48 protein-coding genes are annotated in these 49797 nt (G+C 65.2%); 23 read left to right on the forward strand and 25 right to left on the reverse strand.

Annotation, left to right across the window (positions count from 1 at the left end; genetic code table 11):
- Positions 1-90 precede the first annotated feature (90 nt).
- Positions 91-1320, forward strand: a complete 1230-nt coding sequence (locus B0G62_RS29665; RefSeq protein WP_103707737.1) for a TraB/GumN family protein — start codon at positions 91-93, stop codon at positions 1318-1320.
- Between the two features lie 159 nt (positions 1321-1479).
- A complete protein-coding gene (locus B0G62_RS29670; protein WP_103707738.1) occupies positions 1480-2286 on the forward strand; it encodes a glycosyltransferase family 2 protein in 807 nt (268 codons plus the stop codon).
- 15 nt (positions 2287-2301) lie between these two features.
- On the opposite strand, the gene pxpA is transcribed toward B0G62_RS29670, so the two are convergent.
- The 4 genes from pxpA to B0G62_RS29690 all read right to left on the reverse strand — a co-directional run bounded on the left by pxpA (position 2302) and on the right by B0G62_RS29690 (position 5763).
- Entirely contained in the window at positions 2302-3057 is a 756-nt protein-coding gene (pxpA, locus tag B0G62_RS29675) for a 5-oxoprolinase subunit PxpA (RefSeq protein ID WP_103707739.1), read from the reverse strand.
- A gap of 124 nt (positions 3058-3181) precedes the next feature.
- Positions 3182-4237, reverse strand: a complete 1056-nt coding sequence (locus B0G62_RS29680) for a 5-oxoprolinase subunit C family protein (protein WP_103707740.1) — start codon at positions 4235-4237, stop codon at positions 3182-3184.
- Positions 4234-4962, reverse strand: a complete 729-nt coding sequence (gene pxpB, locus B0G62_RS29685; RefSeq protein WP_103707741.1) for a 5-oxoprolinase subunit PxpB — start codon at positions 4960-4962, stop codon at positions 4234-4236. Before pxpB ends, B0G62_RS29680 begins: the two co-directional genes overlap by 4 nt.
- A gap of 153 nt (positions 4963-5115) precedes the next feature.
- Positions 5116-5763 carry a 5-formyltetrahydrofolate cyclo-ligase gene (locus tag B0G62_RS29690; RefSeq protein WP_103707778.1) on the reverse strand — a complete coding sequence of 216 codons (648 nt, stop codon included), beginning with the start codon at positions 5761-5763 and terminating at the stop codon, positions 5116-5118.
- Between the two features lie 8 nt (positions 5764-5771).
- On the opposite strand from B0G62_RS29690, the gene B0G62_RS29695 reads away from it, so the two are divergent.
- The 4 genes from B0G62_RS29695 (at position 5772) to B0G62_RS29710 (ending at position 10784) form a co-directional block, all read left to right on the forward strand.
- Positions 5772-7745 carry a lytic transglycosylase domain-containing protein gene (locus B0G62_RS29695; protein WP_103707742.1) on the forward strand — a complete coding sequence of 658 codons (1974 nt, stop codon included), beginning with the start codon at positions 5772-5774 and terminating at the stop codon, positions 7743-7745.
- Positions 7746-7859: 114 nt separating this feature from the next.
- Positions 7860-8816 carry a complex I NDUFA9 subunit family protein gene (locus tag B0G62_RS29700; RefSeq protein ID WP_103707743.1) on the forward strand — a complete coding sequence of 319 codons (957 nt, stop codon included), beginning with the start codon at positions 7860-7862 and terminating at the stop codon, positions 8814-8816.
- A 46-nt stretch (positions 8817-8862) separates the two neighbouring features.
- The gene (locus B0G62_RS29705; RefSeq protein WP_103707744.1) at positions 8863-9528 is read left to right on the forward strand and encodes a glutathione S-transferase family protein; all 666 of its coding nucleotides are present in this window, start codon (positions 8863-8865) and stop codon (positions 9526-9528) included.
- On the forward strand, positions 9525-10784 hold the full coding sequence (locus B0G62_RS29710; RefSeq protein WP_103707745.1) for a multifunctional CCA addition/repair protein: 1260 nt from the start codon (positions 9525-9527) through the stop codon (positions 10782-10784). Before B0G62_RS29705 ends, B0G62_RS29710 begins: the two co-directional genes overlap by 4 nt.
- A gap of 27 nt (positions 10785-10811) precedes the next feature.
- Here the strand turns inward: B0G62_RS29710 and B0G62_RS29715 are convergent, their stop codons facing one another.
- Positions 10812-11006, reverse strand: coding sequence for a DUF2905 domain-containing protein (locus tag B0G62_RS29715; RefSeq protein WP_103707746.1), 195 nt, complete (start codon positions 11004-11006; stop codon positions 10812-10814).
- Positions 11007-11043: 37 nt separating this feature from the next.
- The gene (locus tag B0G62_RS29720) at positions 11044-12258 is read right to left on the reverse strand and encodes a class I SAM-dependent methyltransferase (RefSeq protein WP_103707747.1); all 1215 of its coding nucleotides are present in this window, start codon (positions 12256-12258) and stop codon (positions 11044-11046) included.
- Between the two features lie 13 nt (positions 12259-12271).
- Between B0G62_RS29720 and B0G62_RS29725 the strand changes: the two genes are divergently transcribed.
- From B0G62_RS29725 to B0G62_RS29755, 7 genes are all read left to right on the forward strand, one after another.
- On the forward strand, positions 12272-13147 hold the full coding sequence (locus tag B0G62_RS29725) for an SDR family oxidoreductase (protein ID WP_103707748.1): 876 nt from the start codon (positions 12272-12274) through the stop codon (positions 13145-13147).
- Between the two features lie 312 nt (positions 13148-13459).
- A complete protein-coding gene (locus B0G62_RS29730) occupies positions 13460-13855 on the forward strand; it encodes a dihydroneopterin aldolase (protein WP_103707749.1) in 396 nt (131 codons plus the stop codon).
- Positions 13856-13858: 3 nt separating this feature from the next.
- On the forward strand, positions 13859-14845 hold the full coding sequence (gene ttcA / locus B0G62_RS29735; protein ID WP_103707750.1) for a tRNA 2-thiocytidine(32) synthetase TtcA: 987 nt from the start codon (positions 13859-13861) through the stop codon (positions 14843-14845).
- 195 nt (positions 14846-15040) lie between these two features.
- Entirely contained in the window at positions 15041-16402 is a 1362-nt protein-coding gene (gene glmU, locus B0G62_RS29740; RefSeq protein WP_103707751.1) for a bifunctional UDP-N-acetylglucosamine diphosphorylase/glucosamine-1-phosphate N-acetyltransferase GlmU, read from the forward strand.
- A gap of 99 nt (positions 16403-16501) precedes the next feature.
- Positions 16502-18331 (forward strand): glutamine--fructose-6-phosphate transaminase (isomerizing), encoded by a 1830-nt coding sequence (gene glmS, locus B0G62_RS29745; protein ID WP_103707752.1) that lies wholly within the window; start codon positions 16502-16504, stop codon positions 18329-18331.
- Between the two features lie 334 nt (positions 18332-18665).
- On the forward strand, positions 18666-19427 hold the full coding sequence (locus B0G62_RS29750) for an SIR2 family NAD-dependent protein deacylase (protein WP_103707753.1): 762 nt from the start codon (positions 18666-18668) through the stop codon (positions 19425-19427).
- A 72-nt stretch (positions 19428-19499) separates the two neighbouring features.
- Complete coding sequence (locus tag B0G62_RS29755) at positions 19500-20003, forward strand: CinA family protein (protein WP_167401369.1); 504 nt, start codon at positions 19500-19502, stop codon at positions 20001-20003.
- Between the two features lie 359 nt (positions 20004-20362).
- Here B0G62_RS29755 and B0G62_RS29760 read toward each other — a convergent pair whose 3' ends face one another.
- Together B0G62_RS29760 and B0G62_RS29765 are read right to left on the reverse strand one after the other, a co-directional pair.
- Positions 20363-21268, reverse strand: coding sequence for an aspartyl/asparaginyl beta-hydroxylase domain-containing protein (locus B0G62_RS29760; protein WP_103707755.1), 906 nt, complete (start codon positions 21266-21268; stop codon positions 20363-20365).
- Between the two features lie 204 nt (positions 21269-21472).
- Complete coding sequence (locus B0G62_RS29765; protein ID WP_103707756.1) at positions 21473-22438, reverse strand: DMT family transporter; 966 nt, start codon at positions 22436-22438, stop codon at positions 21473-21475.
- A gap of 330 nt (positions 22439-22768) precedes the next feature.
- Here B0G62_RS29765 and B0G62_RS29770 point away from each other — a divergent pair, with 330 nt between their 5' ends.
- Complete coding sequence (locus B0G62_RS29770) at positions 22769-22990, forward strand: hypothetical protein (RefSeq protein ID WP_103707779.1); 222 nt, start codon at positions 22769-22771, stop codon at positions 22988-22990.
- A 102-nt stretch (positions 22991-23092) separates the two neighbouring features.
- Here the strand turns inward: B0G62_RS29770 and B0G62_RS29775 are convergent, their stop codons facing one another.
- Both B0G62_RS29775 and B0G62_RS29780 read right to left on the reverse strand, forming a co-directional pair.
- On the reverse strand, positions 23093-23377 hold the full coding sequence (locus B0G62_RS29775; RefSeq protein WP_103707757.1) for a hypothetical protein: 285 nt from the start codon (positions 23375-23377) through the stop codon (positions 23093-23095).
- Positions 23378-23451: 74 nt separating this feature from the next.
- Positions 23452-24264 carry a Mut7-C RNAse domain-containing protein gene (locus tag B0G62_RS29780; protein ID WP_103707758.1) on the reverse strand — a complete coding sequence of 271 codons (813 nt, stop codon included), beginning with the start codon at positions 24262-24264 and terminating at the stop codon, positions 23452-23454.
- Here B0G62_RS29780 and B0G62_RS29785 point away from each other — a divergent pair.
- Both B0G62_RS29785 and B0G62_RS29790 read left to right on the forward strand, forming a co-directional pair.
- Positions 24145-25230, forward strand: coding sequence for an NAD(P)-dependent oxidoreductase (locus B0G62_RS29785; RefSeq protein ID WP_279629778.1), 1086 nt, complete (start codon positions 24145-24147; stop codon positions 25228-25230). The genes B0G62_RS29780 and B0G62_RS29785 overlap by 120 nt on opposite strands.
- A gap of 184 nt (positions 25231-25414) precedes the next feature.
- Positions 25415-25780, forward strand: coding sequence for a response regulator (locus B0G62_RS29790; RefSeq protein WP_103707760.1), 366 nt, complete (start codon positions 25415-25417; stop codon positions 25778-25780).
- Between the two features lie 309 nt (positions 25781-26089).
- On the opposite strand, the gene argC is transcribed toward B0G62_RS29790, so the two are convergent.
- The 3 genes from argC to B0G62_RS29805 all read right to left on the reverse strand — a co-directional run bounded on the left by argC (position 26090) and on the right by B0G62_RS29805 (position 28586).
- Positions 26090-27037, reverse strand: coding sequence for an N-acetyl-gamma-glutamyl-phosphate reductase (gene argC / locus B0G62_RS29795; protein WP_103707761.1), 948 nt, complete (start codon positions 27035-27037; stop codon positions 26090-26092).
- A gap of 212 nt (positions 27038-27249) precedes the next feature.
- Complete coding sequence (locus B0G62_RS29800; RefSeq protein ID WP_103707762.1) at positions 27250-27831, reverse strand: flavodoxin family protein; 582 nt, start codon at positions 27829-27831, stop codon at positions 27250-27252.
- Between the two features lie 215 nt (positions 27832-28046).
- Positions 28047-28586 carry a YbhB/YbcL family Raf kinase inhibitor-like protein gene (locus tag B0G62_RS29805; RefSeq protein WP_181315663.1) on the reverse strand — a complete coding sequence of 180 codons (540 nt, stop codon included), beginning with the start codon at positions 28584-28586 and terminating at the stop codon, positions 28047-28049.
- 331 nt (positions 28587-28917) lie between these two features.
- Here B0G62_RS29805 and B0G62_RS29810 point away from each other — a divergent pair, with 331 nt between their 5' ends.
- On the forward strand, positions 28918-29619 hold the full coding sequence (locus B0G62_RS29810; RefSeq protein ID WP_103707764.1) for a response regulator: 702 nt from the start codon (positions 28918-28920) through the stop codon (positions 29617-29619).
- A 132-nt stretch (positions 29620-29751) separates the two neighbouring features.
- On the opposite strand, the gene B0G62_RS29815 is transcribed toward B0G62_RS29810, so the two are convergent.
- Positions 29752-30438 (reverse strand): orotate phosphoribosyltransferase, encoded by a 687-nt coding sequence (locus B0G62_RS29815; protein ID WP_027820532.1) that lies wholly within the window; start codon positions 30436-30438, stop codon positions 29752-29754.
- A gap of 377 nt (positions 30439-30815) precedes the next feature.
- Here B0G62_RS29815 and B0G62_RS29820 point away from each other — a divergent pair, with 377 nt between their 5' ends.
- The 3 genes from B0G62_RS29820 to B0G62_RS29830 all read left to right on the forward strand — a co-directional run bounded on the left by B0G62_RS29820 (position 30816) and on the right by B0G62_RS29830 (position 35280).
- Positions 30816-32135, forward strand: a complete 1320-nt coding sequence (locus B0G62_RS29820) for an MFS transporter (RefSeq protein ID WP_103707765.1) — start codon at positions 30816-30818, stop codon at positions 32133-32135.
- A gap of 478 nt (positions 32136-32613) precedes the next feature.
- Complete coding sequence (locus B0G62_RS29825) at positions 32614-34887, forward strand: NADP-dependent malic enzyme (RefSeq protein ID WP_103707766.1); 2274 nt, start codon at positions 32614-32616, stop codon at positions 34885-34887.
- A gap of 177 nt (positions 34888-35064) precedes the next feature.
- Entirely contained in the window at positions 35065-35280 is a 216-nt protein-coding gene (locus tag B0G62_RS29830) for a hypothetical protein (protein ID WP_103707767.1), read from the forward strand.
- An 83-nt stretch (positions 35281-35363) separates the two neighbouring features.
- On the opposite strand, the gene B0G62_RS29835 is transcribed toward B0G62_RS29830, so the two are convergent.
- The gene (locus B0G62_RS29835; protein WP_103707768.1) at positions 35364-38960 is read right to left on the reverse strand and encodes an indolepyruvate ferredoxin oxidoreductase family protein; all 3597 of its coding nucleotides are present in this window, start codon (positions 38958-38960) and stop codon (positions 35364-35366) included.
- Positions 38961-39375: 415 nt separating this feature from the next.
- Here B0G62_RS29835 and B0G62_RS29840 point away from each other — a divergent pair, with 415 nt between their 5' ends.
- Positions 39376-39558, forward strand: coding sequence for a hypothetical protein (locus tag B0G62_RS29840; protein ID WP_103707769.1), 183 nt, complete (start codon positions 39376-39378; stop codon positions 39556-39558).
- A gap of 162 nt (positions 39559-39720) precedes the next feature.
- Here the strand turns inward: B0G62_RS29840 and hppD are convergent, their stop codons facing one another.
- Positions 39721-40818, reverse strand: a complete 1098-nt coding sequence (gene hppD, locus B0G62_RS29845; RefSeq protein WP_103707770.1) for a 4-hydroxyphenylpyruvate dioxygenase — start codon at positions 40816-40818, stop codon at positions 39721-39723.
- Between the two features lie 151 nt (positions 40819-40969).
- Here hppD and B0G62_RS29850 point away from each other — a divergent pair, with 151 nt between their 5' ends.
- The gene (locus B0G62_RS29850) at positions 40970-41470 is read left to right on the forward strand and encodes an Lrp/AsnC family transcriptional regulator (protein WP_103707771.1); all 501 of its coding nucleotides are present in this window, start codon (positions 40970-40972) and stop codon (positions 41468-41470) included.
- Between the two features lie 60 nt (positions 41471-41530).
- Here the strand turns inward: B0G62_RS29850 and B0G62_RS29855 are convergent, their stop codons facing one another.
- From B0G62_RS29855 to paaA, 8 genes are all read right to left on the reverse strand, one after another.
- Positions 41531-42196, reverse strand: a complete 666-nt coding sequence (locus tag B0G62_RS29855; RefSeq protein ID WP_103707772.1) for a GNAT family N-acetyltransferase — start codon at positions 42194-42196, stop codon at positions 41531-41533.
- A 261-nt stretch (positions 42197-42457) separates the two neighbouring features.
- Complete coding sequence (locus B0G62_RS29860; RefSeq protein ID WP_103707773.1) at positions 42458-43060, reverse strand: TetR/AcrR family transcriptional regulator; 603 nt, start codon at positions 43058-43060, stop codon at positions 42458-42460.
- Positions 43061-43088: 28 nt separating this feature from the next.
- Positions 43089-43973, reverse strand: coding sequence for a DUF1835 domain-containing protein (locus B0G62_RS29865; RefSeq protein ID WP_103707774.1), 885 nt, complete (start codon positions 43971-43973; stop codon positions 43089-43091).
- A 256-nt stretch (positions 43974-44229) separates the two neighbouring features.
- Entirely contained in the window at positions 44230-45318 is a 1089-nt protein-coding gene (gene paaE, locus B0G62_RS29870) for a 1,2-phenylacetyl-CoA epoxidase subunit PaaE (protein ID WP_103707775.1), read from the reverse strand.
- A 1-nt stretch (position 45319) separates the two neighbouring features.
- The gene (gene paaD, locus B0G62_RS29875) at positions 45320-45859 is read right to left on the reverse strand and encodes a 1,2-phenylacetyl-CoA epoxidase subunit PaaD (RefSeq protein ID WP_103707776.1); all 540 of its coding nucleotides are present in this window, start codon (positions 45857-45859) and stop codon (positions 45320-45322) included.
- A gap of 31 nt (positions 45860-45890) precedes the next feature.
- Positions 45891-46697: a 1,2-phenylacetyl-CoA epoxidase subunit PaaC gene (gene paaC / locus B0G62_RS29880; RefSeq protein ID WP_103707780.1), complete on the reverse strand. Its 807-nt coding sequence runs from the start codon at positions 46695-46697 to the stop codon at positions 45891-45893.
- Between the two features lie 11 nt (positions 46698-46708).
- Complete coding sequence (gene paaB, locus B0G62_RS31985) at positions 46709-46993, reverse strand: 1,2-phenylacetyl-CoA epoxidase subunit PaaB (protein ID WP_181315664.1); 285 nt, start codon at positions 46991-46993, stop codon at positions 46709-46711.
- 30 nt (positions 46994-47023) lie between these two features.
- Positions 47024-48022 (reverse strand): 1,2-phenylacetyl-CoA epoxidase subunit PaaA, encoded by a 999-nt coding sequence (paaA, locus tag B0G62_RS29885; protein ID WP_181315666.1) that lies wholly within the window; start codon positions 48020-48022, stop codon positions 47024-47026.
- 271 nt (positions 48023-48293) lie between these two features.
- On the opposite strand from paaA, the gene B0G62_RS29890 reads away from it, so the two are divergent.
- The gene (locus tag B0G62_RS29890) at positions 48294-49565 is read left to right on the forward strand and encodes an SGNH/GDSL hydrolase family protein (protein ID WP_103707777.1); all 1272 of its coding nucleotides are present in this window, start codon (positions 48294-48296) and stop codon (positions 49563-49565) included.
- Here the strand turns inward: B0G62_RS29890 and B0G62_RS31990 are convergent.
- A partial coding sequence (locus B0G62_RS31990; protein WP_208624259.1) for a hypothetical protein occupies positions 49514-49797 on the reverse strand: 284 nt, incomplete at its 5' end. The genes B0G62_RS29890 and B0G62_RS31990 overlap by 52 nt on opposite strands.

Genomic DNA, 49797 nt, shown 5'->3' on the forward strand with positions numbered 1-49797 from the left:
CGAACGCTGCCGTCAGGAAGTGCCGGCACTTCGCGAAGTGGATGGGCGTCAGGTATCCTGCCATCGTGCAGAGGAGGTGGGGGAATAGGGATGCCTGAAGCGACGGCGGCGCGTCGTTTTGCGCGCCGCCAACGTAGAGGCGGCCGTCGCGCCGCTTTGAAATGGCGTGCGTGGGTCCAGCGTTGGGGACGCACGGCGCGCGCCACGATGAGCGCGGCGCTCGCGCTCGCCGTGGCGCTCGGGCCTTCGCTCGACCGTCCGCTGCGGCTCGCCGCAATGCCGGGGGCGCCGGCCTCGCCCGCATTCATGCCTCGCGCGTTCGGCGCGGGCGCCGCCGCCAAGACGCCCGGCGCGAATCCCCCCGTGCCGACTCCGCGCCTGCCCGGTGCGCCGTCCGGCGGCGGGCTGCCCGGTTTTCATTCGCCGCCTGCCGTGCCGAGCTACGCCTCGGGCACGACCGCCGGCGGCCCGGTGCGCACGCAACCCGCGCGCATGCCGTTCTATGTCGCGACGCGCGGCACCACCACCCTCTATCTGCTCGGCACGCTGCATGTGGGCGATCCGGTCGATTACCCGCCCAACCAGCCGTTCCGGAAGTCGATCCTCGCGGCGCTCAACGCGTCGCCCACGCTTGCGCTCGAACTCTCGCCCGACGATCTGCTGGTCTCGCAGGACGACGTTTCGAAATATGGCGTGTGCCGGCGGCCATGCCTCGAACAGATGCTGCCCGAGCCGCTCTGGGCGAAGCTCGCGGCGCGCCTGCGCGGCAATCCCGAGGCGCTGGCCGAAATCCGCAAGATGAAGCCGTGGCTCGCCTCGCTGCTGGTGGAGACCTACGATTCGCTGAGCGCGGGCCTGCAAACCGAATACGGCACCGAGGCGCAGTTGCAGAACGTCTACCTGCGCCTGAAGGGGCGGCGCATCGTGGGACTCGAAACGCTCGGCGAACAGATGCGCGCCTTCACGAATCTGAACCTCGCGCAGCAGCGCGAGATGCTGGCGCAGGATCTCGCGCAAACGCCCGCGCAGAATCTCGCCGATGTGCAAACGCTCCTGCGTCTATGGCGCGTGGGCGACGCCGATGCGATCGCCGCCTGGGAAAACGCCCGCACCGAAAAGCTCGCGCACGACCCGCGCGCGGCGGCTTCGGTCGACAACCGCATCGTCTACGAGCGCAACCGGCGTTTCGTCGCGCGCATGCAGCAGTACGCCGGGCCGAACAAGCCGCTGTTCGTGGCGATCGGCTCGCTGCATCTGGGCGGGCGCAAGGGCGTGCTGCAACTGCTGCGTCAGCGGGGGTTTACGGTCGATCCGGGTTAAGCACGGCGCTGGATATCAGAAAAATTCGAAAGTGACGTCGAGCTTGACGCAGCCCCGTGGTGTGCGCGCGGCGCATCCGTGCTTTAGTCGGAATGCGATATCGGCTCGCGCGGTGGGCTTCTACGATGGGACTTTCCTCTGCATTCTTGCCGCCCCATCATGCCTGATTCACCGATCGCCAAGCCCGACGCACCCGTCGTCAGCGTCATCACGCCCACATGGCAGCGCGAAGCCATGCTGCCGTTCGCCTATCGCTCGTTCGCGCACCAGGACGTAGGTCCGTGCGAATGGATCGTGATCGACGACAGCGCCGCGCCCAGCCCCTTCATGACGAGCCTGCGCGACCCGCGCGTGGTCTACCGGCACGTATCGCGGCGCATGAGCATCGGCGAGAAGCGCAATCTCGCGGCGGATCTCGCGCGCGCCGACATCATCGCCCACTTCGACGACGACGAGTTCTACGCGCCGGACTATCTGCGCGCGATGCTCGACCCGATGAAGGCGGCCAGCGCCGACATGATCAAGCTCAGCGCCTTCTTCCTGTATAGCCGCGTGTACGGCAAGTTCGCGTGGTGGGACACGCTGCGCAAGAGCGGGCTGCATTTCCGCTGGGGCCCGCAGCCGATGACGGCGCTCAACTTTCCCGCCGAGCACGCGGCCTTCGCCGACAACCATCTGGGCTACGGCTTCAGCTATGTCTATACGAAGCGTTTGTGGGCGGCGGGGCCGTTCGAGCCGTCATCGTTCAACGAGGACGGCGCGTTCGCGCTGGCGGCGCTCGCGCGCAAGGCGAATCTGATGCTGCTCGCCGACGATGTCGGCCTGTGCGTGCATGTGCTCCATGCGTACAACACGTCGCTGAGCTTTCCGCAGTACATCCTGCCGGACGCGCTGGTGGCGCGGCATTTCCCGCGCTTCACCGAGGCGATGCGGGAACTGCCGGCAATCGCGCGTGCGCGTCCTTGACGTACCGCAAGGCGTTCAAGCCTCGCCCACACCCGCCGCGCGCACGCCGATGCCCGCTTCGTCGAGCGCCGCGCGGATGCGCCGCGCGAACGCCAGCGCGTGCGGCCCGTCGCCGTGCAGGCAGATGGTCTGCGCGTTGAGCGGCACCCACGCGCCATCGACGGCCTGCACGCGTTGCTCGCGGATCATCGCGAGCGTGCGCGCCAGCACGGTGTCCTCGTCGTCGAGCAGGGCGCCCGGCTCGCTGCGCGGCACGAGCGAGCCATCGGCGCGATAGCCGCGATCGGCGAACACTTCCTCGATCGCGACGAGTCCCGCTTCGCGCGCGGCGCTCACGAGCCCGCTGCCCGCGAGCGCGAACACCGTCACCGACGGATCGAAGTCATGCACGGCGCAGACGATCGCGTCGGCGATCTTCGCGTCGCGCGCGGCCTGGTTGTAGAGCGCGCCATGCGGTTTCACGTGCGCGATGCGCCCGCCCTCGGCCTGCGCGATCGCCGACAGCGCGCCCAGTTGATAGAGCACGCCCGCGTAGATTTCCTCGGCGGGCAGGTCCATCTCCTTGCGGCCGAAGTTCTCGGGATCGTTGAAGCTCGGGTGCGCGCCGATCGACACGCCTTTGCCGACGGCCCAGCGCACGCATTCGCGCATCGCGTTGGCGCCGCCCGCGTGCCAGCCGCACGCGATGTTGGCCGAGCTGACAAGGTCGAGGAGCGCCTCGTCGGAGCCGCAGCCTTCGCCGAGATCGGCGTTCAGATCGATGATGGTCATGATGGTTCTCTCCGTATTGCCTGACGCCCGCCCAACCGCGCGGTCTTGGGGAGCGCTTGATGCGTGTTGCGCCGCGTGGTTGCCCACCTTGTTAATGCGGTTTACGGCCTCGCGCGGCGCCCCGTTAGCGTGAGCGCGCGCGGCGCTCGTCCTGCATGGCGATCGCCGTCTCGATCTGGCGCAGATAGGCGCGCTCTTCCTGCAGCGCGTGGCGCGCGACCGTGGGCGTCGTCTCGACGAAGCGCACGCCCGCCGCGAGCCGCACCTGCGCGAGCTTCCAGAGATCCGCGCGAATCACGGCGCCGATCTTCGGATAGCCGCCGGTGGTCTGCGCATCGCTCATCAGCACGATGGGCTGGCCGCTCGGCGGCACCTGGATCGTGCCGGGCAGCACGGCGTGCGAGAGCAGGTCGGCGCTTGCCGGTCCCGGTTCGCGCGCGAGCGGCGTACCTTCGAGCCGGTAGCCCATGCGGTTGCTGTTGGGCGTGACGCGCCACTCGTCGGACCAGAAGGCGCGGTGGGCATCGGACGTGAAGTTGTCGTATTCGGGACCGCGCAACACGCGTACCGGCACGGCCCACAGCACGCCGTCGGCATGACGGCCGCGCCGGTGATGCGGCTCGTCCACATAGACGAAACCGCATTGCGACGGCGCCTTCACGCCGAATGCGGGGGCGCCGGGCGCCAGCGATGCGCGCTCGCCGCCCGGCGCGAACGACGCGCCCGTGGCGAGCCGGTCGCCGTCCTTGAGCGCGCGTCCCGCGAGGCCGCCGAAACCGGCCGCGAGATCAGTGCTGCGCGAGCCGAGCATCGGCAGGACGTCGATACCGCCCGCCACGCACACGTAAGCGCGCATGCCGCGCTTCGCGCCCGCGAGCACCAACTCCTCGCCCGCCGCGACCGGCAGGCTCCACCACGACCAGACCGGCTTGCCGCCGAGCGTCGCGCCGAAGTCGGTGCCGGTGATGGCCACCCGCGTGGCGCGCGCGAAGCGCAGCGCCACCGGGCCGAAGGTGATTTCGAGGCCGGCCGCGTCGGGGCGATTGCCCACGAGCCGGTTGCCCACTTCGAGCGCCAGGGTGTCGAGCGCGCCGCCGCCGGCGACGCCCAGATGCCGGTAGCCCGCGCGACCGAGATCCTGAACCGTGGTGAGCAGACCCGCACGCAATACTTCGATCATGCGCGGGTCTCCTCGCTGACGGTCTCGCCGATGTGCTCGATGACGAAGCGCACGCGGTCGCCCGGCATCAGCAGGGTGGGCGGATTGCGCGCGGGATCGAACAGGCTGAGCGCGGTGCGGCCGATCAGTTGCCAGCCGCCGGGCGAGCGGGCGGGATAGATGCCCGTCTGCGCGCCACCGATGCCGACCGATCCTGCCGGCACGGCCACGCGCGGCTCGCGCCGGCGCGGCGCGTGCAGCGCGGTGTCGAGTCCGCCCAGATAGGCGAAGCCCGGCTGGAAGCCGAGGAAGAACACCGTATAGACACCGGCGGCGTGGCGCGCGGCGACATCGGCGGGTGCGAGTCCCGTGTGGCGCGCGACGGCGCCCAGATCGGGACCGGCCTCGCCGCCGTAGCGCACGGGGATTTCGACTTCGCGGCCTTCGGCGATATCGGTGGTAGCGGCGGCATTGGCGGCATGGGGATTGAGAGCGTCGCCAACGTGCGCCTCGTGCCAGGCGGCTTCGAGCGCCTGGGCGAGGGCGGCGGCGTCCGCGCCGAGCGCATCGAAAGTGATCGTCAGGTTGTTCATACCGGGCACGGCTTCGCGCACGGCGTCCCAGCCGCGCGCGATCGCCGCGACGGCCCAGATACGGCGCTGCACGTCGAGCGTGGCCGGCGGCGGCGCTTCGCAGACGAGCGCCTCGTCGCCGAGCGGATAAATACGGGGAACAGGATTGCGCATGATGTCCGGAATCCGCTGCCAGGCGACGATGGACGATGCGCCGGTCCGGCAGGTGGATGGGGTCAAGTTACTTTCTCGACAAATTATCGACAATTTCTACGTAGGCGTTTGCCCCGGGGCGCAGCGCGATGCGGCGAGCAGGGAGCGCGGCTGTCAGCGCGAGCGCAGCCGCCCCGCGAGATGCGCGCCGGCCTCGGTGACCACGGCGTCGAGCGGCAGATCATGCGCTTCCGGTTCGAGCACGCCGTCGTCGATGCGGCAGGCTTCATATGCGATGCCGACCGTGAGCGGCGGCTGCGCGGCGGGCCACGCGGCGAGCGTGCGGTCGTAATAGCCGCCGCCATAGCCAAGCCGATAACCCTCGCGATCGAAGCCCACGCACGGCACCAGCAACAGATCGGGCAGAGCCGCGTCTTGTGCGTCCTGCGCGGCCGGTTCGGGGATGCCGTGATGGCCTTCGCGCATCGCCGCGCCTGGCGTCCAGCAATAGAACTGCAAGGGTGCGTGACGTTCGGCGACGACGGGCAAGGCGGCGCGCCGCGACGCATCGGCGGCGAGCCACGCGGCGATCCATCCGCGCGCGTCGAACTCGCCCGGCAAGGGCCAGTAAAAGCCGATCGAGCGGGGGGCGAGATCAGACGCGAGATGCGCGATGAGCGCATCGAGATTCGCCGTCAGCGCGGCATTCGCAATTCCGTCGGAAGAGGCCGCCAGACGGGCTTCGCGAAGCTGTAAACGCCACGTCTTTTTGGCTTGAGCCAAGGGGTTGCGTGCTATGCTTGGGTTCACCTCGCGCTCCAGAAATAACGATGTCCAAACGCCTTGTCCGAGTATATCGCGTGGTCGGTCTCGCACTGACCGCCGCGGCGCTCGTCGCGTGCAGCACGGCCGATGCCGTGCGCCCCGTCGCTCTGCCAGTAGGAGCGACGCTCACGCCCGACGACCAGACTTTCATCCAGCTTCGCGAAGCCGCGCGCAACAACGATGCGGGACGCGCCGCGCAACTCGCCGCGTCGATTCCGGATTACCCGGCGCCGTCCTATCTGGAGTATTTCCAGCTCAAGCCGCAACTGTTCGACTCGCAGGGCCATGCACGCGTGGACGCGCCCGACGCGCCGGTGCTGTCGTTCCTGTCGCGTCACGACGGCGAGGCCATCGCCGACCGTCTGCGCAACGACTATCTGCTGGTGCTGGGCGCGCGTCACGACTGGGCGAATTTCGACAAACAGTACGCGCGCTTCGTGCTCAACGACGACACGCAGGTGAAGTGCTACGCGCTGGAGTCGCGCGCGGCGCGTAACGACAATGTCGCCGACGATGCACGCGCGCTGCTCACCGAACCGCGCTATTACGGCGACGGCTGCGTCGACCTGATCACGGCGCTCGCCATCAAGAACCAGTTCACCGGCAACGACGTCTGGCAGCAGATCCGCCTCGCGTACGAGCAGAACCAGACCTCGACGGGCGCGAAGCTGCTCGACGCGCTCGCGCAACGCCCGGACCCCGCGGCGTTCAGCCAGGCCGTCAGCACGCCGCCGCTCACGCTCGCGCGCGGCGTCGGCGCGGACGATCAATCGCATCAGCTCGCGCTGCTCGCCGTCACGGTGATGGCGCGCAGCGACCCGGCCATGACGGCGTCCACCTTCGCGGCGGTCGCGCCTTCGCTCACGTCGCCGGAACGCGCGATCGGCTGGGGCACGATCGGTTATCAGGCGGCGCAAAAGCGCATGCCGGGCGCACTCGACTGGTATCGCCTGTCGGCCAATGCGCCGCTCTCGTACCCGGCTTACGAATGGCGCACGCGCGCCGCGTTGCTCGGCGGCGACTGGACCATGGTGCGCTGGTCGATCGAACAGATGCCGGCCGCGTTGCGCGCACAGCCGTCGTGGGTCTACTGGCACGCGCGCGCGCTCAAGCAGGCGGGCGAAACGGGCCAGGCGAGCCAGGAATTCGCGTCGATCTCGCAGGGCTATAACTTCTACGGCCAGCTCGCCACCGAAGAACTCGGCCAGAAGATCACGATTCCGCCGAAAACCACGGTCAGCGACGCCGACATCGCCCAGGTCGCGCAGATGCCGGGCTTTGCGCTCGCGCAGCGTTTCTACGCGCTCAATCTGCGCCTCGAAGGCAACCGCGAATGGAACTGGCCGCTGCGCGGCATGAGCGACCGTCAACTGCTGGCCACGGCCGAGTATGCGAAGCGCATCCAGTTGCTCGACCGCACCGTCAACACGGCTGACCGCACGGTGAGCGAGCACGACTTCTCGCTGCGCTATATCGCGCCGTTCCGCGACGTGGTGGAGCGCGACGCGCAAACCAACGGTCTGGACGTCGAATGGGCCTATGGACTGATTCGCCAGGAGTCGCGCTTCATCCTCAACGCAAAGTCGGGCGTGGGCGCGAGCGGCCTGATGCAGATCATGCCGGCGACGGCGCAGATGGTGGCGAAGAAGATTGGCCTCGGCCCGCTCTCGCGCGACCAGCTCAACGATCTCGACACCAACATCCTGCTGGGAACGAACTATTTGTCGATGATCTACAATCAGTTCGACGGCTCCGCCGTGCTCGCCACGGCCGGTTACAACGCCGGGCCTGGACGCCCGCGCGCCTGGCGCTCCACCCTGCAGGGCGGCGTCGAGGGAGCCATCTTCGCGGAAACCATTCCGTTCCAGGAAACCCGCGATTACGTGAAAAACGTGTTGTCGAACACGGTCTACTACGCGGCACTGTTCGAAGGCCGTCCGCAATCGCTCAAGGCGCGTCTCGGCTATATCTCGCCATAAGCCGACTTGACGCCGTGCGGCGCGCTCCGTGAAACCGGCGGGGCGCACCGCGCGAGCCACCGGACCTGCTCGTGAACTGGGCGCCGCGTCGCCCCGCTCACGAGGAGGTCGGAGATGCGACATCAAGCCATCGCGGTCATCGGCGGTTCGGGATTCATCGGCAGCCACCTCGTCAACGCGCTCGTGGAGGCCGGCAAGGAGGTCCGCGTCGCCACCCGGCGGCGCGCCGCGGCCAGCCATCTCACGCTGCTCCCCATCGATGTGATCGAAACCGACGTGACCGATCCGGTCGCGCTCGCCAGTTTCGTGGAAGGCACCGACGCCGTCATCAACCTGATCGGCACGCTTAACGGCGGCCACGGCGACCCGTATGGCGCGGGCTTTGCCAGGCTGCACGTCGAACTCCCCACGAAGATCGTCGCGGCCTGCGAGGGCAAGGGCGTGCATCGCCTCATCCACATGAGCGCGCTGGGCGCGGACCCGCGCGGGCCGAGCATGTATCTGCGCTCGAAGGGCGATGGCGAGAAAGCCGTGCACGCGGCGACGGCGCTGGCCACCACGATCCTGCGGCCGTCCGTGGTGTTCGGCCCCGAGGACAACTTTCTGAACCGCTTCGCCGTGCTGCAAAAGCTCTTTCCGATGATCCCGCTGGGTATGCCGGATGCGAAGTTTCAGCCGGTCTACGTGGGCGACGTGTCAAAGGCGATCGTCAATGTGCTCGATCTCGACGCCGCGAGCGGGCACACTTACGAACTCGGCGGCCCGACGGTCTACACGCTGGAGCAACTGGTGCAGTACTGCGGCGAAGTCATCGGCCGCCATGCGCGGATCGTGCGGCTGCCCAATGCGTTCGCGCGGCTCCAGGCGTTTTCATTCGAGCTGGCGCCTGGCGAGCCGGTGCTCACGCGCGACAATCTCGATTCGATGAAAGTCGATAGCGTGCTCACCGGGCCGCTCGCGCCGGAGCTGGGGATTGAGCCGGCCAGCATCGAAACGATCGCGCCGCTGTATCTCGCCGATGCCTCGCTGCGCTCGCGCCTGAACATTTTCCGCGCGAGCGCGGGGCGCTAGGCGTCCTCATTTCGTACTTTCAACCCATTACCGTCCAACGTTCCTTATGAAGCTCGTCATTGGAGACAAGAACTATTCGTCGTGGTCGATGCGCCCGTGGCTGCTGCTGACGCATTTCGGCATTCCCTTCGAGGAGGTGATGATCGAACTCGACCGGCCCGGCACGAAGGACGCGATCCTGTCGTTTTCGGCCTCGGGCAAGGTGCCGTGCCTCGTCAGCGACGATGGCGCGGCGGTGTGGGATTCGCTAGCCATCGCCGAAACGTTGGCCGAGCGCTTCCCGCAGCACGCCATGTGGCCGCGCGAGCCGAACGCGCGCGCCCAGGCGCGCAGCGTGAGCGCCGAAATGCACTCGGGTTTCGCCGAACTGCGCACGCGTATGCCGATGGCGATCCGCACCTCGAAGCCCGGCACGGGCGCCACACCCGGCGCGCTCGCCGACGTCGCGCGTATCGATGCGCTCTGGAATGCCTGCCTCGACGTGAGCGGCGGCCCGTTTCTATTCGGCGAGTTCGGCATTGCCGACGCGATGTACGCGCCGGTCGTGATGCGTTTCAACAGCTACGCGCCGCCGCTTTCGCCGAAGGCCGCCGCCTACGCCGCGCGCGTGACGGCGCTGCCCGCCGTGGCCGCATGGATCGAGGCTGCGCGCAAGGAAACGCATCGCATCGGGCACGACGAACCCGACGCGTCCAGCGACCACGCCGCATGAAGATCTATGTCGTAGGCGGCGCGATCCGCGATGAAATGCTCGGCCTGCCGGTGCGCGACCGCGATTACGTCGTGGTGGGCGCCACGCCCGAACAGATGGCGGCGCAGGGTTATCGTCCGGTGGGCAAGGACTTTCCGGTCTTTCTGCATCCCGAGACCCAGGAGGAATACGCGCTCGCGCGCACCGAGCGCAAGACCGCCGCGGGCTATCACGGCTTCCAGTTCTTCTACGCGCCCGATGTCACGCTCGAAGAGGATCTGGCGCGGCGCGATCTCACGATCAACGCGATGGCGCGCGAGATCCAGCCTGGCGGCGTGCTGACCGGGCCGGTGGTCGATCCGTTCGGCGGCGCGAACGATCTGAAGGCGCGCGTGTTCCGCCACGTGAGCGATGCGTTTCTCGAAGATCCGGTGCGCATTCTGCGGGTGGCGCGTTTCGCCGCGCGTTTCGCCGATTTCACCGTTGCGCCCGAAACCATGGCGCTCATGCGCGCAATGGTGGCATCGGGCGAAGCCGATGCGCTCGTGCCCGAACGCGTCTGGCAGGAAGTCTCGCGCGGGCTGATGGAAGCGAAGCCTTCGCGCATGTTCGAGGTATTGCGCGAATGCGGCGCGCTCGCGCGCGTGATGCCCGAAGTCGATAGTCTCTTCGGCGTGCCGCAGCGCGCGGACTATCACCCGGAAGTCGATACCGGCATTCACGTGATGATGGTGATCGACCATGCGGCGGCGCAGGGCTATACGCTGCCGGTGCGTTTCGCCGCGCTCACGCACGACCTGGGCAAGGCGACCACGCCCGAGGACGTGCTGCCGCGCCACATCGGCCACGAAGGCCGCAGCGTCGATCTGCTCAAGCCGCTGTGCGACCGCTTGCGCGTGCCCAACGAATGCCGCGATCTCGCGCTGCTGGTCGCGCGCGAGCATGGCAACGTGCATCGCGTGATGGACATGGGCGCCCCGGCGCTCGTGCGTATGCTCGAACGCAGCGACGCGCTGCGCAAGCCCGCGCGCTTCGCCGAAGCCTTGCAGGCCTGCGAATCCGATCTGCGCGGACGCCTGAACTGGGAGAACGCGCCTTATCCGCAGGCCGAACGGCTGCGCGTCGCGCTGGTGGCCGCGCGCGCGGTGGACGCGGGCGCGATCGCGCGCACGGTGACCGAAGCCAGCGCCGATAAAAACGTCGCGGAGAAAATCAAGGAAGCGGTGCACCGCGCACGCGTGGAATCGGTGGAAGCGGCGTTGGCTGCGCAAAGCTGAAAGCGCGTTATCCAGCGCGAAAAGCGTTCAGAGCACGCGCACGATAAACGACAACGCCATCGACAACACGAGCGTCGACATGAACGGCAGCGGGTACTCGCGGCCAAACAGGCGCAGCGTGACGTCGCCGGGCAGGCGGCCGATGCCGAGCTTGCGCAACCACGGCTGCGCGCCCGACAGGATCGCGACGGCGATGAAGGTGGTGATGAACCAGCGGATCATGGGCGCGCGTTCCGGGCGGGGTGGCTCAAAGTGTCGTTCAGAGCGTGTGGCTGCGGTCGCCGCGCGCAAAAGCGGCAATCGTCGAATCGATGCCGCGCGAGAACGCGATCACCTTGAACAACTCGCCCATTTCCGCTTCGGAAACGAGCTTTTGCACTGCGTTCGCGGCCGGCATGAAGCGCACGACATCGCGCGGATCGATTTCGCCGAGGACTTCGGTGATGCCCGCGTTCATCAGGAAGCGCGCCTGCGAGGTGTAGCCGAGCAGATCCGCGCCGGTCTCGACGCCCGCCTGGGCGATGCCGCTGAATTCGACGTGCGCCGTGATGTCCTGCAAGCCAGGGTAGAGAAACGGATCGTCGTGCGCGCGGTGGCGGTAGTGGCACATCAGTGTGCCCTGCACGCGCTGCGGGTGGTAGTACTCGCTCTCCGGAAAACCGTAGTCGATGAAGAACGCCGCGCCGCGCGTGAGCATCGCGCAAACGGTGCGCGTGAAGGCGAGCGCGGCTTCGTGCGTTTCCGCCACATAGTCGTCGCTGCCGTCGATGGCGGCGAGCACGCTGCCCGGCACGCTCTGCGCCCAGTCGGCGTCGCGCCCGCTCATGGCCGGACGGTCGGAGAACACGAAGCCGCCGGCGTCGCCCACGGCCACACCGCGCTCGTGCCACACCGCATCCTTGCGCGCGAACAGACGCACCGGCATCGCGTCGAGCACCTCGTTGCCGATCACCACGCCTTCGAAGCGCTCGGGCAAGGCATCGAGCCATTGCACGCGCTCAAGCAGATGCGGCGCGCGCTGCGCGATGGTTTCGCGCTGACGTTCGCGCAGTTCGCCCGAGAGATCGACGATCGAATACGCGTCGAACGGCACACCCAGCGCTTCGAGCGCGAGCATCACGCCCGCCGCGAGCCGGCCCGTGCCCGCGCCGAACTCCATCAGCGCGCGCGTGCCGCTCGCTGCGAGCGCTTCGCCCACGGCACGCGCGAGCGTGGCGGCGAACAGCGGCGACATCTCGGGCGCGGTCACGAAGTCGCTGCCGTCGTCGGCCAGCAGGCCGAACTTGCGCGAGCCGCCGCTGTAGTAGCCCAGGCCAGGCGCGTAGAGCGCACGCTCCATGTAGCGGTCAAATGGCAGCCAGCCGCCCGCTGCGGCGATCTCCGCGCGCAGGGTTGCGGCGAGCGCCTCGGACTGCGCGAGCGCGATCGGCTCGGGAACAGGTAAACTAGCGGGTTCGTGAGCTTTCGGATTCATCCCGGCATTGTAAATGAGCGCATCTTCCGGCATCGGCGCAGCGGATCGCGAGGTGAATACCCTCGCGCAAACGGGCAAATCGGCATCCGACCCCACGCGCGTCGTGCTGGTGACGGGCGGCGCGCGCCGTATCGGCCGGGCGTTGTCGGTGGGTTTCGCGGCGCGCGGCTGGGATGTCGCCGTGCACTATGGCGAATCGGCCGGCGAGGCCGAGGAAGTCGTCGCCGAAATCCGCGCGATGGGCCGCCGTGCAATCGCGCTGCACGCCGATCTGGCGAACGAGGCGCAGGTGGCGCGACTCGTGCCGGACTGCGTGGCGGCGCTGGGCCTGCCCGCGTGCGTGCTCAATAACGCTTCGCGCTTCGAGGAAGACACGGCGCGCGACGTCGGCTACGCGCGGCTTCAGCATCTGATGGCGATCAACGTCGGCGCGCCGCTCGTGCTGGCGCGCACGCTCTGGGAAGCGACGCCCGAAGCCGCCGTGGACGACGAGACGCTGCGCGCCTGCGTCATCAACGTGCTCGACCAGAAGCTGTACAACATGAATCCGGATTACCTGTCGTACACGCTGACCAAGGCCGCGTTGCAGAACGCGACCGTGGCGCTGGCCCAGGCGCTCGCGCCGAAGCTGCGCGTGGTGGGACTCGCGCCGGGCCTCACGCTGCAGTCGGGCGACCAGACGCAGGACGGCTTTGCCGCCGCGCATAAGGTAACGCCGCTTGGGCGTGCGTCGCGCCCCAACGATCTCGTCGAGGCCGCGCTGTATCTCGCGCAGGCTTCGGGCGTGACCGGCACGACGCTCGTTGTCGATGGCGGTCAGCATCTCGTGCCGCTGCCGCGCGACGTGATGTTTTTGACCGGCGGCGCAGCCGAAACATCGGCTGGCTGAGCAAAGAGGCGTTGATCGTGTGAGTTCACCACGAAACGCAACTAAATGAATTTACCGCCGCCCCTACCCAAGCGCACGCTTCGCGTGCGGCTGGGCCGGCAGGGGCGGGGGTGGCCGGTCTGACCGGCTCGAACGGATCATCGGAGTCTGGCGACATGCCGGGTCCGAGCGATCGCGCCGGCCCGAACGCCGCGCCAGGCGGGTGCGTAACTCGCGCCCACGCGCTTTGCAAGATCAACCGTATGACCCGCCGGGCGCCCGCGCCCGCGAGACGTGCCCAATACACGCACGCTTTTATCGACTGGAACGAACATGTCCGCTGTACTCCTGCATCCCCGGCTCGCCGACTGCCGCCGCCTTTTTCTGCGCAACTACGAAGTGCACATCAACATCGGCGTGCATGACTTCGAAAAACGCGGCGAACAACGCGTCGTGATCAACGTCGATCTGTACGTGCCGCTCGCCTCGACCACGCCGCGCGAAGACAAGCTGCGCGAAGTCGTCGACTACGACTACATGCGCGCGACCGTCGCGGCACGCATCGGCCAGGGCCACATCCACCTGCAGGAAACGCTCGTCGACGATCTGGCCAGCGCGCTGCTCGCGCACGAACAGGTGCGCGCGGTGCGCGTGTCGACCGAGAAGCCCGACGTCTATGCCGACTGCGACGCGGTGGGCGTCGAGGTCTTTCGCATCAAGGAGGACTGAGCCATGAACGCACCCGAAACGCTGCCCGTGGAACAGGACCAGGCTGAAGCGAAGCAGACCGCAGGCGAAGGCCGCCCCGCGCTCACCAAACGCGAGCAGAAGGACGCCTACGAAAACAACAAGCTGTTCAAGCGCATCGTGCGTCAGGTCGGCCAGGCGATCGGCGACTACAACATGATCGAGAACGGCGACAAGGTCATGGTCTGTCTGTCCGGCGGCAAGGACAGCTACGCGATGCTCGACATCCTGATGCGGCTGCGCGAGCGCGCGCCGATCGATTTCGAGATCGTCGCCGTGAACCTCGACCAGAAGCAGCCTGGCTTCCCGGAGCATGTGCTGCCTGAATACCTCGACAAGATCGGCGTGCCGTATCACATCGAGAACCAGGACACCTACAGCATCGTCAAACGCCTCGTGCCCGAGGGCAAGACCACGTGCTCGCTGTGCTCGCGTCTGCGCCGCGGCATTCTGTACCGCGTGGCGGGGGAACTGGGCGCGACCAAGATCGCGCTCGGCCATCATCGCGACGACATCCTGCAAACGCTGCTGCTGAACCTGTTCTACGGCGGCAAGCTCAAGGGCATGCCGCCCAAGCTGCAGTCGGATGACGGCAAGAACATCGTGATCCGCCCGCTCGCCTATGTGAAGGAAGTCGATCTGGAGAAGTACGCCGAACTGCGCGAATTCCCGATCATTCCGTGCAACCTGTGCGGCAGCCAGCCGAACCTCAAGCGCGCGGAAATGAAGGCGCTGATCCGCGACTGGGACAAACGCTTCCCGGGCCGCGTCGAGAACATGTTCAACGCGCTCGGCAAGGTCGTGCCTTCGCATCTGATGGACGCGTCGCTGTTCGACTTCAAGGGCCTGCGCACGACCGGCGAGGCCGATCCGAACGGCGATATCGCCTTCGACGAAGATCCGTGTTCGACGGAAACGACGTCGCCCGCCGAAGGCGCGACGATCCAGTTCCGTCCGTTCGACGAACTCTGATCCGGTAAGCGCCACGAAAAAGCGCATCGGACCCCAAGCGGCCGCGGGTGGCGAACCCCCGGCCGCTTTTTTACGCCCGCAGGAAGTGTGTAAAAGAGTGTTCCGTTGGGCCGCCAGAGCCTGCTGGCGGGGCATTTTGGGTATAGCTCACATGCTAGAATCGTTCGCTTCATTCCCTCTCAAGTCACCGATGCAATGAACATCGTGATCCTCGCGGCAGGCATGGGCAAACGCATGCACTCCGCGCTGCCGAAAGTGCTTCACCCGCTCGCCGGTCAGCCGCTTCTCTCGCACGTCATCCACACTGCCCGCAGTCTTTCGCCTTCGCGCCTCGTGGTCGTGATCGGTCATGGCGGCGACGCCGTGCGCGAGGCGGTTAGCGCGCCCGATGTGCAATTCGCCGTGCAGGAACAGCAGCTCGGCACCGGCCATGCGCTGGCGCAGGCGCTGCCGCTGCTCGACCCGTCCGTGCCCACGCTCGTGCTCTACGGCGACGTGCCGCTCACGCGCGCGTCCACGCTCAGGCGCCTGACCGACGCCGCCGGCGCGAACGCCTACGGCATCCTCACGGTGACGCTCGACAACCCCACGGGGTACGGGCGCATCGTGCGCGGCGCGACCGGCTCGGTCGTGCGCATCGTCGAGCAGAAAGACGCCAGCGACGACGAGCGCCTGATCGAGGAGATCAACACCGGCATCGTCGTCACGCCCACCGCGCCGCTCGCGGGCTGGCTCGCGGCGCTGCGCAACGACAACGCCCAGGGCGAGTATTACCTCACCGATGTCGTGGAAGCTGCCATCGCGTCCGGTCATCCGGTCGTCACGGCGCAGCCCGACGAGGAATGGGAAACGCTCGGCGTGAACAGCAAGCAGCAGCTCGCGGAACTGGAGCGCGTCTATCAGCGCAACGCCGCCGACGCGCTGCTCGTCGCGGGCGTCACGCTCGCCGATCCGTCGCGCTTCGACCTGCGCGGCTCGATCAGCTGCGGGCGCGACGTGTTCATCGACGTGAACTGCGTGTTCGAAGGCCGCGTCACGCTGGGCGACAACGTGCGCATCGGCCCGAACTGCGTGATCCGCGACGCGGTGATTGGCGCGGGCACGCGCGTGGACGCGTACACGCACATCGAAAGCGCGAAGGTGGGCGCGAACGCGGTGCTCGGCCCCTACGCGCGGCTGCGCCCCGGCGCGCAGCTCGCCGACGAAGTCCACGTGGGCAATTTCGTCGAAGTGAAGAACGCCAATATCGGTCTCGGTTCGAAGGCGAATCACCTGAGCTATGTCGGTGACGCCGATATCGGCGCGGGCGTGAATATCGGCGCGGGCACCATCACCTGCAATTACGACGGCGCGAACAAGCATCGCACCGTGATCGAGGATCAGGTGTTCGTCGGCTCGGACACGCAACTGGTCGCGCCGGTGCGCGTGGGCCGCGGCGTGACCATCGCGGCGGGCACCACCGTCTGGAAGGACGTCGCCGAAGGTGCGCTCGTCCTCAACGAAAAGACCCAGATCGAAAAAACCGGCTACGTTCGGCCGGTGAAAAAGAAAAGCTGAACGGCAGGACCAGCAGGAACATTCGGGCGGCGCGCGTTTGAGGCGTCAAAAGCGCATCGCGCACGCCGCCCCGCCTCTCATTGCAAAGGATCGAACTCCATGTGCGGCATCGTCGGCGCAGTAGCGCAACGTAATATCGTTCCCGTTCTCATCGAAGGGCTGCGGCGGCTCGAATACCGCGGCTACGACTCGTGCGGCGTGGCCACCGTCACGGCGGCCGGCCCGCAGCGCGTGCGCAGCGTCTCGCGCGTGGCCGAACTCGACGAGCAGGTGCGCACGGCGCATTTCGAAGGCGTGACCGGCATCGCGCACACGCGCTGGGCCACGCACGGCGCGCCCACCGTCAACAACGCGCACCCGATCTTCTCGCGCGACGCCCTGGCGATCGTGCACAACGGCATCATCGAGAACTACGAAGCGCTGCGCGAAATGCTGCGCGCGAAGGGCTACGAGTTCGTCTCGCAGACCGACACCGAAGTCATCGCCCACCTGATCCACAGCCTCTACAAGGGCGACCTGTTCGCCGCCGTGCGCGAAGCCGTGCTGCAACTGGCGGGCGCGTATGCCATCGGCGTGGTGCACAAGGACCAGCCGCATGTCGTGGTCGGCGCGCGCGCGGGCTCGCCGCTCGTGGTCGGCTATGGCGAAGGCGAGTATTTCATCGCCTCGGACGCGCTCGCGATCGCGGGCAGCGCGAACCGCGTCAGCTACCTGGAAGAAGGCGACGTCTGCGAAATCTCGCTCGAAGGCGTGCGCATCGCCGATCGCGCGGGCAACCTCGTCACGCGCGAATCGCGCGACGTGCAGGCATACGGCGGATACGGCGACACGGTCGATCTCGGCCCGTATCGCCACTACATGCAGAAGGAAATCTTCGAGCAGCCGCGCGCGATTTCGGACACGATTCCGGCGCTGGACGAAGCGTTCGATCCGGTGCTGTTCGGCGAGAACGCCGCCGAAGTCTTCGAGGGCATCGACAGCATCCTGATCCTCGCCTGCGGCACAAGCTACTACGCGGGCCTCACGGCGAAGTACTGGCTCGAAACGGTCGCGAAGATCCGCACGGATGTGGAAATCGCCAGCGAATACCGCTACCGCGAATCGGTGCCGAACCCGCGCTCGCTGGTCGTGACGATCTCTCAGTCGGGCGAGACGGCGGACACGCTCGCGGCGCTCAAGCACGCGCAGTCGCTCGGCATGGAACACACGCTGGCCGTGTGCAACGTGGCGACGAGCGCGATGGTGCGCCTTACCGAATTCACCTTCCTCACGCACGCGGGCCGCGAAATCGGCGTCGCGTCGACCAAGGCGTTCACCACGCAGCTGGTGGGCCTGTTCATCCTCGCGGTGACGCTCGGCAAGCTGCGCGGCCATGTGAATGCAGAGCAGGAAGCCGGGTATCTGAAGCTGCTGCGCCACCTGCCGGCGGCGCTCAACGGCGTGCTGGCGCTGGAGCCGCAGATCATCGCGTGGTCGGAAGAATTCGCGCGCAAGGAAAACGCGCTGTTCCTCGGCCGCGGGCTGCATTACCCGATCGCGCTGGAAGGCGCGCTCAAGCTCAAGGAAATCTCGTACATCCACGCGGAAGCGTATCCGGCGGGCGAACTCAAGCACGGCCCGCTCGCGCTGGTGACGGAAGCGATGCCGGTGGTGACGGTCGCGCCGAACGACGCGCTGCTCGAAAAGCTCAAGTCGAACATGCAGGAAGTGCGCGCGCGCGGCGGCCAGCTTTATGTGTTCGCCGACGCGGATACGCACATCACGAGCGAAGAGGGCATCCATGTGATCCGTATGCCGGAGCACTACGGCCTGCTGTCGCCGATCCTGCACGTGGTACCGCTGCAACTGCTTGCGTATCACACGGCGAGCGCGCGCGGCACGGACGTGGACAAGCCGCGCAATCTGGCGAAGTCCGTCACTGTCGAGTGAAATCGCTCGAAGATTGATTGCGCAAGAGCAGTGCAGCAACGCAAGGCGCCGGATGAAAATCCGGCGCCTTTTTCTTGTCCGATGCCCTTTGCGCGCTGAGCCTGATGACGCGCTGCGCCGCCCGATGGTGATCTCTGGCTAGCCCTGGCCACAGATCCAGGTCAACAGCCTGCCCAAGGGCCTCTCGGTGCCGCTGGCGGGCATCGGGAACGGCACTGCCGTCTAATCATGATCGTGCTTGCGGCGATCGTTGCCATCGCCGCAAGCGCAAATCGCGGCGTCATAATGGCGCGGATCGAATCCAGGACTTGATTCAGCATCCAAGGCGCCATTTATGCAACTAACCGAACAACAGCAACCATCCTCACAACCGTTGCCGCGCCTCTACGTGTTCTCGGGCGCCGGGCTTTCAGCGGAAAGCGGCATCTCGACGTTTCGCACCGGCGACGGCATCTGGACGCACACCAGCATCGACGAGGTCTGCAATTACCACACGTGGCGCCGCAACCGGCCCGCCGTGTTCCGCTTCTACAACCAGCGCATTGCCGAATCCTCGGGCGCGCAACCCAACGACGCGCATCGCCTGCTCGCCCACTGGCAGAACACCTGGGGCACCGGGCGCGTGCATCTCGTCACCCAGAACATCGATGGGCTGCTGGAGCAGGCGGGCGCACGCCAGGTGACGCATCTGCACGGCGACATGATTTCGCTGCTTTGCACCGACTGCGAGTACCGTTTCCCGGCGGGCGGCGCCGGGCTGGATGCCAACGCCGCGTGTCCGTCGTGCGGGCAGGTCGAGAGCGTGAAGCCCGGCGTCGTGTTCTTCAACGAAGCCGCGCCCGAATACGAGACGCTTTGGCGCATCCAGCAGGCCATGCGTGAAGACGATATTTTTATCGCCATCGGCACGTCGTTCGAGGTCATTCCGCCCGAGCGCCTGCTGCCGCCTTCGCGCTATGGTCGCTTCGCGCGCAACATGCTGGTCGATCCGGCGCCGAGCCGCACGGAGTTTTTCGGCGTGGTCGAGCAGGAACCCGCGACAATCGGCTTGCGCAAGCTCGAACCTTCGATCGAACGGATGATGAACGGCGGCTGATTGCGCCGTGTTCGCATCGTCTTCATGGCGTGCCGGCCTGATCGTCGCACGCCTTTTTTACGTCCCGCGCCCATGAATATTTCCCGACAGATCGCCGGCTATCTGAAGTCGCGTGAGCTTGTGCTCGCGAGCATCGAAACCTGTAGCGCCGGTGCGATCACCGCCGCGCTCGCGGACTTGCCGGGTGGGGCTGCGATCCTCGATGCCGGCATCGTCGCGCATACGCCTCGTGCGTTGACCGGTTTGCCGGGCGCGTCCGTGGCGCTTCAGGCCGATGAAGGCGTGAGCGAATCGCTTGCGCGTGCGTTGGCCGAAGCGCTGCTCGACCAGCGCACAGGGCAGGCTACCGTGACGCTGGCGAGCATTGGATGGTTCGAGGCTGAGGAGGGGAGCGGCTCGCCCATCGCGCATTGTTTTGCATGGGCGTGCCGGGATCGCGATGGGGTGTGCTCGGCAAGTGAGACCGTGCTTTTTACGGGACGGCGTGTGGAGGTCCGCCGTTCGATAGTGCGACGGGCGTTGCTGGGCCTGCCGCGTTTCGTCGATTCTGTTTTCGCGCGTGAGCGCGCTGAATAGTCAAAACAGCAGCAGGCGATACGCGTTCACCATTTGGGTTTACGAATATTCATATGTAAACGTAGTAATAGTTAACAAGCCCTGGCACATCCTGTGGATAACACGGTATTTCTCATTGATTTCAATCCGATGCGATCCGCACAGCCATGCGGACAATTTCTGTATCCAAACGGGGCTTCGAGGATAACTTTTTGCTCTTTAGCCAGGCATCCGTAGTTATCAAGAACTGATCCACAGATCGTCCCTGGGGTATTCCCCAGCTTATTCAGAGGTTGCCGTGGATAAGTCGGCATGGCGCGGCGAAAAAAAGCGCCGCTCAGAGGCGACGCTTTTCCAGATCCCTACGAAGTTCGCCGCGCTCACCACCGCCAGAAGATCGCGAGCGCGATGCCGCCGAACAACACCCACTTCGCGATGTAGTACACGGTGCGGTTCCATGCTTTGAGCCGTTTGCCCGCAAGGCGCACCGAATACACATAGCGGAACGCGCGGTTCAGTCCGCCGGTGCGGTCGCCGATCTCGTTCGGCGAGGCCGCGGTGCGCATCAGGAAGTCGCCCACCTTGCTCATGATCCATTGCGCCCAGCGGTATTTCATCGGTCGCTCGATGTCGCAGAACAGGATGATGCGGTCCTGCTGTGTCCGGTTTGCCGCGTGATGCAGATAGGTCTCGTCGAAGACGACGTCCTCGCCGTCGCGCCACGAATACGGAATCTCGTCGACGACGATCGCGCAACGGTCGTCGTTCGGCGTGATCAGGCCGAGGTGATAGCGCAGCGAACCCGCGAACGGATCGCGATGCGGATTAAGCGAGCCATTCGCGGGCAGCATGGCGAACATCGCCGCTTTGACCGACGGAATGCGCTGGAGGATTTCAATTGTGCGCGGACACAGCGCCGCCGCAGACGGATGCGGATTGTCGTACCACTTCAGATAAAAACGCTTCCAGCCGGTACGGAAGAACGAATTAAAGCCAATATCGTTATAAGTATTCGATGCCTGAATGCGGCTTGCTTCCTGGAGTGCGAGCGCTTCTTCGCGAAAGACCCGCCATTCGGATTTAAGCAGTGCCAGTTCGGGAAAATGCTTCGTCTCTATGTAAGGTGTATTCGGCACCTTCGAGAAGAAATAGGCAAAGCCGTTCAGCGGCGCCATGAAGGTCGAATGGTCGCCAAGCTGGCGAAAGAAACTGCCGTGGCGGGCTCTGCCGCGCAGATGGGTATAGGCGGCAGACAGTAGAAAAAGAATCAGAACGACCCAACGCATTACTTACTCGTAGAAAAACTTTATCTGCCGAAATTTTACGAGTAGTTACGAAAGTCTGTCAGGAAGTCAGCAATCCCATAACACCGCTCTCATGGGATTGATGGGATTGTTGCATACCGGGAAAATGACCTTTGTGGAATCGGGCGCCTGTTCGTTCGTTTCTGGTTTATTAATGCGTCGAATAGGCGCTTTTAACAGACAAAATCAGGCCGATTCAGCCGATTGGTTTGCCGTAATAGTTTGCGCGTCGGCTTGTGCATCGTCGCGGCTGCGCGAGGCGGGCAGCAACTGGCAGGCGAGCAGACCGGCGAGCATCAGCGCGCAGCCCACGAGCGCACGCGTGGAAAGCGTCTCGCCCAGTGCCGCCCAGCCGGCGATCGCGGCGAACACGCCTTCCATGCTGAAGATGACGGCGGCGTGCGCGGGCGCCGCGTCGCGCTGCGCGACCACCTGGATCGTATAGCCGACGCCCACCGACATCGCGCCGCCATAGACGATGGCGGGCGCGGCGCGCGCGATGTCGGCGAGACGCAGCGGTTCGAAGCCGATCACGACGGCGAGGCAGGCCGCGCCGCAGGCGATGAACTGCACGATCGACAGCGCGAGCGGGTCATGGCGCGGCGCGTAGTGCCCGACGAGCATCACCTGGATTGAGATCACGATCGCGCAGCCGAGCTGATACCAGTCGCCGTACATGATCGAAAAGTGCTCGTTGATGCTCAGCAGATAAAGGCCCGCGGCGGCCAGCGCCGCGCCGATCCACGTGCCGGGCCCCGTGCGGTGGCGCAGCAGCACGCCGAGCATCGGCACGATCACCACGTAGAGCGAGCTGATGAAGCCCGCGTTGGCGATCTTCGTGTAACGCAGGCCGATCTGCTGGAGCGAGATCGCCACGGCCAGCACGAGGCCGAGCACCACGCCGTCGCGTATCAGGGCTGCGTCGAAGCCGTGCGGGGCCGCGTCTTTTGCCGCGCCGCGCGACGCTCGCCGCGTCGCAAACACGAATGCCGAGACAACGGCCGCGCCCAGCAGGAAGCGCAGGCCGGTGAAAAGGAATGGGCCGATGGCGTCGAGACTCAGCCGCTGGGCGACGAAGGCGGAACCCCAGATCATGGCGGCCAGCAGCATCAGCAGGTTGGCGCGCAGGTGTTGGCGGGAAGTCGGTTTCAAAGGAATTCGGACCGGAATAACGAAGAGAATCGGGGTAATGCGCGATTGCGCGATCGACCTGCCGTTCGCGTGAAATGCAGGCAATCAAACGGAATCAGCGAGGCGAAAAAACGTGCGGAATTTCAGCCGGAACCCGATCGTATCCGAATTGAAAGGCGGTTGTCTCCCAGAAAATACACCAGCCCGAATGCGGATGACAAAGCGCTGACGCTGCGTAATACTGCTTCGCGCGAAACGGCCGCCCAGATCGGCCAGCGGACCTTTTCGTCGTTTCATGCAAATTCAATTTACAACGTGCCGGTCGTATTTGTCAGGTTTGGGGAACAACAGATGAACAAGATTCTCGCCTCGCTTATCGCAGCATCCGTCGCACTGATTTCGGTTCAGGCTATGGCTCAGGATGCATCGGGCGCCGCCGCTACTGCTCCGGCAGCCAGCGCACCGGCCAAGGCCAAGAAGTCGCACAAGAAGCTCAAGCACCACGGCAAGCGTGCGGCCGTTTCGGACGCCGCATCGGCAGCCGGCACGAACGACAAGGGCACGCAGAACTAAAGCGTCCCTGCGATCCGGCCTGATTCTCAGTCCAGGCCGGCGCAAAGAAAAAAGCCAGAGCGAAGCGATTCGCTCTGGCTTTTTTCTTTGTGGAAGCCCGCGTCAGGACGCGTCTTTCGCGAGTCCCGCCTGCAGCAGCTCGGTCAGGAGGCCGGTCAGGCCTTCCGGGTGCTGTTCCGCGCGCGTCTTGAGTTGCGCGACGAGATCGGCGTTGAGCTTGCACGCGAACGGCACGAGGCCCGCGGCCTGATCGAGCTTGCGCTGCTCGCGGCGGTCGAGCGTTGCGGGCGTCGAATCTTTGCCGAAGCGCTCAGGACCGGCTTTGTGGGTCGATTGCATCAGCTTCAGGGCCTTGTTTTTCTCAAGGTCGAACTTTTTCATGGCCATGGATACGGCTCCGGTGTTGGGCAGTGGCGCATTGTACGCAAACCCCTGCGCGCGTCCATCGCTTGTGTATGGGGTCAGGGCGTCGCGCCGCCGTTCTGGCTCGACGGCTCGGTGGTCTGCTCACTGGGCTGCGCAGTGGGCCGCTCGACCAGCGTGTCGAGCAACGAACGCATGCGGCGCCAGTGCGAGCCTTCCCAGAAGACGCGTGCGCAGATGTCACAGGTAACAAAACGCGTGTGCCGCTCGAATACGCCTTCGGGCACGCGCGCTTGCACCTCGGCGCGCGCGATGCGCCGCAGCGGCGCGTTGCAGGTGAGGCAAAGGCGAAACGGCCGCACGCTCGCGGCCAGATCGAGCCGCTCGAACAACTCGTCGAGCTGGGCGCGCGGCTTGAGCGCGCGCACGTAGCAGCCGTGCGTGATGGTGCGCCGCTTGAGCAGTTCGCGGTCGCGCGTGAGGACGACGCGCTGCTCCGCGCCGGCGAGCGCTTCGATGGCTTCGTCGGCGAAATGGTTGTCGTAGAGCGTGTCGAAGCCCGCAAGCCGCAGCAACTGCGCGAGGCCGCCCAGATGCGCATCGGCGATGAAGCGCAACTCGCGCAGCGGGCTTGCGCGCACGCGCAACAGGGGCCGGATGTCGAGCGCCTCGAACTTCGGATAGACGGCGACGCGGTCGCCATCCGCGAGCGGATGCTCGAAACCCACCGATTCGCCGTTCACGAGGATCAATTCGACTTCGGTGTGCGGCACGCCCAGCGCTTCGATCATGTGCTTGGCCGTCGCATTGGCCGCGCACGGGCAACTGAACGCACGCCGGCGCAGCGGCCGGGCGAGAAAGTCGTTCAGTTCCTCGTAAAAGCGGAAAGTGGCGGTGACGGCGTTGACCATTCAGCCAGTATCGCACCGCGCGGGATCCGTCGCGCCGCTGCAGATGTCGCGTCGCTGTGCTTTACTCGCAGGTCTAACTTCATGGAGCATGAGATGGATATCGGTTTTATCGGCCTGGGCGAAATGGGCGGCGCGATGGTCGCCAATCTGCTGAAGGCGGGGCATACCGTGCGCGTCTGGAACCGCACGCCGGAGAAGGCACATGCGCTAGTTGACGCAGGCGCGCGCGTGGTCGCCACGCCCGCCGAAGCCTTTTCGGGCGATGCCGTGCTGTCGATGCTCGCCGACGATACGGCGCTGCGCGAGGTGATCGACGCCACGTTGCTCGAACATGCGCCGCGCGGTCTCGTGCACGTGAACATGGCGACGATTTCGGTGGCGTTGGCCGAAACGCTCGCCCGCGAACATGCCGAACGCGGCCTGCACTACGTCGCCGCGCCGGTGCTCGGGCGGCCCGACGTGGCGGCGGCGGCGAAGCTCACGATCGTCGCGGCGGGCGCGGCTGAGGCAATCGACCGCGTGCAGCCGTTGCTCGACGCCATTGGCCAGAAGACCTGGCGTATCGGCGCACTGCCGCAGCAGGCCAATGTGATGAAGCTCGCGGCCAATTTCATGCTGGCGTCGGCGGTGGAGACGCTCGGCGAGGCGTCGGCGCTGCTCGGCGGCCATGGCGTGGCGATGCGCGATTTTCTCGACGTCATCACGAGCGGGATCTTTCCTGGCCCGGTATATGCGGGCTATGGCGGCATGATCGCGGAAGGGCGCTACGAGCCCGCGCTGTTCAAGGCGCGGCTGGGCCTGAAGGACGTGCGGCTCGCGCTGGCCGCCGCCGAAGCCGTATCGACGCCGCTGCCCGTCGGCAGCGTGGTGCGCGACAGCCTGATCGAAGCCGTGGCGCATGGCGATGGCGAACGCGATTTCGCCGTGCTCGGCAAGGTGGCGGCGCGCCGCGCGGGCCGCGGCTGAGCGGCGCTGTTAGCCGAAGCGGGGCGCGAACGCGGGACTTCTGGGAGCTTGTTCCGGTCAAATCTTTCATGCAACTGCGCGCTGACGCTCGCAGGCCGGCATCGCGAGCGTGGACAATCTGGACACGGGGCCGCGCAACCGGTGCGCGGCATCAATCACGAATCAGCAGCATGGGAGACGGCGAATGGACATGCGCATCCTGATCGCCGATGACGACGAGAAATCGCTGGCCGGGCTCAGCACCTTGCTGGCCGACCTGCAATACGCCACCGCCATCGCGGCAACCCTCGACGACGCGGCCGAAACCGCGACGCGTTTCGTGCCGGACGTGCTGGTCGTCGGGCTTTCGCTCGCACCGGACGGGGACTTCGGCGAGTTGGCGCAGCGGCTGCGCGTGGCCTGCGGCGCACACATGCCGCTTCTGATCGCTCTGGGCGGGTGGGGCGAATCGCAGCACCGCGACGCTGCGCTGGCCGCTGGCTTCGATGTGCATCTGGTGAGGCCGGTGGGACTCGATCAGCTGACCTTCATTCTTTCGATGGTCGCTTGATGGAGCGCGTCTGCCTCGCCGGGGACCATGCGGGTAATCCTGATCGCAATTGTGTTGCTTTAATGCAACATCAAGGGTGCATACTACTTTACATGTTGCGACGCACCAAGTAGTTCGCTATACTCGTTCCTGTCTCCTCCATGTCTCCTCTGATATGGATTCAGCCCGCCTAACATTGGCGGGCTTTTTTTCGTCTGTACGTTTCGCATCCCGCATCGGGACGACGCGCAAACGAAAACGCCCGGCACTGCAAGCGCCGGGCGTTTTTTGTTTCCGTGAAAACGGCCGTGTCGGCGGCTGTGTCCCGATTTAGCCCTTCAGGCCGGTATCTTCCGCCGCGCCAATCGCCAGGTTCATGCACTGGACCGCCGCGCCCGAAGCGCCCTTGCCCAGGTTGTCGAGGCGCGCCACGGTCACGAACTGCTCGTCGTTACCGAACACGAAAAGGTCGACGCGGTTGGTGTCGTTGTTGGCCTGCACGTCAAACGCGTTGTTGTCGAGGTTGGCCTCGGCGTTGAACGGCATCACGCGCACGAACTTCTCGCCCGCGTAGTATTCGGCGAACAGCGCCACCACGTCTTCAGGCTTCGCGCTGCGCGCGAGCTGCGACGGCGTGTAATAGGTCGTGACCGCGAGACCCTTGTAGAACGGGCCGACGATCGGCGTGAACAGGGGCGCGTCCTTGAGGCCGCCGTGGAAGGCCATTTCCGGCAGATGCTTGTGCTTGAGGCCGAGCGCGTAGGGGCGCGGGCTCATGAGCCTGGCGTTGCCGCCGGCTTCGTACTCCGCGATCATCGACTTGCCGCCGCCGCTGTAGCCGGTCAGCGAGTAGCTGTGCGCCGCGAATTCGGGCGCGACGAGGCCGGCTTCGACGAGCGGGCGCATGGCCAGCACGAATGCGGATGCGTGGCAGCCCGGCACGGCGATGCGCTTCGCGTTGCGCACCTTCTCGCGCTGCGCGCGGGTCAGTTCCGGCAGGCCGTAGGCCCAGTCGGCGTGGGTGCGGAACGCCGTGCTCGCGTCGATCAGCACCGTGCGGCCGTTGTCGACGAGCGAAGCCGATTCGCGCGAGGCGACGTCGGGCAGGCACAGGAAAGTGACGTCCGATGCGTTGATGAGACGACGGCGTTCCTCGACGTCCTTGCGCTTCGCCTCGTCGATCCGCAGGATCTCGACGTCGGCGCGCTGCGACAGGTATTCGAAAATCTTCAGGCCGGTCGTGCCTTCCTGTCCGTCGACAAAAACTTTCGTGCTCATCTCGTTTCCTCTGAAACGCGGGGGATTGCGGGCGCCGCCCGCCGCACAGCCCAACATTGTGCGGCGATCACCGATACGGCGCGGGAACGGTATTTTAAGACCGTCTGCCGTCCAGTGCGCGGCGCGTGCGGGAAAAAAATCAGGCGTTACCCGTACGGATAAGACCTGACACGCTCAAACCGGTATGGGGGCGCGAAGCCCCCGGCCGGCAATCACGCCGACGCCGCGCGCCCGGCCAGCCAGCGGGCCGTGACGGCCGCCACGCGCGCGCCGAATGCCTTCGCGGTATCGAGGTCGCCGGGCGGCGGCGCTTCTTCCGGCGTGGCGTCGGCCGGCGATTGCGCGAGCAGGCCCGTGAAGCCGCCGACGAAGTTCAGGTCGTTGCGCGTGGCGGCCTTGGTGTTCGACGGCATCATGCCGGTGCCCGTCCAGATCATGCTGTGCTGCATCGAGAGCGTGACGAAATACTGGATCGTCGAGAACTTGTCGCCGTTCATCGTCGCCGAATTGGTGAAGCCGGCCGCGATCTTGTCCTTCCACTTCTGCGTGAACCAGGCTTTGGAACTGGCGTCCGCGAACTTCTTGAACTCGGCGGCCGGGCCGCCCATGTAGGTCGGCGCGCCGAACACGATGGCGTCGGCGGCGTCGAGCTCGGCCCAGCCCGCGTCGTCGATGTCGGCGACGGCGAGCAGCGTCGCCTGAGCGCCCGCGTCCTGCAGACCGGCGAACACGGCTTCGGCGAGCTTCTTCGTGTGGCCATAGCCACTGTGATACGCAATGACGATTCGGGACATGGAGCGCTCCAGCTAAAGGTTGGATGGTCCGGCAAGACGGACGCGCGGCGGCGTGCGTGCTACGCCGTCACATGGTAGCTGCTCTTGCCGGTATTTTTTCTGACAGCGCCCGAGATTAAACGACGTTGCGTGTAGGGCGGTGGGACAGTGTTTCGGTGCCAGATGAAGGCGGTGCCGCGTGTATCTTGATTGCAAACGTGCCTTATCGCACGGCGTCAGCGGCCGTAGGTCACGGTGAGCTTCGCACTGCTGAGCGTAGCGTCCGCGATTTCGTGCTCGAACATCGTGGCGGGGCGCCCGGCAGGCAGCGCGAGTTTATCCACCTTGAGCGCATGAACGGTGACGATGTAGCGATGCGGCTTGCCCGGCGGAGGACACGGGCCGCCATAACCTTCGTCACCGAAGTCGTTGCGTGCCTCGATGGCGCCGAGTTTGCCGAGCGCGCCCGACGCGCTGGCATTCTCAGCCAGCGTGTGTACGCGTGCGGGGATGTTCGCGACGGCCCAGTGCCACCAACCGCGGTTCGACGCGTCGGGATCGAAGATCGTCACGGCATAGCTGCGTGTGCCGGCAGGCGCATTGCGCCAGGTCAACTGCGGGGAGCGATTGGCGCCAGTGCAGTTATCCCTATTGAATACCTGCCCCGCAGCGACCTGGGCACCGTCCCGAAAATTCGTGCTGCTGACGACAAAGCCGTCCTGCGCGCCGGCCGATGTGAACGCGGCGCCGAGCAGAACGGCAGCAACGATGCGCATACCTCTGCGGGTCTTGACCGTAGAACGTGAGCCTGCGTGCGCTGTACGATACAACTGGGTGTCGGCAGGCAGCATCGGCTAGTTCTCCTCTATGTTTGTTAATTCTGCCTGACACATTTCTGACGGCTCAGATCGAATTGTGTCCCAGATCGACTATCGTTCAATATAACGGTGTTAAGTGGATAAGTTCTGAGCCAGCACCGACGGTCTGCGCAAGGAAATCAGCTATAGTCGCGAGCTTTCCTCAGTATACGGAAACGGGGTTCCGGGGACACACCGGGCAATCGAAGTCATCAATAACGACGAGCAGGACTGTCTCCACGGAGGGGCAATGCAGCAGCAGCCAATCAGGGTCGTAGTCGCGGACGATCATCCGGTGATCTTGTTCGGCGCGGAGCATGCGCTCCTGAAGTTTCCGGGCATTCAGGTGATTGCCAGGGCTCGTCAGTCCACCGAATTGATCAAGGCATTACAGACGACGCCGTGCGACGTGCTCGTGACCGACCTCGCCATGCCAGGTGGTCAGTACGGCGATGGATTGCCGCTGATCGGCTATCTGCGCCGCAACTTTCCCGAAGTTCCCATCGTCGTCCTGACGATGCTTGAAAATGCCGCGCTGCTGAAACGGCTCGGGGAACTGGGCGTGATCGCCGTGGTGCACAAGTCCGACGACCTGAGCCACATCGGCCTCGCCGTGCAGCACGTGAGCCGCAATCTCGAATACATGAGCCCGCAGGTGAGGATTGCGCTGGAATCGCTGCGCATCAACAGTGGCGGCAAGATGGACGAAGTGATTCTCTCGAAGCGCGAACTCGAAGTGGTGCGGCTGTTCGTGTCGGGCATGACGATCAAGGAAATATCCGAGAAACTCAACCGCAGCATCAAGACCATCAGCACGCAGAAGAACACGGCCATGCGCAAGCTCGGGCTCGACCGCGATTCGGAATTGTTCCAGTACGCGCAGAGCAACGGTCTGCTCAATCTCTCGTCGCATGCGCCGGACGAGGGGCTGGGGAGCGAAGTGACTCCTTGAGCCTGGGGGCACAAGCGCGCAAGGACGAAAGCAGAAAAAAAGCCATCCGCCGATAAAGCGGATGGCCTTTTTGCTGCGACGGCGAACGGCATGTCAGCCGCCCGCCGCGCCCAGTGCTTGCCTGGTGTGTGCTTACTGCGGTGCCGACGTTGCGCCGCCGTGCGCTGCCGACCATTCGGCCGGTGCGTGCAGGAATTTCTCGACTTCGTCGAGCGTCTTCGTTTCGAAGTAGCCCGATTCCTTGGCGACGCGCAGCACGTCCCACCACGTAGCGAGCGCGTGCAGATCCACGTCGATGTCCTTCAGGACCGAGACGCTTTCCTTGAAGATGTTGTAGTGGAACAGCACGAAGCAGTGGTTCACCTGCGCGCCCGCGGTACGCAGCGCGTTGATGAAGTTGATCTTGCTGCGGCTGTCCGTGGTCAGGTCTTCGACGAGCAGGACGCGCTGGCCTTCGGTGAGCAGACCTTCGATCTGCGCGTTGCGGCCAAAGCCCTTCGGCTTCTTGCGCACGTACTGCATCGGCACCATCAGGCGGTCCGACAGCCATGCGGCGAACGGGATGCCCGCGGTTTCGCCACCGGCGACGGCGTCGATCTGCTCATAGCCGACGTCGCGCAGGATCGTCGCTTCGGCCATTTCCATCAGGCCACGGCGCACGCGCGGGTACGAGATCAGCTTGCGGCAGTCGATATAGACCGGGCTCGCCCAGCCGGAAGTGAAGATAAAGGGCTTTTCCGCGTTGAAGTGCACAGCCTGCACTTCGAGCAGCATTTTCGCGGTTGCGTCCGAGATCGTCTGGCGATCGTTGCCTGTCATGGGCGGATCCTTGGATATGAGTGCTCAGGAGGGTGGGCGCTGGGCCCGGTGGCGCTGGCACGGCGAGTCCGGATGGGGTGCATCGGAACCCGCGATGCGCGGTCTGGAGGGCGTCGATCGTCTGAGGTTTGGCTTCAGGCGACCCGCTCGGTCCGGACGGCTTCTCTTGCGCGCGTAGGCCGGTATTTTACCCGACTTGACGGCTGCCGACGAGTCGCGCTGACAGAGGCCGACACGAGGCGCCGGAAATGCGACGGCGCTTTGTAGGGCGCGATCGTGCGGCCCGCGTCCGGCGCGGGCGGTTGTGACGGCGCTGGCGCGCCAGTAAACTCACGCCGGTTTTCGTCGGGCTAGCGCCCCAGCACAGGATCTTCGCCATGTCTCCCGCTTTGCCCACCCCTTCGCCTACCCCTTCGCCGCCCGATGATGCGCCCGCCGACACCGCTTTCGCGCCCGCCGCGATCGCGCACACCGACAGCGGCGGCGCACCGCGCGGCCACGCCGTGCGCGCGCTCGTCGCCTCCGTGCTCGGGTATGCGATGGACGGCTTCGATCTGCTGATGCTCGGTTTCATGCTGCCCGCCATCGGCGCGGATCTGCACCTTACGGGCGCGCAGTCCGGCGCGCTCGTCACCTGGACGCTGGTGGGGGCCGTGGTGGGCGGCATCGTGTTCGGCTTGCTGTCCGACCGCTTCGGGCGCGTGCGCGTGCTCACCTGGACGATCCTGCTGTTCGCGGTCTTCACGGGCATGTGCGCGCTCGCGCGCGGCTACACCGATCTGCTGATTTACCGCACGATCGCGGGGATCGGTCTGGGCGGCGAGTTCGGCATTGGCATGGCGCTGGTCGCCGAGGCCTGGCCGGCGCGGCTGCGTGCGCGGGCGTCGTCCTACGTGGGCCTTGGCTGGCAGGTGGGCGTGCTCGCGGCCGCATTGCTCACGCCTTGGCTGTTGCCCGTGATCGGCTGGCGCGGCATGTTTGCGGTCGGGCTGCTGCCGGCCGTGGCGTCGTTCTTCGTGCGGCGGCGCGTGGAAGAGCCGGAGCTTTTCGTCGCGCATCGCGAGCGCGCGGCGCAGGCCGCGCCGCAAGACAAGCCGCGCGCGCTGCGCCTGTTGATCGCCGACGCCCGCACGGCGCGCGCGAGTCTGGGCGTGGCGGTGCTCTGTTCGGTGCAGAACTTCGGCTATTACGGCCTGATGATCTGGCTGCCCGCGTATCTGTCGAAGTCCTTCGGCTATTCGCTGACGAAATCCGGCCTCTGGACCGCCGCGACGGTGGCCGGCATGGCGTTCGGCATCTGGCTCTTCGGAGTGGCCGCAGACCGCTTTGGCCGGCGTCCCACGTTCCTTGCCTATCAGGCCGGCGCCGTGGTGATGGTGTTCGTCTACGCGCACCTGAGCACGCCATTCGCGCTGCTCATCGGCGGCGCGGCCATGGGCATGTTCGTCAACGGCATGATCGGCGGCTACGGCGCGCTGATTTCCGAGCTCTATCCGACCGCCGCGCGCGCTACCGCCCAGAACGTGCTGTTCAACATCGGGCGGGCCGTGGGCGGATTCGGGCCGCTCGCGGTCGGGGCGCTTGCCGCGCGTTATTCGTTCACGGCGGCGCTCGGCATGTTGGCCGCGATTTACGTGCTCGATATCGTCGCCACGCTGTTCCTGATTCCCGAGCGGCGCGGCACCGCGCTCGAATAAGCGCCGATTCATCGATAGCCGTGTATGTGACGGTGCGGCGCAACGCCGCACCGAATGCGCACTCAAGCCGCATCGCGTGCCTCGATCACGCAACACGAGCGTCACGACACCGCCACAAGCGCGTGAAACGCGTTCGGTGCGACCCGGTCGGCCGCGCGCTGCCCGTGTTGCGAACCGCACGCATCCTCACACGTCGATTCGATAAAAGCGTCCTACGCCGTCCATGTGTCACATACGCGCTGCGCGCTCGCCGCGAGAGCGCGGCACCGCTTGCGCGGCGAATGACACCCAGCACAAATCTCCGGTATCAGTCTTTGACCCAAGTCGTCTCGAACATTACGAGGTGTACACTAATCGCCCCGCTTTTTTGCCAGCGATGTTTCGCCCATGAACTGTTTTTCGCTGAAACGCGCGCAAATCTGCGGGACTACGAACATAAACATTCCTCTCTCGTCTCTCACGTCTGGCAGGCCCGAAAATGGATGAACAACTGAAGCAAAGCGCGCTCGCTTATCACCAGAATCCGAAGCCCGGCAAGATTTCGGTCACGCCGACCAAGCCGCTGTCGAACCAGCTCGACCTCTCGCTCGCGTACTCGCCGGGCGTCGCGGCTGCCTGCGAAGCGATCCACGCCGATCCGCTCGACGCGCAGAAGTACACCTCGCGCGGCAACCTTGTCGGCGTCGTGACCAACGGCACGGCCGTGCTGGGTCTCGGCAATATCGGCCCGCTCGCGGCCAAGCCGGTGATGGAGGGCAAGGGCTGTCTCTTCAAGAAGTTCGCGGGCATCGACGTGTTCGACATCGAACTCGACGAAAGCGATCCGGACAAGCTGGTCGAAGCCATCGCGATGCTGGAGCCGACGCTCGGCGGCATCAACCTGGAAGACATCAAGGCGCCCGAGTGCTTCTACATCGAGCAGAAGCTGCGCGAGCGCATGAAGATTCCCGTCTTCCACGACGACCAGCACGGCACGGCGATCATCGCTTCGGCGGCCATCCTCAACGGCCTGAAGGTCGTGAGCAAGGATCTGGGCAGCATCAAGCTGGTGTGCTCGGGCGCGGGCGCGGCGGCGATTGCCTGCCTGGACCTGCTCGTGAAGCTCGGCGCGAAGAAGGAAAACATCCTCGTCACCGACTCGAAGGGCGTGATCTACGAAGGCCGCGGCAACCTCGATCCGTCGAAGCAGCGCTACGCGGCCAACACCGAAGCGCGCACGCTCGCCGACGCCATCAAGGGCGCGGACGTGTTCCTCGGCTGTTCGAGCGCGGGCGTGCTCAAGGCGGAAATGGTCGTGGACATGGGCACGACGCCGCTGATTCTCGCGCTCGCGAACCCGGAGCCGGAAATCCGCCCGGAAGAAGCCAAGCGCGTGCGCCCGGACGCGATCATCGCCACTGGCCGTTCGGACTATCCGAACCAGGTCAATAACGTGCTGTGCTTCCCGTTCATCTTCCGTGGCGCGCTGGACGTGGGCGCGACGACCATCACGGAAGAGATGAAGCTCGCGTGCGTGCGCGCGATTGCCGAACTCGCCGAAGAAACCGACCAGGGCGACGAAGTCGCGAAGGCCTATGAAGGCCACACGCTCGAATTCGGCCCGGAATACCTGATTCCGAAGCCGTTCGATCCGCGCCTCATCATCAAGATCGCGCCGGCTGTCGCGCAGGCGGCGATGGATTCGGGCGTGGCCACGCGTCCGATCAAGGACATGGACGCGTACCGCGAGGAACTGGGCGCGACGGTCTATCGCACGGGCATGGTGATGCGTCCGGTGTTCGCGGCGGCGAAGGCCAACAACGCGCGCATCGTGTTCGCGGAAGGCGAGGACGAACGCGTGCTGCGCGCCGCGCAATTCGTGCTGACGGAAAAGATCGCGCGTCCGATCATCGTCGGCCGTCCGGCGGTGGTGGAAATGCGCCTGAAGAAGATGGGCTCGAAGCTGCGCGCGGGCACCGACTTCGAGATCGTCGATCCGGAAGACGATCCGCGCTTCCAGAAGAGCTGGCAGGCGTATCACGAACTGGGCGCGCGCCAGGGCATCACGCCGGAAGTGGCGAAGGCGTCGATGCGCAAGTTCAACACGCTGATCGGCGCGATCCTCGTGCATCTGGGCGACGCCGACGGCATGGTCTGCGGTCTGCTCAACAGCTTCGACTATCACCTGAAGTTCGTGGAACAGGTGTTCGGCAAGGCGAAGGAAGCCGAGAACTACGCGGCCATGAACCTGCTGATGCTGCCGGGCCGCAACCTGTTCATCAGCGACACCTACGTGAACGAAGTGCCGAGCGCCGAACAGCTCGCCGACATGACGATTCTCGCCGCGCGCGAAATCGAGAAGTTCGGCATCACGCCGAAGGTCGCGCTGCTGTCGTCGTCGAATTTCGGCAGCGTGCGCTCGTCCACCTCGCAGCGCATGCAGGCCGCGCGTCAGCTGCTCGCTCAACGCGCGCCGCAGCTTGAAGTCGATGGCGAAATGCACGGCGACGCGGCGCTGTCGGAAATGATCCGCAAGCAGTCGTTCCCGGGCACCACGCTCGCGGGCGAAGCCAACCTGCTCATCATGCCGAACGTGGAAGCGGCGAACATCACGTACAACCTGCTGAAGATGATCGGCGGCGAAGGCGTGACGGTCGGCCCGTTCCTGCTGGGCGCATCGAAGCCGGTGCACATCCTCACGCCGGCCGCGACGGTGCGACGCATCATCAATATGACGGCGGTGGCTTCGGCCAATGCCAGCGTGGCGAAGTAAGCTGAAAGCCACCCGGCAAATCAGGCGCCAGGTCAAAAGCACCCTTCGGGGTGCTTTTGTATTTTGCGAGTCGGAAAAATCGCACGTCGTCCGCGGCGGGCTCTGGTTTTGTTTTGGACGGCAATCTGCCAACTTCGTGAATGGCAATTCTGCCGCTAAACCAACCGGAGATTTTTCATGCCGAACGTCTATGTCGAACCGTTGCCAAAGGCGCGCGAAGGCGCCATTCAGGGTTACGCGCTTGAATTCTCTTCGCATCAACGCGTGACGCCGAACGACTACAGGACGCAGGAAGAGGCGATCAAGGCGGCGAAGAACATGGGCCATCATCCGCTCGTCGCGCGTGTGCGCCACACCGACAAGGGCAATCCGGATCATTGGCGCGCGGCTTGACGCGACAGCTATTGAGACGGGAATGAAAAGGGCGCTCCGTTCGACACGGAGCGCCCTTTGATTTTTACGGCTTCAAAAAAACATCAAGCCGCGTGTCGCGCCGCACCGTTCTCAGGCGAGCGCCATTTCGCGAGCAGCGTCGCCCACTTCGCGCGCGTGGCGTTGAGGTTGTTTTCCTTCACATGGCCGTAGCCGCGAATCGCGTCGGGCAGCGTCGCCAGTTCCAGCGCAAGCGGCAGATTCGCCTCGCTCAGGCCGCCGATCACTTCGCGCATCAGCGTTTCATACTCGCCGATCAGCGCGCGTTCGTGACGGCGCTCCTCGGTGCGGCCGAACGGATCGAGCGCCGTACCGCGCAGGAACTTGAGCTTCGCGAGCACGCGCATCGCCGTGAGCATGCGCGGGCCGTACTGCTTCTTGAGCAGATGCCCCTTGTCGTCGTGCTTCGCGAACGAAGGCGGCGCGAGATGGAAGTTGAGCTTCCAGTCGCCTTCGAAGCTGGCCTTGATCTTCTCGACGAACGCCGGATCGGCATACAGACGTGCGACTTCGTACTCGTCCTTGTAGGCCATCAACTTGTGCAGGTTTTTCGCGACGGCTTCGGTAAGTGCCTGCTGGCCATCCGCATGATCGAGCGCGCTTTCCGCGCGGCGCACTTCGTCGATAAACGCGCGATAGCGCTGCGCATAAGCCTCGTTCTGGTACGCGGCCAGATACTGCGCGCGTTTGTCGATCAGCGCGTCGAGCGCTTTGGGCGAATGCAGCGTGACGATCTTCGCGCCCGAGGCGTTTTGCTCGCCGGCTGGCTTCTTCGCGAGCGCATCGACGGCCGCGCGGTCGTGCGCGACGCGGCGACCCCATTCGAACGCCGCGAGGTTCTTCTCGACCTGCACCGCGTTCAACTCGATCGCGCGCGTGAGCGACTCATGCGTGAGCGGCAGCCAGCCCTTTTGCCACGCGTAGCCGAGCACGAACGGATTCGTGTAGATCGCGTCGCCCAGCAGCGCAAGCGCGTAGCGATTGGCATCGACGGTCGCGACGTTATCGACGCCCGCAGCGGCGCGCACGTCGGCTTCCGTGCTGGAACCCGGGAATTGCCACTGCGGGTTCTTGATGAACTCCGCCGTCGGCGTGGCCGCGCTGTTGAGCACGACATGCGTTTGCCCCGCCTGCATACGCGAAACGCAATCGTCGCTCGCCGTCACGATCGCGTCGCAGCCGATCACGAGACTCGCTTCGCCCATGGCGATGCGCGTGGCGTGGATATCGGCGGGACGGTTGGCGATCTGTACATGGCTCATCACCGCGCCGCCCTTTTGCGCGAGACCGGTCACGTCGAGCACGGTCACGCCCTTGGCTTCCAGGTGCGCGGCCATGCCGAGCAGCGCGCCGATCGTCACCACGCCGGTGCCGCCCACGCCCGTCACCAGCACGCCGTAGGGGCGGGCGATGGCGGGCACGTCGGGCGTCGGCACGGGCGGCATCGCGTCGTCGGCGACGCGGCTCGACTTCGGCTTGCGCAACTGGCCGCCTTCGACGGTCACGAAACTCGGGCAGAAGCCCTTCACGCACGAGTAGTCCTTGTTGCAGGTGGACTGGTTGATCTGACGCTTCGTGCCGTATTCGGTATCGAGCGGCTCGACCGACAGGCAGTTCGACTGCACCGAGCAATCGCCGCAGCCTTCGCAGACGGCCTCGTTGATGACGACGCGCTTCGCCGGATCCGGATAGGTGCCGCGCTTGCGGCGGCGGCGCTTTTCCGTGGCGCAGGTCTGGTCGTAGATCAGGATGGTCGTGCCGGCGATCTCGCGCAGTTCGCGCTGCATCGCGTCCAGCTGATCGCGGTGATGGATCGTTACGCCCGGCGCGAGCTTCGCCGCAAGTTCGCCGTCGTACTTGTCCGGATCGTCGGTGACGATCACGATCTTCTGTGCGCCTTCGGACGCGACCTGGTGGGTGATCTGCGGAATCGTCAGCACGCCGTCCACGGGCTGACCGCCCGTCATCGCGACCGCGTCGTTGTAGAGGATCTTGTAGGTGATGTTCGCCTTCGAAGCGATCGCCGCGCGAATCGCCAGCAGCCCCGAGTGGAAGTACGTGCCGTCGCCGAGATTCGCGAACACATGCTTGTCGTTCGTGAACGGCGCCTGGCCGACCCACGCCACGCCTTCGCCGCCCATCTGGCTGAAGGTGCTGGTGCTGCGGTCCATCCACACGGTCATGTAGTGGCAGCCGATGCCCGCCATCGCGCGCGAGCCTTCCGGCACGTTGGTCGACGTGTTGTGCGGGCAACCCGAGCAGAACCACGGCTTGCGCTCGACCTGCACGCGCGGCTTGGCGAGCGCCTTTTCCTTCGCTTCGATCACGGCGATGCGCGCCGCGATGCGCGCGCGCACGTCGGACGGCAGATCGAGCTTGTCCAGACGCGTGGCGATCGCCTTGGCGATGATCGCGGGCGAGAGTTCGTAATGCGCGGGCAGGAGCCAGTTGCCCATCGGCACGGACCATTCGCCGCCGGCGCCGTCCTTTTCGTCGAACTTGCCGTAGACGCGCGGGCGCTGCGCGTCGGGCCAGTTGTACAGCTCTTCCTTGATCGCGTATTCGAGGATCTGGCGCTTTTCCTCGACCACGAGAATTTCTTCCAGACCGCGCGCGAAGGCGTGCGCGCCTTGCGCTTCGAGCGGCCACACGCAGCCGACCTTATAGAGACGAATGCCGATGCGCGAGCAGGTTTCGTCGTCGAGGCCCAGATCGGTGAGCGCCTGGCGCACGTCCAGATAAGCCTTGCCGCCCGTCATGATGCCGAAGCGCGCCTGCGGCGAATCGATCTCGATGCGGTCGAGCTTGTTGGCGCGCACGTAGGCGAGGGCCGCGTACCACTTGTAGTCGAGCAGACGCGCTTCCTGCACGAGCGGCGGATCGGGCCAGCGGATGTTCAGGCCGCCCTCGGGCATCAGAAAATCTTCGGGCAGCACGATGCGCGTGCGATACGGATCGATTTCGACCGACGCCGACGATTCCACCACGTCGGTCACGCATTTCATCGCGACCCAGAGGCCGGAATAGCGGCTCATCGCCCAGCCGTGCAGGCCGAAGTCCAGGTATTCCTGCACGTTCGAGGGAAACAGCACCGGCAGGCCGCAGGCCTTGAAGATGTGCTCCGACTGGTGCGCGAGCGTCGATGATTTCGCGGCGTGGTCGTCGCCGGCGAGCACGAGCACCCCGCCGTGACGCGACGAGCCGGCGGAGTTGCCGTGCTTGAACACGTCGCCGCAGCGATCGACGCCGGGGCCTTTGCCGTACCACATCGAAAACACGCCATCGTATTTCGCCGACGGGTACAGGTTCACCTGCTGCGAACCCCAGACGGCGGTTGCGGCCAGGTCTTCATTGACGCCGGGCTGAAAAACGATGCCGTGGGCGGCGAGATGCTGCTTCGCCTTCCAGAGGGACTGATCGAGACCGCCCAGGGGCGAGCCGCGATAGCCTGAGATGAACCCCGCGGTATTCAGACCGGCGGCCTTGTCGCGTTCCTGTTGCAGCATCGGCAGGCGGACCAGCGCCTGGATGCCGCTCATGTACGCGCGGCCGCGTTCGAGGGTGTATTTATCGTCGAGCGTGACGGAAGCGAGTGCGGCTTCGAGCGAAGCGCGCTGACCTGCGTCGAGCGGGGCATTCATTATTTGTCTTCCTCCATCCAACCAATCCGTTGTGGGATCGCCAGAACTTTCGGGTGGCCGCAGCATCTTGTGAATGCGTTGGCCGGGCTCGCCATATTGGCGTCTTTTTTTCGATAGTAGCACTCGGACAAACCCGCCGCTTCGCATCACAAAAGCGGCGAAATCTGACGGTTGGCAGTATTTTTTCTGACTGCGACGCCGTGCCGCGTGACAGCCTTGTAGTCCCATTGCAATAAAGGATGTATCTGAATGGGGTGTGAAGTAACAGCGTGTAAATGTTGCACTGACAGGGAACCGCTCTTGAATATCCTGTCTAACTCCCTCACTTGACCGAACTGCGCGGCGCCAGCCAGATATTGGGGCGCTACCGCAGAGAGCTCAGTGAGAGGCAAGTCTGAAAAAAGGAGTACACAAGATGAACAATCGACATATCCAGACCTTCCTGACGGTTTCGGCTGCGTTCTTCGCCATGAGCGCGCCCCTGCATTCGAACGCCCGCACCCAGAGCGCGGCGAATGCAACGACGTCGTGCTCGCAGTACACGCTGTGCGCGAAGGCAGATTCGAACCCGCTGCCGACCCCGAAGGCCGAGCGTTAAGCCGTTCGATCCATGGTTTCGACGATGTTGCGCTGATCCGCGCGGCATCCCACTCACCTGAACCCTCGCCGTAGGTGTGCGGCGTCGGCTCAAAAACTAAAAAGGGCGAAGATCGTGTGATCTTCGCCCTTTTTGCATTCATCGCCTTCGATTCCCGCTGGCTTAAGCCTTGCCCTGCACCACGCCGCGGCGGATCTGGTCGAGTTCGATCGATTCGAACAGCGCCTTGAAGTTGCCCTCGCCGAAGCCCTGATTGCCCTTGCGCTGGATGATCTCGAAGAAGATCGGGCCGATCTGGTTCTCCGTGAAGATCTGTAGCAGCAGGTCTTCAGGCAGGCCGTCGATCAGGATCTTGCGCTTCTTCAACTCGTCCAGCGGCTCGATATGGCCCGGAATGCGGCGGTTCACCAGCTCGTAGTACGTGTCGATCGTGTCGAGCAGCGCGATCTGCGAGGCGCGCAGGCCGTCCACCGTGCCGTAGATGTCGTTGGTGCCGAGCGCGATGTGCTGGATGCCCTCGCCGTGATAGGCGTCAAGGTATTCCTGGATCTGGCCGGCCGTCTCGCCGCCTTCCTCGTTGATCGGAATGCGGATCTTGCCGCAGGGCGAGGTCATCGCCTTCGACTTCACGCCCGTCACCTTGCCTTCGATGTCGAAGTAGCGGATCTCGCGGAAGTTGAAGAGACGCTCGTAAAACTCCGCCCATTCGGCCATGCGGCCACGGTGGACGTTGTGCGTCAGGTGGTCGATGTAGGTGAGGCCGTGACCGACCGGGTTCTGGTCCGCGCCCTCGATCGGCACGAAATCGACGTCATAGATGCTGATGTCGCCGATGCTGCCCGGCGTCGCGCCGTTCTTGCCGCGCCAGCGGTCGACGAAATAGATCAGCGAATCGCCGATGCCCTTGATGGCCGGGATGTTCAGCTCCATCGGGCCGGTCTTGTTGTCGAAGCCCCAGGCGCCAAGATCGAGCGCGTGCTTGTAGGCTTTGGCGGCGTCCTGCACGCGGAATGCGATCGCGCAGATCGACGGGCCGTGCAGGCGCGCGAAGCGCTGGGCGAACGAATCCGGCTCGCCGTTGACGATGAAGTTGATCTCGCCCTGACGGTAGAGCGTCACGTCCTTGTGGCGGTGGCGCGCGACGGCGGTGAAGCCCATGCGCTCAAACAGCTTGCCGAGCGCCTTGGGGTCCGGCGCGGTGTATTCGATGAATTCGAAGCCGTCGGTGCCGACGGGATTTTCCCAGGTGGGGACCTGCATGCTTGTCTCCTGATGTCGATCAGCTCAATGGAATGGCGATCACGTGCGACACAGTGTAGCGGTGCGATTCAGGCGAAAACTTGCGAACTTAATCGCTTGCGCGTCTATTTGAGCTATAAACTGCCCTGATCCAATCAATGGACGGCAGAAAATGGCGAGCATCGAACTCGACGCAATCGACAAGCGGATTCTCGCGATTCTTCAGGAAAATGGGCGGCTCTCGAACCAGGAGATCGCCGAGCGCGTGAATCTCTCACCCAGCCCCTGTCTGCGGCGCATCCGCAGGCTGGAGGAGAGCGGCGTGATTCGCACCTATGTCGCGCTGCTGGACGCGCAAAAGCTCGGCCTGGATCTATTGGCTTATGTGAACGTGCGGCTGGAGAAGCGCGGGCCGACGGCGTCGGGGCGCGATGGCGTGACCCACGCGGAGCTTTTTCGCGCGGCGGTGCAGACCTGGCCGGAAGTGGTGGCGTGCCACGCCATGACGGGCGACATGGATTTCCTGCTGCGCGTTCAGGTGGAGGACATGGCGCACTTCTCGCGCTTCGTGCAGGACCAGTTGCTGCACCATCCGTCGGTGATCGACGTGAAGTCGAGCTTTTCGCTACAGACCTTCAAGGAGACGACGGCGCTGCCGATTCCCCAGGCGTAAAAAAAGCGGCCGAAGCCGCTTTTTCTTACTGATGCGCTTTCAACCCCGGCCGGGCAGGAGTCACGCCGCGATGGCCTGCGGCAGCATCGTTTCGATCAGCTTCGAGGTCTGGCGCGCCTGGCGCTTGAGCGCGTAATCGAACACGGCGGCTTGTTCCTGAAGCATTTCCGCGATGATGCTGCTCTGGTCGGCCGGTTCGAGCGAAAGATACGCATCGGCTTCGCCGTAGGCGTACTCGATCTTCATGCCCGACTTCTTGGCGATGTGCATCATCGTCGAGTTGCGCGACAGGCAGTGCATGTACAGCGTGGTGACGTGCGTGTTGCGGCTGCGGATGGCCGCGCGCTCGAACAGCTTCGAGCCGATGCCCTGGCCGCGCGCGCTTTCAAGCACCGACACGCCGAACTCGGCCGTGCGGCCATTGCCGTCCGCCGGCAAGTAGGCCAGATGGCCGGCGCCCACGAGCTGCAGCTGATGATCGAACACGCCGAACACGGTGTCGCGCGCGAAGTCCATCGAGCGCACGTAGTTTTCGATCACGTGGTCGGGCGCGGCCTGGCCGAAGCGCAGCAGGCGGTCGTCGCTGTCGAGCGTGAGGAAGTGCGCGAGCAGGCGTTCACGGTCGGCCGAGGTGAGAACGCGCACCATGACCGGCGAATGTCCGGACGCGAGCGGACGGGCGGATGCGAGGATCGGCTCGTTGGCTTGGGTCGAAATGTGAGTCATGGCGGGTCCTCCCTGAATACGAAAAACGGCGCATGCATGATGCGCCGCAAAACGAATTCTAGCGGAAACCCTGGGGTCGATCTAGGGAAAACCCGGATTCCGAATTTGAGTGTTGCGCCTAATTAATAAATATAAGCGGCTAACATGTTGATTTTTAATGGATATCCGAATCGAATAGCTTGACGCGGCAACTGTTGTGACTACACATCATGTTGCGGTGCATCAATCTGGCCCGAAATGTCGCGGACGAGCCAGGCCGCTTCAGGCGTTCTGCAGACCGTGATCCATGACCCCGATCACCTGCTCGGCGAAGTCGCGATAGCCCATGCGGCCGCCCGGCTTGAGCCAGGTGAAGGTCCAGTTGATCATGCCGAACAGCATCATCGTCAGCGAAGTCTGGTTTTCCGCCGTCACGCGCTCCGGGTAGGCGCGCGCGAGCTGGCGGGTGAAGGCCGCGACCACGTCGCGCTGGCGGTTCAGGATGATCTCGCGCTGCGCATCGACGAGGTATTTCACGTCGTTGAGCAGGGCCACATGGCGGCTGTGCGAGGTCTCGTATTCGGCGAGAAAGGCGCGGATCAGCTCGGCGAAGCACTCGCGCTCGTCCAGCCCGCGGCGCTGGCTCGCGCCTTCCACCTCGGCGATGATCAGCATCAGCCGCTTGGTGTAGCGGTCGAGCAGATCGAACAGGATCGCTTCCTTGCTCTCGTAGTAGTGGTACAGGCGCGCCTTCGAGGTGCCGCTCGCCGCGGCGAGATCGGACATCGACGTGCTCGGGTAACTTGTCTGCGCGAACTTGGCTGCGGCGAGTTCGAGGATCTGGTCGCGCTGGGTTTCGTGGTCGGGCGCTCGGGTGCGTGCCATGTTGTATCAGCAGGAATTCAGCAGGAGATCAACGGGAAAAGGAGAGATGCGCGGCGGCGTGCACCGGAACGGGGCGCGAGGCGCGGGTGTCCTGCGCGCCGGCGCGCGCGGCGCACAGGTCGTCGCGCAGGCGCAGTTCGCCGGTCGAGGCCAGTTCGCGCAGACGCCAGCGCACGACCGGCTCGCCGACCGTGAAGCCAGCGCCGCCGCGCACGAGCGCCGCGCCCAGCGTGTCGCAGGCGAGCCACGGCGCGCCCGACTCGCTGGGCGGCGCCACCTCGCCGAGGATGTCGAGAATCTGTGCGTCCAGATCGGCCCAGGTGCCGCTCGTGAAGGTGTTGTCGCGCCAGCGGCGCGTTTCGCCATTAGCGAACTTCGCTTCCTGCCACTCGAGCGCGAGGCGCGTGATGCGCAGCACGGAGATCGGCGCGGCGTCCGCCAGGCGCACCTGCAGGCGTGCGGCGGCTTCGGCCTGCGTGCCGGCCAGATCGGCGGCCGTGAGGCGCACTTCGTTCAGGCGCTGAGGCATATTGCGCAGCCGGTAGCAGGCGCGCCGCAGCGTGAGCTGGTCGGCGGCGTCGTGCGTGTGCCAGATCACCACGTTGGCGTCGTCGGACTCCAGGGCCATGAGCGCTGCGCAGTCGTCCTGCGCCAGCGTCTGCTGGGCCATGTCGCGCTCGTTGGCTGCGCCGCATTCGCCGTCCACGCGCTGCCAGAACGCCGCGCGCTGCGCGGTGCCCGGGTTGGCCGCCTCGTCGATATCGCGCAGCGGTCCGACCGTCAGGTCGTCAGCCAGCGCCATCACGTGCGCGGCTGTCTGGACGGCTGCGCGGCATGCGGCCTGCTGGGCCTGCAGAGCCTGACGCAGCGCGGCCGCTGCCGGCTCGCCGTGGATGAGGTGGATCGTGGTCATCGACAACTCGTTGCGTTCACCATGAACGCCTTGAACGACTGAATAAGTGTCAGATGTGCGCTTGGCGCACAACAGACAAAAGGGGCCGCCCGCACCGATGCAGCGCTGCGCTGCACCACTTGCGGGCGGCCCCTAGTGTAAGCGGATCGCCGGAGCGCCGAAAGCGTGCTGTTGCTCTAAGGCCTATTCGTGACACGACTGGCGACACGAACAGATTGGCATATTTAAGGCGTCACGCCCTACAGCCAATCAGCATTTATCGCTCGTCGAAACTCACCACTACGCGCTCGCTGACCGGATGACACTGGCAGGTCAGCACGAAGCCGTCCTTCACTTCCTGCTCTTCGAGCGTGTAGTTCTTGTCCATCTTCACTTCGCCTTCCAGCACCTTCGCGCGACAGGTGCAGCACACGCCGCCCTTGCACGCGTAGGGCAGCGCGAGACCCGCCTTCAGGCCGACGTCGAGCAGGCTCACACCCTCGTAGGGCAGGCGCATCTTGCGCTTCTTGCCGTCGATGACGATCTCCAGATCCGCGGCCGGCGTGCTTTCGGTGATTTCGACGGCCGGCACGCCCGCCTGCGGCAGCGGCGAGCCGAAACGCTCGACGTGCACTTTCTGCTGCGGCACGCCCGCGCCCTTGAGCGCGGCCTCGGCGGCGTCCATCATCGGGCCGGGGCCGCAGATGAAGGCTTCGTCGATTTCCTCGGCCGGCAGCAGCGATTCGATGAAGGCCGCGCATTTGTCCTGATCGAGCACGCCGTTGAACAGCTCGACGTCCTGGAGGTCGTCCGAGAGCACGTGGTAGAGCCGGAAGCGGTCCATGAAGCGGTTCTTCAGGTCTTCCAGTTCCTCGGCGAACATGATCGCGTCCACGCTGCGATTGCCGTAGACCAGCGTGAAGGCGCTGCGCGGTTCGGATTCGAGCGTCGTCTTGATGATCGCCAGCACCGGCGTGATGCCCGAGCCGCCCGAGAACGCCACGTAATGCTTGCCGTGCTCGGCGTTCAGGTGCGTGAAGAAGCGGCCATCGGGCGTCATGACGTCGATTTCGTGGCCCGGCGCGAGCTGATCGAAGGCGAAGTTCGAAAAACGCCCGCCGCGCACGCGCTTGATGCCGATGCGCAACTCGCCATCGCGATCGTAGTCGGTCACGCCGACGCAGATCGAGTACGAGCGGCGCGTTTCCTCGCCGTCGATGTGGGTCTTGAGCGTGACGAACTGCCCTTGCGTGAAGCGGTACGCGTCGCGCAGCTCGGGCGGAACTTCGAACGCGACGGAGACTGCGTCCGCGGTTTCGGGACGCACTTCGCGGATGCGCAGCGAATGGAATTGCGGGGTGGCCATATCAGTACGGTTTGAAGTAGTCGAAGGGTTCGCGGCAGTCGATGCAGCGGTAGAGCGCCTTGCACGCGGTCGAGCCGAATTGCGCGAGGCGCTCGGTGTGCTTCGAGCCGCAGCGCGGGCAGGCGGGTGAGGGCAGCTTCGGCATGAAGGTGATCGGCTTCTCGCTCGCGCCTGGCGCCTGGCCGCTGCCGCAGTTTCCGGTGGGCGGCGCGATGCCGTAGGCGCGCAGCTTCTCGCGCGCTTCTTCGGTGATCCAGTCGGTGGTCCAGGCGGGCGTCAGGGTCGTGGCGATGCGGTACGGCGCGATCTGCGCGGCGTCGAGGGCGTGTGCGACGTCCTCGGCGATCTGCGACATCGCCGGGCAGCCCGAATACGTGGGCGTGATGACCACTTCGAGCTGGCCGTCGTCGGCGCGGCGCACGTCGCGCAAAATGCCAAGCTCGCGGATCGACACGACCGGGATCTCCGGGTCGGGCACCGATTCGAGCGCCTGCCAGGCGCGTTCGAGCGCGCGGTCTGCGTGGTCTGCCATTGCTTGCATCGTGACTTCCTCTTTTTTCGCCTGGAACCGCTTACCAGCGCGCGCCCGGATGCTGGCGCGCGAGGCTCTGCATTTCGGCGAGCACGAAGCCCATGTGTTCCGAATGCTCGCCGTGCTTGCCGGTCGTGACGTGCTTCACGGGTGCGGGCGCGGTGAGCGTGGCTTCTTCGAACGCGGCTTCCACATCGGCGCGCCACGCGGCTTCGAGTTGCGCGGTGAGCGGCGCGATGCCGGCTTCGGCCACGGCGGTTTCCACGGCGTCGGTGCTGAAGAATTCGCGCGTGTAGGGCATGAGCCAGTCGAGCGCGGCCTGGGCGCGGCGGTGCGATTCATCGGTGCCGTCGCCGAAACGGATCAGCCACTCGCGTGCATGGTGCACGTGGTAGCGCGTTTCCTTGATCGAGCGCTCGGCGATCGCGGCCAGTTGCCCATCGGCGGAGCGCAGCAGCGCGGTCCACAGATGCGCCATCAGCGACGCGTACAGGAAGTTGCGCACGATCGTCACGGCGTAGTCGTTGGCCGAATGCGTCGTGCCGGCGAGCGGGCCGAAGTGCGGCAACTCCGCGAGCGTGTAATTGGCGAACTCGCGCTCGGCGCGGAAGTAGGCGTAGTCGTCCTCGGTGCGTTCGCGGCCGGTGAGCGCCTGCTCGAGCGTGGCGGCGTGCGTGTAGAGCAGGCGCGCCTGGCCGATCAGGTCGAGGCTCATATTGGCGAGCGCGATGTCCTCTTCGAGGATCGGGCCGTGTCCGCACCATTCCGTGTTGCGCTGACCGAGGATCAGCGCCGTATCGGCGAGGCGCAGCACGTACGCGAGATGTTCCTGCGTGGGCGTCGTCATGGTGGCGCTCATTACATGTGGTTGACTTCGTCGGGCAGCGTGTAGAACGTCGGATGGCGATAGATCTTGTCGCCGGCCGGTTCGAACAGCTCTGCCTTCTCGTTCGGGTCGGAGGCCGTGATCGCCGACGACGGCACCACCCAGATGCTCACGCCTTCCTGACGGCGCGTGTAGACGTCGCGCGCCATGCGCAGCGCCATCGAGGCGTCGGCGGCGTGCAGGCTGCCGCAGTGCTTGTGGTCGAGACCCTGCTTGCTGCGCACGAACACTTCCCAGATCGGCCATTCCTTGCTCATCTTGCTATCTCCTTCCTGTGTCTGTTGACGTTACGCGGCGTGTTTTTCAGCGCGCTGACGCTGCTTTTCGGCATGGGCGAGCGCGGCTTCGCGCACCCAAGCGCCTTCGTTGTGCGCCTTCACGCGCGTGCCCAGACGCTCGCGATTGCACGGGCCGTCGCCGTTGACGACGCGCCAGAATTCTTCCCAGTCGATCGTGCCGTAGTCATAGTGGCCGCGCGCCTCGTTCCATTTCAGATCGGCGTCGGGCAGCGTCACGCCCAGGACCTTGGCCTGCTCGACCGTGGCGTCGACGAACTTCTGGCGCAGATCGTCGTTCGAGATGCGCTTGATGCCCCATTTGGCCGACTGGTTGCTGTGCACGGAATCGGCGTCGCTCGGGCCGAACATCATCAGCACCGGCCACCACCAGCGGTTCACGGCCTGTTGCACGAGTTCGCGCTGCGCGTCGGTGCCTTGCATCATCGAGAGCAGGGCGTCGAAACCCTGGCGCTGATGGAACGATTCTTCCTTGCAGATACGGATCATGGCGCGCGCGTACGGACCGTACGTGCAACGGCACAGCGGGATCTGGTTCATGATCGCGGCGCCGTCGACCAGCCAGCCGATCACGCCGACATCCGCCCACGTGGGCGTCGGGTAATTGAAGATGCTCGAATACTTGGCCTTGCCCGCATGGAGCGCGTCGATCAACTGGTCGCGCGAGACGCCGAGCGTTTCGGCCGCGCTATAGAGATAGAGACCGTGGCCGGCTTCGTCCTGCACCTTGGCCAGCAGAATCGCCTTGCGCTTGAGGCTGGGCGCGCGGCTGATCCAGTTGCCCTCGGGCAGCATGCCCACGACTTCCGAGTGCGCGTGCTGCGAGATCTGGCGCACCAGCGTCTTGCGGTAGGCGTCGGGCATCCAGTCCTGCGGCTCGATCTTGCCGTCGGCGGCCATGATCTCGTCGAACTGGGCTTGCTCTGGCGAGGCCGCCGCCGCGTCCAGCGGTGCGACATTGCCGGGAATGTCGAGGGATTGCGTGTACATGGAGACGCTCTCGTGGGGTTAGATGTGGTGTGCAGTATAAACCAACCGACCGGTCGGTAAATGAATATTTTGCGCTGGCGCAAAGGAATGCAGAGGGTGCGAGCAAGGCGGATATCGTGCCGCGTTGCGCTGTCCTTTGAGTATCGGTGAATCGCCGGGGCGGACTCCGGCGTGATCTCGCGTGATCTCTTCTGTCAGGCGGATGGAAGGTCGCTGCGCGGGCCATGGGGCACAATGGCCGCTTTGCCCGACTATCCGCGCACTCGACCGCATGAAGATTTCCTTTGCTACCACTGCGGCTGGCGCCGCGTTGCTCGTTTCGATCGGCGCATCCACGCCCGTTTTCGCCCAACAGCCCGCCCCGCAAGCTGCCGGGACCCATTGGGTGACAAGCTGGGCGACGGCGCTCCAGTCCATTCCCCAGCGGGACGCGTTGCCGCCGCTCTATCGCGCGCCCGATGTCGCGGGCCGCACGGTTCGGCAGATCGTCTATCCGACGCTCGGCGGTGACGCTGCTCGCGTGCATATCAGCAATCTCTATGGGCGCGCGCCGCTCGTGATCGAAGCGATGGCGATTGCGCCTTCGGCGGGCGGCTCGGCGGTGAGTCAGGGGGAAAGCGTGCGCGTGACTTTCGGCGGTCGGGCTGCGGTGACGCTGGCGCCGGGCGCGGAACTCGACAGCGACCCGATCCGTATCGGCCTGAAGCCAGGTGCGCCCTATGCGATCAGCAGCTATATGGGGGCCGAGCAGAAGCTGGTGGCCTGGCATCGCGTGGCAAGCCAGGTGAACTATGTTTCGCGACCGGGCGACCATGTCTCCGATCCGTCGATCGGCGCGTTTCCGGTGCGCTTCACGCAGTACGCCTGGGTGACGGGCCTCGCGGTCGAGGCGCCGGGTGCGCAGGCGGTCGCGGCAATCGGCGATTCCATTACGGACGGTATGCGCTCGTCGCTCAACCAGAATCGCCGCTGGCCCGATGCGCTGGCGCGGCGTGTCGCACGCGAGCGGCCGAATCTGGCGGTGATCGATCTTGGTATCAGCGGCAACCGGCTGTTGAGCGATTCGCCGTGCTATGGAGAGGCGCTTGAGCGTCGTTTCCAGCGCGACGCGCTCGATCATGCGGGCGTGCGCACGGCGGTGCTGCTGATCGGCATCAACGACATCAACTTCCAGGCGATGCCGCCGCGCTCGGGGCTCGACTGCGATTTCCCGCACACGCAGGTGAATGCGGACGATCTGATTGGCGGGTATCGACGCGTGATTGCGGCGGCGCATGCGCGTGGCGTGCGGCTGCTTGGCGCGACGATCACGCCGGCCGAACTGCCGCCTGAGCGCGAGGCGATTCGCACGAAGGTGAATCAGTGGATCCGCACGAGTGGGCAATTCGACGGAGTTGTGGACTTCGATGCCGCGCTGCGTGATCCCGCCGATCCGCTGCGTCTGCGTCGCGACTACGACAGCGGTGACCACATTCACCCGAGCGATGCGGGCTATGCGGCGATGGCGAACGCGATCCCGCTGGCGGCGATAGCGGGGAAGTAAGAAATACTTGCGCTACCCCCTTGCGCCGCGTCCTGGGTAGCGCTAAGATTCGCCCCCTTCGCTGCCTGCGGTACTGACAGCGAAGCCTGCCGGGAGAAACGGCGGGTCGTTCGGGTGGCATCTTTCAAGCAGTAGCCTGAAAAAAAGATGTTGACGAAACGAAAAAGAGCCTTCATAATCTCGTTTCTCTGCTGCAGACGCAGCGACGCAGAAGCCGCCGGATGGTTGGAAT

This window comes from Paraburkholderia eburnea, assembly GCF_002917095.1.
Classification (GTDB): Bacteria; Pseudomonadota; Gammaproteobacteria; order Burkholderiales; family Burkholderiaceae; genus Paraburkholderia; species Paraburkholderia eburnea.

What these genes read in the sequence shown, in the direction of transcription:
- B0G62_RS29860 (WP_103707773.1), bottom strand. Translation starts at nt 43,060, where the DNA reads ATGGCACGCACCCGAGCGCCCGACCACGAAACCCAGCGCGACCAGATC.
- B0G62_RS29820 (WP_103707765.1), top strand. Translation starts at nt 30,816, where the DNA reads ATGTCTCCCGCTTTGCCCACCCCTTCGCCTACCCCTTCGCCGCCCGAT.
- B0G62_RS29780 (WP_103707758.1), bottom strand. Translation starts at nt 24,264, where the DNA reads ATGGTCAACGCCGTCACCGCCACTTTCCGCTTTTACGAGGAACTGAAC.
- paaA (WP_181315666.1), bottom strand. Translation starts at nt 48,022, where the DNA reads ATGTACACGCAATCCCTCGACATTCCCGGCAATGTCGCACCGCTGGAC.
- B0G62_RS29805 (WP_181315663.1), bottom strand. Translation starts at nt 28,586, where the DNA reads ATGCGCATCGTTGCTGCCGTTCTGCTCGGCGCCGCGTTCACATCGGCC.
- B0G62_RS29755 (WP_167401369.1), top strand. Translation starts at nt 19,500, where the DNA reads ATGAATATTTCCCGACAGATCGCCGGCTATCTGAAGTCGCGTGAGCTT.
- glmS (WP_103707752.1), top strand. Translation starts at nt 16,502, where the DNA reads ATGTGCGGCATCGTCGGCGCAGTAGCGCAACGTAATATCGTTCCCGTT.
- paaE (WP_103707775.1), bottom strand. Translation starts at nt 45,318, where the DNA reads ATGGCCACCCCGCAATTCCATTCGCTGCGCATCCGCGAAGTGCGTCCC.
- B0G62_RS29810 (WP_103707764.1), top strand. Translation starts at nt 28,918, where the DNA reads ATGCAGCAGCAGCCAATCAGGGTCGTAGTCGCGGACGATCATCCGGTG.
- argC (WP_103707761.1), bottom strand. Translation starts at nt 27,037, where the DNA reads ATGAGCACGAAAGTTTTTGTCGACGGACAGGAAGGCACGACCGGCCTG.
- B0G62_RS29680 (WP_103707740.1), bottom strand. Translation starts at nt 4,237, where the DNA reads ATGATCGAAGTATTGCGTGCGGGTCTGCTCACCACGGTTCAGGATCTC.
- pxpB (WP_103707741.1), bottom strand. Translation starts at nt 4,962, where the DNA reads ATGCGCAATCCTGTTCCCCGTATTTATCCGCTCGGCGACGAGGCGCTC.
- B0G62_RS29890 (WP_103707777.1), top strand. Translation starts at nt 48,294, where the DNA reads ATGAAGATTTCCTTTGCTACCACTGCGGCTGGCGCCGCGTTGCTCGTT.
- B0G62_RS29800 (WP_103707762.1), bottom strand. Translation starts at nt 27,831, where the DNA reads ATGTCCCGAATCGTCATTGCGTATCACAGTGGCTATGGCCACACGAAG.
- B0G62_RS29750 (WP_103707753.1), top strand. Translation starts at nt 18,666, where the DNA reads ATGCAACTAACCGAACAACAGCAACCATCCTCACAACCGTTGCCGCGC.
- paaB (WP_181315664.1), bottom strand. Translation starts at nt 46,993, where the DNA reads ATGAGCAAGGAATGGCCGATCTGGGAAGTGTTCGTGCGCAGCAAGCAG.
- B0G62_RS29790 (WP_103707760.1), top strand. Translation starts at nt 25,415, where the DNA reads ATGGACATGCGCATCCTGATCGCCGATGACGACGAGAAATCGCTGGCC.
- B0G62_RS29730 (WP_103707749.1), top strand. Translation starts at nt 13,460, where the DNA reads ATGTCCGCTGTACTCCTGCATCCCCGGCTCGCCGACTGCCGCCGCCTT.
- B0G62_RS29830 (WP_103707767.1), top strand. Translation starts at nt 35,065, where the DNA reads ATGCCGAACGTCTATGTCGAACCGTTGCCAAAGGCGCGCGAAGGCGCC.
- B0G62_RS29855 (WP_103707772.1), bottom strand. Translation starts at nt 42,196, where the DNA reads ATGACTCACATTTCGACCCAAGCCAACGAGCCGATCCTCGCATCCGCC.
- B0G62_RS29840 (WP_103707769.1), top strand. Translation starts at nt 39,376, where the DNA reads ATGAACAATCGACATATCCAGACCTTCCTGACGGTTTCGGCTGCGTTC.
- B0G62_RS29865 (WP_103707774.1), bottom strand. Translation starts at nt 43,973, where the DNA reads ATGACCACGATCCACCTCATCCACGGCGAGCCGGCAGCGGCCGCGCTG.
- B0G62_RS29720 (WP_103707747.1), bottom strand. Translation starts at nt 12,258, where the DNA reads ATGAATCCGAAAGCTCACGAACCCGCTAGTTTACCTGTTCCCGAGCCG.
- B0G62_RS29760 (WP_103707755.1), bottom strand. Translation starts at nt 21,268, where the DNA reads ATGCGTTGGGTCGTTCTGATTCTTTTTCTACTGTCTGCCGCCTATACC.
- B0G62_RS29665 (WP_103707737.1), top strand. Translation starts at nt 91, where the DNA reads ATGCCTGAAGCGACGGCGGCGCGTCGTTTTGCGCGCCGCCAACGTAGA.
- pxpA (WP_103707739.1), bottom strand. Translation starts at nt 3,057, where the DNA reads ATGACCATCATCGATCTGAACGCCGATCTCGGCGAAGGCTGCGGCTCC.
- B0G62_RS29815 (WP_027820532.1), bottom strand. Translation starts at nt 30,438, where the DNA reads ATGACAGGCAACGATCGCCAGACGATCTCGGACGCAACCGCGAAAATG.
- B0G62_RS29835 (WP_103707768.1), bottom strand. Translation starts at nt 38,960, where the DNA reads ATGAATGCCCCGCTCGACGCAGGTCAGCGCGCTTCGCTCGAAGCCGCA.
- B0G62_RS29725 (WP_103707748.1), top strand. Translation starts at nt 12,272, where the DNA reads ATGAGCGCATCTTCCGGCATCGGCGCAGCGGATCGCGAGGTGAATACC.
- ttcA (WP_103707750.1), top strand. Translation starts at nt 13,859, where the DNA reads ATGAACGCACCCGAAACGCTGCCCGTGGAACAGGACCAGGCTGAAGCG.
- B0G62_RS29700 (WP_103707743.1), top strand. Translation starts at nt 7,860, where the DNA reads ATGCGACATCAAGCCATCGCGGTCATCGGCGGTTCGGGATTCATCGGC.
- B0G62_RS29705 (WP_103707744.1), top strand. Translation starts at nt 8,863, where the DNA reads ATGAAGCTCGTCATTGGAGACAAGAACTATTCGTCGTGGTCGATGCGC.
- paaD (WP_103707776.1), bottom strand. Translation starts at nt 45,859, where the DNA reads ATGCAAGCAATGGCAGACCACGCAGACCGCGCGCTCGAACGCGCCTGG.
- B0G62_RS29775 (WP_103707757.1), bottom strand. Translation starts at nt 23,377, where the DNA reads ATGGCCATGAAAAAGTTCGACCTTGAGAAAAACAAGGCCCTGAAGCTG.
- B0G62_RS29710 (WP_103707745.1), top strand. Translation starts at nt 9,525, where the DNA reads ATGAAGATCTATGTCGTAGGCGGCGCGATCCGCGATGAAATGCTCGGC.
- B0G62_RS29715 (WP_103707746.1), bottom strand. Translation starts at nt 11,006, where the DNA reads ATGATCCGCTGGTTCATCACCACCTTCATCGCCGTCGCGATCCTGTCG.
- B0G62_RS29695 (WP_103707742.1), top strand. Translation starts at nt 5,772, where the DNA reads ATGTCCAAACGCCTTGTCCGAGTATATCGCGTGGTCGGTCTCGCACTG.
- hppD (WP_103707770.1), bottom strand. Translation starts at nt 40,818, where the DNA reads ATGCAGGTCCCCACCTGGGAAAATCCCGTCGGCACCGACGGCTTCGAA.
- B0G62_RS29670 (WP_103707738.1), top strand. Translation starts at nt 1,480, where the DNA reads ATGCCTGATTCACCGATCGCCAAGCCCGACGCACCCGTCGTCAGCGTC.
- B0G62_RS29770 (WP_103707779.1), top strand. Translation starts at nt 22,769, where the DNA reads ATGAACAAGATTCTCGCCTCGCTTATCGCAGCATCCGTCGCACTGATT.
- B0G62_RS29825 (WP_103707766.1), top strand. Translation starts at nt 32,614, where the DNA reads ATGGATGAACAACTGAAGCAAAGCGCGCTCGCTTATCACCAGAATCCG.
- paaC (WP_103707780.1), bottom strand. Translation starts at nt 46,697, where the DNA reads ATGACGACGCCCACGCAGGAACATCTCGCGTACGTGCTGCGCCTCGCC.
- glmU (WP_103707751.1), top strand. Translation starts at nt 15,041, where the DNA reads ATGAACATCGTGATCCTCGCGGCAGGCATGGGCAAACGCATGCACTCC.
- B0G62_RS29850 (WP_103707771.1), top strand. Translation starts at nt 40,970, where the DNA reads ATGGCGAGCATCGAACTCGACGCAATCGACAAGCGGATTCTCGCGATT.